This is a genomic window from Streptomyces lomondensis, from assembly GCF_014651035.1.
GTDB lineage: Bacteria > Actinomycetota > Actinomycetes > Streptomycetales > Streptomycetaceae > Streptomyces > Streptomyces lomondensis.
The window spans coordinates 799,720-855,534 of record NZ_BMWC01000001.1 but is presented as its reverse complement, the minus strand read 5'-3'; the positions used below and the strand labels follow the sequence as shown (position 1 = coordinate 855,534).

Genomic DNA, 55,815 nt, shown 5'->3' with positions numbered 1-55,815 from the left:
GAGGTGCTGCGCGCCGGCGGGTGCGGGCTGAGTGTGGCCGGTCGCGCAGTTCCCCGCGCCCCTGAAAAGAAGGACCCTCTACTCCCGGCCCGCTGAAGTGAACGCCATGTCCGCGTAACGGTTGCCCGCCACCTGGGCCGCGATGCCGTTCAGCAGGTCCAGTTGTTCGTCCGTCAGGACGATCCTGGTCGCCGCGGTGTTCTCCTCCACCCTGGAGGGCTTGCGGGTGCCGGGGATCGGGATCACCGGGAGGTCGTGGATCGTCGTCTGCTGCTGGACCCAGGCCAGGGCGATCTGGCCGAGGGAGGCGTCGTGGGCCTCGGCCACCGAGCGGATCAGTTCCAGCAGGGTCGCGTTGGCCGTCGCGTTGTCGCCCGTGAAGCGGGGCTGCTGGCGGCGGAAGTCATCCGGCGTCAGATCCTGCTCGGCGTCGGTGAAGGAGCCGGTCAGGAAGCCGCGGCCGAGGGGCGAGTACGGGACGAGGGCCACGCCCAGGTCGCGGGCCGCCGGGACGACGTGCGTCTCGATGTCGCGGCTGAACAGCGACCACTCCGACTGCACGGCCGCGATCGGGTGCACCGCGTGCGCGGCGCGCAGTTCGTCCGCCGTCACCTCGCTCAGGCCCAGGTGCTTGACCTTGCCCTCGCGGACCAGGTCGGCCATCGTGCCGACGCTCTCCTCGATCGGCACGTTCACATCGCGCCGGTGCATGTAGTAGAGGTCGATGACGTCGACGTCGAGGCGCTTCAGGCTCGCCTCGACGGCCTGGCGGATGTAGGGCGGGTCGTTGCGGATGACCCGGCGCGTCGGGTCGTCCGGCGGGATCGACAGGGCGAACTTGGTCGCGATCACGACCTCGTCGCGGTGGGCCTTGAAGAACGGTGACAGGAACCGCTCGTTCTCGCCGGCGCCGTACGCGTCGGCCGTGTCGTAGAAGGTGACGCCCAGTTCGAGCGCCCGTTCCAGGGTGGCCCGGGACGCGTCCGCGTCCGTGGGGCCGTAGGCGAAGCTCATGCCCATGCAGCCGAGGCCCTGGACGCCCACCTCGGGGCCGTTGTCGCCGAGCTTGGCCGTCGTGATCCTGCCGTCCGTCATCGGGACCTCTCCGACGCCAGGGCCCGCCCGGCGTCCGCGTAGAAACTGATCTTCCTGTCGAGCACGGCGAGGGTGCCGCGGAGTTCGTCGATCCTGGCCAGGACGTCCTCGCGGGTCGTCTTCAGCAGCTCGAAGCGCTCGCCGTAGGTGTGGTCGCCCTCGCGCACCAGTTCCGCGTACCGGACCATGTCGGCCACCGGCATGCCCGTCAGGCGGAGCTTGCCGACGAGGTCGAGCCAGTCGAGGTCGCGGTTGGTGTAGCGGCGCTGGCCGGTGTGGGAGCGGTCGATGTGCGGCATCAGGCCGATGCGCTCGTACCAGCGCAGGGTGTGTGCCGTCAGGCCGGTCAAGGCGACGACCTCGCTGATCGTGTAGCGGTCCTCCCCGTCCGGGCGCCGGTTCTGCTGCGGCGGGCCGGCGCAGGTGTCGGTCCTGGTGCCCGTGGTCTCCATCACCGTCATGGCCCCCACGCTAGGACCTTGGAGTGCACTCCAAGCAAGCGCCGACGGTAAGAAATCGGCAGGACGCCTCCTGATCCGGCTGGGAAGCGTATCTCCGGCCCGAGCCCTACCCCTTGCCGGAGCCGGCGCCCGGAGCGCATAGGCTCGAACGCATGTCGTTGAAGAGCCTCGCGTTGATCGAGAACTGGCCGGTTCCCACCGCCGCGGCGGGTGTCGTACGAGCGGACGGCACCGTCCTCGGCACCCACGGCCCGGCCGGGCGGCGGTTCCCGCTCGCGTCGGTGACCAAGCCGCTGGCCGCCTACGCGGTGCTCGTCGCGTACGAGGAGGGGGCCATCGAGTTCGACGAGCCCGCCGGTCCCACCGGGTCGACGGTCCGGCACCTGCTCGCGCACACCTCGGGCCTCGCCTTCGACGAGCACAGGGTCACGGCCCCGCCCGGGGAGCGGCGGCTGTACTCGAACGCCGGCTTCGAGCAGCTCGGCGAGCATGTCGCGAAGGCGACCGACATCCCGTTCGCGGAGTACCTGCGGCAGGCCGTGCTGGAGCCGCTGGGCATGACCTCGACGACGCTGGAGGGCTCTCCGGCCAAGGACGGGGTGTCCACGGTCGAGGACCTGCTGCGGTTCGCGGCCGAGGTGCAGGCGCCGCGCCTGCTGGATCCCCGTACGGTCGCCGAGGCGATGGCCGTGCACTACCCGGGCACGAAGGGCGTCCTGCCGGGGTACGGCCACCAGAACCCCAATGACTGGGGGCTCGGCTTCGAGATCCGCGACTCCAAGTCGCCGCACTGGACGGGCACTTCGTCCTCCCCGCGGACGTTCGGGCATTTCGGGCAGTCCGGTACGTTCCTGTGGATCGACCCCGACGCTCGGGCGGCGTGCGTGGCGCTGACGGACCGGGCGTTCGGGCCGTGGGCGATCGAGGCGTGGCCGGTGTTCACGGACGCGGTGCTCGCGGAGCTCTAGGCCATCTCCCAGATGAGGAGCTCGGCCTCGGTCACGCCCTCGGCCTCCAGGCCCTTGGCGTCGGTGACCCGGGCCGCGTCACCGGCGCCCAGCTCCTCGCCGTCCAGGCGTACCGCACCGCGGACGACGTGCACGTACGTGTACGCCCCGTCCGGCACCGCGGTCCGCTCCCCCGCCCCCAGCCGCCGTACGTGCAGCATCGCGCCGGCCTCCGGCACAGCGTACGGCGTGGAGTCCGCGATGCCGTGCACGACCTCGTAGAACGGGTCGCCGCCGGGCTGGAGCGGGGCCAGCCACATCTGGATGAACGTCAGGGGCTCCGGGCCGTCGTTGCGCTCCACGTGGCGCACCCCGCCCGCCGAGCTGAGCCGCTGCACGTCCCCGTGGCGCACCACCGACTCGTGCCCCGTGGAGTCCCGGTGCGTCAGCTCGCCCTCCACCACCCACGTCACGATCTCCGTGTGACTGTGCGGGTGCTCGTCGAACCCGGCCCCCGGGGCCAGGCGCTCCTCGTTGCACGCGAGCACCTGGCCGAAGCGGAGGTTGTCCGGGTCGTAGTGGGACCCGAAGGAGAAGGCGTGCCGACTCTCGATTCCGGCCGCCGGGTCGCCGCCCTGGTAGCGCTCGTCAGCGCGCCGAATGTCCATCACGGGGTCCACGGTAGGCCCTGCCCGGCGGATCAGGTCGCAGTGAAGCAACGGCAACTGGTCAGCGCCGGTGAGCGGGGTCATGGGGGTACCTCCCTGCTCGAGCGCAGCCGAGAGCTTGGGGGAGCGTGCAGCTGCAAGGCGGAGGAGGGCGTCGACGCGATGGGGGTCCCCCCTGCTCGAGCGAAGTCGAGAGCTTGGGGGAGTCGGGGACCGACGACAACGCCGCAGATGGGCGTGCCAGACCCCGCGTCTGCGACCTGATCCGCCGGGCAGGGCCTGACCCGGCCACGCACCTTCCCGTCCGGATAAGGCAGTCTTGTCCCGTGCCCGAACCCGAAACCAGCAAGAACGAAGTCGCAGCGCACCCCTTCCATCCGCATGCCGCGACGCTGAAGCGGCTGGAGAAGTCGTCCGGATCGCTCGCCGCGCAGGCCATCGCGCGGATGGACGAGACGCTGCCCTGGTACCGGGCCATGCCCCCGGAGAACCGTTCCTGGATCGGTCTGGTCGCGCAGGCGGGCATCGCCGCTTTCACCGAGTGGTTCCGGCACCCGGACGCCCCGCAGGCCATCTCCACCGACGTGTTCGGCACCGCGCCGCGCGAGCTGACCCGGGCGATCACGCTGCGGCAGACCGTGGAGATGGTGCGCACCACCATCGAGGTCATGGAGTCCGCGATCGACGAGGTCGCGGCCCCCGGCGACGAGAGCGTGCTGCGCGAGGCGCTGCTCGTCTACGCCCGGGAGATCGCCTTCGCCACCGCCCAGGTGTACGCCCAGGCCGCCGAGGCACGCGGCGCCTGGGACGCCCGCCTGGAGTCCCTGGTCGTGAACGCCGTGCTCAGCGGCGAGGCCGACGAGGGCGCCGTGTCTCGGGCCGCCGCCCTCGGCTGGAACTCGCCCGAGCATGTGTGCGTGGTGCTCGGCACGGCACCCGACGGGGACAGCGAACTGACCGTCGAGGCGATCCGGCGCGCCGCCCGGCACGCCAAGCTCCAGGTGCTCACCGGGGTGCTCGGGGACCGGCTGGTCGTGATCGCCGGCGGCAGCGACAACCCGCTGGCCGTCGCCAAGTCGCTGATCGGCCCGTACGCGGCCGGGCCTGTCGTGGCGGGCCCGGTGGTGCCGGACCTGCTGGCCGCGACCCGGTCCGCGCAGGCCGCCGCGGCCGGGCTGAAGGCGTGTTCCGCCTGGCAGGACGCCCCGCGCCCGGTCCTGGCGGACGACCTGCTCCCGGAGCGGGCGATCGCCGGTGATCCCTCGGCCCGCGAGCAGCTGGTGGAGGAGATCTACAGACCGCTGGAGGAGGCCGGGGCCGCGCTCCTGGAAACCCTGAGCGTCTATCTGGAACAGGCGAGCAGTCTCGAAGGCGCCGCCCGGATGCTGTTCGTGCATCCCAACACCGTCCGCTACCGGCTTCGACGTGTGACTGACGTCACCGGATGGTCACCCTCCGATGTACGCTCTGCGTTCACGCTGCGGATCGCGCTGATCCTGGGGCGTCTGGTCGATGGAGATCTCCAGCCCTAAGGTTTTGTCGGGGCTCGACAAAACCCCCTCGTGTTCTTCGTCCCTGTCCCCACGGGCGGCCGTGCCCGTCTCCAAGAGAGAGTGTGAGAGTGCTCGTACTCGTCGCTCCCGGCCAGGGCGCCCAGACGCCCGGCTTCCTGACTGAATGGCTCGCCTTCCCCGGTGTCCGCGGTGCCCTCGAGGCCTGGTCGGACGCCGCGGGGCTCGACCTGATCCGTTACGGCACCGAGGCCGACGCGGAGGAGATCCGCGACACCGCGGTGGCGCAGCCGCTGCTGGTAGCGGCCGGCCTGGCGTCCGCGTACCTGCTGTTCGAGGACCCGGCCGACCTCTCGCGGAAGGTCGGCGCCATCGCCGGGCACAGCGTCGGCGAGTTCACCGCCGCCTCGCTGGCCGGGGTGCTCCCGCACGAGGAGGCGCTCCGTCTGGTCCGCACCCGCGGCCGCGCCATGGCCGAGGCCGCCGCCGTCACCGAGACGGGCATGGCCGCGCTGCTGGGCGGCGACCCGGAAGTGACGGTTCCCCATCTGACGAAGCTGGGGCTGACCCCGGCGAACATCAACGGCGCGGGCCAGATCGTCGCGGCGGGCACCAAGGAGCAGCTCGCCGCGCTGGAGGCGGACAAGCCCGAGGGCGTGCGCAAGGTCGTCGCGCTGAAGGTCGCCGGCGCCTTCCACACCCACCACATGGCCCCCGCGGTCGAGACGCTGGCGAAGGCCGCCGCCGACGCCCGGGGAACCGGTGACCCGAAGGTGACCTGGGTCTCCAACGCGGACGGGCAGGCCGTAGCCGCCGGCGCCGAGGTGCTGGAGCGTCTGGTCGGCCAGGTCGCCAACCCGGTCCGCTGGGACCTGTGCATGGAGACCTTCAAGGAGCTCGGTGTCACGGCCCTGATCGAGGTGTGCCCCGGCGGCACCCTCACCGGCCTCGCCAAGCGGGCCCTGCCCGGGGTGAAGACGCTGGCCCTGAAGTCCCCCGCCGACCTGGACGCGGCTCGCGAGCTCATCGCCGAGGCGCCGACACCTGCCGCTGACGCGGCGGGTGCCTGACAAGGAGCCCGAGAGCATGGCGAAGATCAAGCCCAGCAAGGGCGCCCCGTACGCCCGCATCCTGGGTGTCGGCGGCTACCGCCCGACCCGGGTCGTGCCGAACGAGGTGATCCTGGAGACGATCGAGTCGTCCGACGAGTGGATCCGCTCGCGCTCCGGCATCGAGACCCGGCACTGGGCGAATGACGAGGAGACCGTCGCCGCGATGTCGGTGGAGGCGTCCGGCAAGGCGATCGCCGACGCCGGGATCTCCGTCGAGCAGATCGGCGGCGTGATCGTCTCGACCGTCTCGCACTTCAAGCAGACCCCGGCCGTGGCCACCGAGATCGCCGACAAGCTGGGCACCGACAAGGCCGCCGCCTTCGACATCTCGGCCGGCTGCGCGGGCTTCGGCTACGGCCTGACCCTCGCCAAGGGCATGATCGTCGAGGGCTCGGCGGAGTACGTCCTGGTGATCGGCGTCGAGCGGCTGAGCGACCTGACCGACCTGGAGGACCGGGCGACGGCCTTCCTGTTCGGCGACGGTGCCGGCGCGGTCGTGGTCGGCCCGTCCCAGGAGCCGGCGATCGGCCCGACCGTGTGGGGCTCCGAGGGCGACAAGTCCGACACCATCAAGCAGACCGTGCCGTGGACGGACTACCGCGACGGGACGGTCGAGAAGTTCCCCGCGATCACCCAGGAAGGCCAGGCGGTGTTCCGCTGGGCCGTGTTCGAGATGGCGAAGGTCGCCCAGCAGGCGCTGGACGCGGCCGGGATCACCGTGGACGACCTGGACGTCTTCATCCCGCACCAGGCCAACGTGCGGATCATCGACTCGATGGTGAAGACGCTGAAACTGCCGGAGCATGTCACGGTCGCCCGTGACATCCGCACCACCGGCAACACCTCGGCCGCCTCGATCCCGCTCGCGATGGAGCGGCTCCTGGCGACCGGTGAGGCGAAGAGCGGCGACACCGCGCTCGTCATCGGCTTCGGGGCAGGTCTCGTCTACGCCGCGACTGTCGTTACCCTCCCCTAGGCACTCCGTTCCGGATCATGCGGTCCGGGACGGGAAGAACCACCTGCCACACCCTCTGGAACATCTACGAAGGAGCGCCGACATGGCCGCCACTCAGGAAGAGATCGTCGCCGGTCTCGCCGAGATCGTGAACGAGATCGCCGGCATCCCGGTTGAGGACGTCCAGCTGGACAAGTCCTTCACCGACGACCTGGACGTCGACTCGCTGTCCATGGTCGAGGTCGTCGTCGCCGCCGAAGAGCGCTTCGACGTCAAGATCCCGGACGAGGACGTCAAGAACCTCAAGACGGTCGGCGACGCGACTGACTACATCCTCAAGCACCAGGGCTGATCGGCCGATCCGGCCTTTGGGCTGACTGCCCCGCCACCCGGCGGTGGCGCCGTTGTCCCCGCCAATGCGGGGGTTGTCCTCCTCGTATCCGTTGGAGAAAGAATTCCCGTGAGCTCGACCAATCGCACCGTGGTCGTCACCGGTATCGGCGCAACCACACCGCTGGGTGGCGACGCAGCCTCTACCTGGGAGGGCCTGGTCGCCGGACGTTCCGGCGTCAAGCCCCTGGAGCAGGACTGGGCCGCCGAGCAGGCGGTCCGCATCGCGGCCCCGGTCGCCGTGGAGCCGACCGAGGTCATCCCGCGGCCGCAGGCCCGCCGACTGGACCGCTCGGCGCAGTTCGCGCTGATCGCGGCCAAGGAGGCCTGGGCCGACGCCGGTTTCGAAGCCAAGGCCGGCGAGGACCCGAACGTGGATCCCGACCGGCTGGGCGCGGTCATCGCCTCCGGTATCGGCGGCGTGACGACGCTGCTCGACCAGTACGACGTGCTGAAGGAGAAGGGCGTCCGCCGCGTCTCCCCGCACACCGTTCCCATGCTGATGCCCAACAGCCCGTCGGCCAACGTCGGGTTGGCCGTGGGGGCCCGGGCGGGCGTGCACACGCCGGTCTCCGCCTGCGCCTCGGGCGCCGAGGCCATCGGCTACGCCATCGAGATGATCCGCACCGGCCGCGCCGACGTCGTCGTCGCGGGTGGTACGGAGGCGGCGATCCACCCGCTGCCCATCGCCGCGTTCGGCAACATGATGGCGATGTCCAAGAACAACGACGACCCGCAGGGTGCGTCGCGTCCCTACGACGTGGCCCGTGACGGCTTCGTCCTCGGCGAGGGCGCCGGTGTCGTCGTCCTGGAGTCCGCCGAGCACGCCGCGAAGCGCGGGGCCCGGGTGTACGCCGAGGCGGTCGGGCAGGGCATCTCCGCCGACAGCCACGACATCGTGCAGCCGGAGCCGGAGGGGCGGGGCATCTCGCACGCCCTGCAGAACCTGCTGGAGCGCACCGACCTGGACCCGGCGGAGATCGTGCACGTCAACGCGCACGCGACGTCGACGCCGGCCGGTGACATCGCCGAGCTGAAGGCGCTGCGGAAGGTGTTCGGTGACGACACCGACCACATCGCGGTGTCCGCGACGAAGTCGATGACCGGGCATCTGCTCGGTGGTGCGGGTGGTGTGGAGACGGTGGCGACCGTGCTCGCGCTGTACCACCGGGTGGCTCCGCCGACCATCAACGTGGAGAACCTCGACCCGGAGGCGGAGGCGAATGCCGATGTGGTCCGGGGTGAGGCTCGGAAGCTGCCGGTCGAGGGGCGTATCGCCGCGTTGAACGACTCGTTCGGGTTCGGTGGGCACAACGTGGTGCTGGCGTTCCGGACGGTTTGATCCTGAGCGTTGTTCGGCCCGAACTCCCGGTGGGGGGTTCGGGCCGTTCGCCGTTTTTGTGGCGCCTTGTGTGCCGCGTGCGTGCCGGTGGGGGTTGTTCGCGCAGTTCCCCGCGCCCCTAAAGGCTCACACCACCTGGTGGAGCCAGCGGACCGGGGCGCCTTCGCCTGCGTAGCGGAAGGGTTCCAACTCGTCGTCCCAGGGCTTGCCGAGGAGCTTGTTGATTTCGGCCTCCAGGTCGGTCTCCCCCTGCCGGCTGCGTTGCAGCGCCGCGCGCAGGCGGTCCTCGGGGATGAGGATGTCGCCGTGGATGCCGGTGACGGCGTGGAAGATGCCCAGGTCGGGGGTGCAGCTGTAGCGCTCGCCCTCGGCGGTGGGGCAGGGTTCCGCGGTGACCTCGAAGCGCAGGAGGTGCCAGCCGCGCAGTGCGGAGGCCAGTTTGGAGGCCGTGCCGGCCTGGCCCTGCCAGGAGAACTCCGAGCGCCAGGTGCCCGGGGCGGCGGGCTGCCGGATCCAGTCCAGGCTGACGCGCGTGCCGAGCACCCCGGCGACGGCCCACTCGACGTGCGGGCACAGCGCGCGCGGCGCGGAGTGCACGTACAGAACCCCACGTGTCGTCACCGGAACCTCCGGGCAGAGCGGACCATCTTGGAAACGGGCGGAACGGCGGTGACCGGGAGGGTCACGCTGATGGCGAGGCTACCGTGCGGTGGCGCAAGGAGTGTGACGTACGGTCGGTCCCGGTGCCGGGAAACGCCTGCCATTCACCCAGGGGGACGCTTGTACGGGTGTGAGCCGTTGCACCTGATCGGTCGGGAACCCTCGTGCGTTGTTATTGGTTGGGGAGACAGGCACGGCGCGGCGAGGGGATGGACCAGGGATGCGGAAGCGAAGCCACCGCTCGCGGGTCGTTCTTGCCGTGGCCGCTGCGGCCGTGGTGGGTGTGGCCGGGTGTGATGCCGTGGGGGGCGACTCCCCCGCCCCGTCCGATGCCGCCAGGCCGTCCCCCAGGCCCACGCCCCTGTGGGATCGCACACCGAGTTCCGTCGCCGCCGTCGGCGACTCCATCACGCGCGGCTTCGACGCCTGTGACGTGCTGTCGGACTGTCCGGAGGCGTCCTGGGCGACCGGCACCAGTCCCGAGGTCGACTCGCTCGCCGTGCGGCTGCTGGGGCGGGCCGGGGCCGTCGAGCGGAGCTGGAACTACGCGGTGACGGGGGCGCGGATGGCCGACCTGCCCGGGCAGCTGGCCCAGGCGGTGCGGCGCAAGCCCCAGCTGGTGACGGTGATGGTCGGGGCGAACGACGCCTGCCGGGCCACGCCCTCGGCGATGACCCCGGTCTCCGCGTTCCGCGCCGACTTCGAGGACTCCCTGCGCTCCCTGCGCAAGGCCCTGCCCAGGACGCAGGTGTTCGTGGCGAGCGTGCCGGATCTGAAGCGGCTGTGGTCCGAGGGCCGTGGCAGCTCGATGGCCAAGCAGGTGTGGCAGCTGGGTATCTGCCCGTCGATGCTGGGCGACGCGGACGCCCTGGACACGGCGGCGACGCTGCGGCGGGACACGGTGCAGAAGCGGGTGGAGGACTACAACAAGGTCCTGAAGGAGGTCTGCGCCGAGGACAAGCGGTGCCGCTACGACGGCGGCGCGGTGTACGACTACCGCTTCGGCACGGCCCAGTTGAGCCGCTGGGACTACTTCCACCCCAGTGTGAACGGACAGGCCCGGTTGGCGGAGATCGCGTACCGCACCGTCACGGCGAAAAGCCCCTGACTTAGAGTTCCGCACATGGACGAACTCTTCGGCACACTTTCCGACGGGACCCCGGTGCACCGCTGGACCCTGGAGCGGGCGGGCGTACGGGTGCGGGTGCTGTCGTACGGCGGGATCGTGCAGTCCGTGGAGGTGCCGGACCGGGAGGGGCGGGCCGGGGACGTGGTGCTGGGGTTCGCGGATCTCGACGGGTATCTCGCCCATCCGGAGCCGTATCTCGGCGCCCTGGTCGGGCGGTACGCCAACCGGATCGCGGGCGGCCGGTTCTCGCTGGACGGGCGGACGTACGCGCTCGAACCGAACAACGGTCCGAACTCGCTGCACGGTGGAGCCCGGGGGTTCGACCAGCGGATGTGGGACGCGGCCCCGGTGGAGCACGGGGTGCGGCTGTCGCGGGTCAGTCCGCACGGCGAGGAGGGGTTCCCGGGGCGGCTGGCGGTCTCGGCGACGTACGCGCTGCTGGAGAGCGGGGCGCTGCGGATCGTGTACGAGGCGGTGACGGACGCGCCGACCGTGGTGAACCTGACCAACCACAGCTACTGGGACCTGGGCGGTTCGCGCGACGCGGGCGGGCACGAGCTGCGGCTGGCGGCCTCCCGGTACACGCCGGTCGACGCGGACCTGATCCCGGCCGGCGGCCTGGACGACGTGACCGGCACGCGCTTCGACTTCCGCGAGGCCCGCAAGGTCGGCGCCGGCTACGACCACAACTTCGTGCTGGACAAGGGCGTGACGGACGTCCCGGTGGAGGTCGCCGAGCTGCACGATCCGGCGTCCGGGCGGGTGCTGACGGTGGCGACCACCGAGCCCGGCCTCCAGCTGTACACCGCCGACCATCTGTCCGAGCCCTTCGCGCCCGGCGACGGCATCGCGCTGGAGACGCAGCACTTCCCCGACTCCCCGAACCGGCCGGAGTTCCCGACGACCGTGCTGCGGCCGGGCGAGGTGTTCCGCTCGGAGACGGTGTACGGGTTCGGCACCCGCTGACCACTGAGGTGGCAAGCCACGAGCCCCGGTCCGGAGGTCAGGTCCCGGACCGGGGCTGCTGAGTGGGGAACGCGTCCCGTCTCAGACGTTAATCGTCGCGGTGATCCTGCGGTCCGTGATCGAGCGCCCGACCTGGATCTCGTACGAACCCTTCACAAACGACCACGAGCCGGTCGCTTCGTCCCAGATCTCGAAGGCCCGGCGCGGAAGTTCGACGGTCGCCTCGACGCTCTCGCCGGGTGCGGCCTCGACGCCCGCGAAACCGGCGAGCCGGCGTGCCGGGCGGGTGGGGTCGGTCTCGCTCGGGGCCAGGTAGAGCTGGACGACCTCGCGGCCGGGGCGGTCGCCGGTGTTGCGGAGGCGGACCTTCGCGGTGGTCCCTCCGGCGGTCCCTTCCAGTTCGACCGACTCGTAGGTCCAGTCGGTGTAGCCGAGGCCGTGGCCGAACGGGTAGGCGGGGGTGCGGCCGTGCTTCTCCCAGGCGCGGTAGCCGATGAAGACGTCCTCGTCGTACGGGAGTTCGCCGTTCTCCGGGACGACCCGGGTGACCGGGGCGTCGGCCAGAGAGCCCCAGGTGGTGGGCAGCCGGCCGCCGGGCTCGTGGGCGCCGGTGAGCACGTCCGCGAGGGCCGCGCCGCCCTCCTGGCCGGGGAACCAGGTGAGGAGCACGGCGGCGACGTCGTCGCGCCACGGCAGTTCCACCGGGGAGCCGGAGTTGACGACCACGACGGTGTTCGGGTTGGCGGCGGCGACGGCCCGGACCAGGTCGTCCTGGCGGCCGGGCAGACGCAGGTCCGTGCGGTCGAAGCCCTCGGACTCGACGCGTTCGGTGGTGGCGACCACGACGACGGCCGTGTCGGCGGCGCGGGCGGCAGCGGCGGCCTCGGCGATCAGCTCGTCGGGATCGCGCCGGGGCGCCTGGTGGGCGAGGGTGAAGGCGACGGCCTGCACGGCGGCGTCGTCGGGGACGTGGACGGCATGGGTGAGGGAGACGTCGACCGGTTCGCCCGCGGTGAGGTCCACCTGGGCGCGGGGCTCGGGGGCGCCGAAGAAGCTGACGAAGGGGCCGTCCTTGGCGGGGCGCTGGACGTCGTCGTAGTACGTCGTGCCGCCGATGGTGAGGGTGAAGGCACCCAGGCCCTTGATGCCGAAGGTGTGCGGGCCGGTCTCGCGCGGGGTGAAGGTGCCGGTCAGTTCGACGGTGTGGAGGTTGGCGTGGGTGACGCCGTCGGGGAGGTCGGAGCCCATCCACTGGATCTGGCCGCCCGGTGCGGTGCGGGTGCCGATGACCTCGCCGGCGGCGTCGCGGCAGACGGCGTGCAGTGCGAATCCCCGGTCGGCGACGGCGAGTTCGGTGCTCGGGTCGGCTCCGACGGTGTAGGTGAGGCAGCCCTCGGGGAGGGCGGCGGTGAGGCCGTCGAGCGGGGAGACGGTCCGGGCGGGGAAGACGGTCGCGGAGCCGCCGCCGAGGACGCGGGCGTCGCGGGCGGCGGCGCCGATCAGCGCGATCCGGCCGGGCTTCAGCGGCAGTACGCCGTTCTCGTTGCGGACGAGGACGAAGGAGCGGCGGGCGATCTCGCGGGCGAGCGCCTCGCCGTGGACGGGCTCGGGCAGGTCGGTGACGACCGGGTCGGCGCCCTGGAGGATGCCGACCCGGGCGGCGAGGCGCAGGACGCGGCGGACGGCCTCGTCGACCCGGGCCTCGTCGGCCTCGCCGTCCCGCACGGCCCGGGCGAGGGCCTCGCCGTACACGGTGCGCGGTCCGGGCATGGCGATGTCCAGGCCGCCCGCGAGGGCGCCGGTGGTGGAGCGTGCGGCCAGCCAGTCGGAGACGTTGACGCCGTCGAAGCCCCACTCGCCGCGCAGCACCTCGTCGACCAGGTGGTGGTGTTCGGTCATCGTCGTGCCGTTGACCGCGTTGTAGGCGGTCATGATGCCCCACGGGTGGGCGTTCTCGACGATGAACTCGAAGGGCGCCAGGTACAGCTCGCGCAGGGCGCGTTCGCTCACGAGGTTGTTCACCGTGAAGCGGTCGGTCTCGGCGTCGTTGGCGACGAAGTGCTTGACGGTGGTGCCGACGCCGCCGGACTGGACGCCGCGGACGTACTCGGCGCCGATCCGCCCGGTCAGGTACGGGTCCTCGCTGTAGGCCTCGAAGTGGCGGCCGCCCAGCGGGGAGCGGTGCAGGTTGACCGTGGGGGCGAGCAGGACGTGGACGCCCTTGCGGCGGGCCTCCTGGGCGAGCAGCACGCCTGCCCTGCGGGCGAGTCCGGGGTCCCAGGTGGCGGCGAGCGCGGTCGGTGACGGCAGGGCGACGGACGGGTCGTCGGCGCTCCAGTGCACCCCGCGGACGCCGATGGGGCCGTCGGACATGACCAGCGACGGCAGGCCCACCTCCGGCAGCGCGGGCAGGCTCCACATGTCCTGGCCGGCCAGCAGCCGTGCCTTGGCGTCCAGGTCGAGCTTGCCGAGGGCCGCCTCGACCGCCGCCTCGCGCCGTACCTCTGCTGTCTCCGCCACGTCGGCCTCCTGGTTGAAGTCGATGTACGTCCTCATCCTGCCGCGCCGGCATGGCCGGTGGACATGGCGCCCGCGGTCCGCGGCTTCCTGACCCTGCCGGGCGAGAGCGCCGAGTGACCTAGCGGGCGGGTACGGCGGCCACGACCTCCACCTCGACGAGGGCCTCGGGGCGGAAGAGCCGGGACGCCTCGAAGGTCATGCTGGTCGGCGGGGTCCCGGTGAGGAACTGCCGCCGTACGGTGCCGTATTCCTCCAGCCGGGAGATGTCGGTCAGATACGTGCGGATGTTGACCACGTCGGCCAGGGTCGCGCCGTGCGCGTGGAGCAGCGCGGTGAGGGTCTCGAAGACGCCCCGGGTCTGCTCGGCGAGCGTGTCGCCCTCGGCGATCTGCCCGGAGACGAACAACAGGGCGCTGCCGTCGGCCTGTTCGAGGCGGGCGACCTGGGAGTAGTAGGGGCTGAGGGGCTGGGGCGCGGAGGCGGGGTTGTCCAGGGTGATCTGCATGCCGCCGACGCTAGGTGCGACGTCACTGATGCGACAAGCGAATGTCTAGCATGGCTCCCATGCCGACCACGCATGACGAGATGCCCGAGCTCTCGACCGTCTGGCTGCGGGTCTTCCTGGAGGTCGCGCGGCACGGCTCGTTCACGGTGGCCGCCCGGGCGCTCGGCTGGACGCAGTCCGCTGTGTCCCGGCAAGTCGCCTCGCTGGAGGCCGCGTTGGGAGGCGGGCCGCTCTTCGACCGGCTGCCGCGCGGCGTCCGGCTGACGGAGGCCGGGCGGCTCCTGGTACCGCACGCCGAGACGGTCGCCGCCGCGCTGCACGACGCCCGGCGCGCACTCGACGCCCTGCGCGAGGCGGCCGGCGGACGCCTCCGGTTCGGCGCCTTCGCCACCGCCGACGCGGCCCTGGTGCCGCAGGCCCTGGCCCGCTTCCGCGCCCGCCACCCCGGGGTCCGCGTCACCCGCGAGGAGGGCTTCACCCCTGCTCTCCTGGACCGGCTGACGGCCGGTCACCTGGACCTCGCGATCGTGTCGACGACGGGCCGCGCACCGCTGAGGTCGTACGAGCTGCACCACCTCCTCGACGAGCCGCTGTACCTCGCGCTCCCGGCCGGCCATCCCCTCGCCGGCCACGAGGGCCCGGTGCCGCTCGGCCGGTTCGCCGACGCCGACTGGATCTCCGGCAGCCCGCGCCCCGAGGGCACCCTCCTGGAGGCGGCCCTGCGCCAGGGCTTCCGGCCGCGTGTCGCCCATGTCGTCGGCGAGTGGACCGCCAAGCAGGGCTATGTCGCCGCCGGGCTCGGCGTGACGCTCGTGCCCGCGCTCGCCGCCGAGGCGGTACGCCCGGACGTCAGGCTGCTGCGGGTGCTCGACGCGGGCGGCCCGGCCCGGGCGGTGTACGCGGCGGCCGTACGGGGCCGGACCCTGAGCCCGGCCGCCGTGGCGTTCCTGGGCGCGCTGCGGGAGGCGGCGGCGACGATCCCCGCCTGAGCCCCGCCCATGGCGTGGCCCCCACCCGCCACGCGATACTGCCGCCGTCCGGCACCACGCCACCGCACCGCCCACCGCGACGGAAGGCCCAACCTCCTTGAACTCATACGCGTTCGCCTCGGCGTCCTCGGCCTCGCCCTGCTGACCGGCCTCACCGCTCCCCCGGCCGCGAGTGCCGCCGAGGCGGCCCCCTCCCCCACCGTCGAGGAGCGGCGGCTCGACCGGGCCGTCCCGCAGGAGATCCTGCGCCGCTCCGGCTTCGACACGGTGGCCCCGCGGCTGGCCCGGGCGCTCGACGCGGCCCGCTCCTACGGGGACGCCCGCCGGGCCGTCACCCGCGAGGGGTCGCGGCTGTGGCAGCGGGCCGTGGACCGGGCGCAGGGGCGCGGGCCCTCGGGCGGCGACCTGAGCCGGGACGACGACCGGCCGCTGTACTGGGCGCGGCTCGGCATGACGCGGGAAGTGCGCACCTGGGAGCCGGAGTTCGGCCTGACGGACCGGCAGCGGGCCGCGCTGCTGGACGAGCTGGAGCGCACCTCGCGCGGCCAGACGGCCATCGGCTACCCGCACGGCAAGGGCCTGAAGCGGATCCTGCTCACCGGCTTCGACCCCTTCACCCTGGACCGGGACATCCGCATCTCCAACCCGTCCGGCGCCACCGCGCTCGCCCTCGACGGCACGGTCATCGAGACGGCGGACGGCCCGGCCCGGATCGAGACGGCCGTGTTCCCGGTGCGCTGGCGGGACTTCACGGAAGGGACGGTGGAGCGGGCGCTGCGGCCCCACCTCAAGAAGGTCGACCTGTTCACGACCGTGAGCCAGGGCCGGGTCGGGCGGTTCGACATCGAGCGGACCAACGGGGCCTGGCGCGGCGGCTTCGGGGACAACGACAACATCGGCCGCACGGAGACGATCCCCGTCACGGACCCGGCCTCACAGCCCCAGTGGACGACCACCACGCTGCCGTACCGGGCGATCGTCGCCGCGGACACCGGCCGTTTCCCGGTGTACGACAACACGAGCGTCACGGAGATCCCGGCGGGCGGCACCGAGCCCGTCGTACGCCCGGACGGCCCGACGCCCGGTTCCACCGCCCGCCAGGGGGGCGGCGGGGACTACCTCTCCAACGAGATCGCCTACCGGGCCACGCTGCTGCGCGACCGGCTCGGGCTGCACGACGTCCTGCCGGGGGGCCATGTGCACACGCCGGTGCTCCAGTTCGGCGCCGGGAACACCACCGAGGTCACCGACCCGGAGTTCGTGCGGAACCGGCTGGACATCATCGCCCAGGTGAGGACGATCCTGAGGGTGGCTTCGGAAGAGTCGTGACGGCCCCGTCGCCCTCCTCGCCGCCGTCCCGGATCTCCTCGCCCAGGAGTTCCCGCGCCATGAGGGTGGCGCCCGCGACCGCGCCCGGCATCAGGAACACCGCGACGAACGGCACCAGGAAGGATACGGCCAGCGGCGTGCCGAAGCCCCAGACCAGGGTCTTGCGGGAGCGGAGCAGGCCGAGCCGGGTGCGCAGTTCGACGCCGCGGCGCTGGAGGGCGACGGAGGTCAGTTCCTCGGTGAGGAAGAACCCGGTGACGAAGAACCCGACCACCGGTACGGCCGTCTGGCCGACGACCGGGATGAATCCGCACGCGAACAGCAGCACGCCCCACAGGGCGGCCCGCAGGACGATCCGGAGGCTGTCGCGGGCGGAGATCCACAGTTCGCGCCAGAGCGGCAGCCCCGACTCGGGCGCGTGCCCGTCCGGGGACACGTCCCGGTCGACCTTCTCGGAGAGGTTCTCGTAGAAGGGCTGCCCGACCAGCAGCGTCACCGCGGTGAACGTCACGACGGACAGGAGCAGGCCGAGGGCGAACAGCACGGCGGTCAGGAAGCCGCGGAAGAGGCCGAGCCACGGGCTCGACCAGTCGTCGGCGAACGGCGTCGCCCAGGCCACGGCGTCCTCGCCCCACAGCGCCAGCGCGACGAGCGCCGCCGCGTACAGGACGAGGGTGATCAGGCCCGGGAGCAGCCCGAAGCCGTAACTCCTGCCGTGCCGGGCCACCCATCGCTGGCCTTTCAGCAGGTACCGGAAACCCACCCCGAGATCGCGCATGGGACGACCCTATCGGGGCCGGTGTCGCGCTCTTGACGCGCTCCGGTCACACCGCTGTCACAGGCCGCCCGGGTCAGGTGAGGCGCGCTCCGTGGAGCCATCCGGGTCACCGGTGACACCAACGCGCCCTTGTTGCCGTTGAGTCGAACCGGTACACCTCGCCGTACCGATCTCAGGAAGCCCCGGAGGAGGTACTGCGTGCGCACCACGAGAACCGTTCCTGCGAGACCCGCGCTGATCGTCACCCTCACCCTCGCCACGGCGGGTTCACTCCTGCTGGCCCCCGGCACCGCCGGCGCGGACCCGAAGCCCGTCACCCGCGAGGGGGCCGCCGTCGACGACCACGCGGCCCGGACACCCGAGAGCACGGCCGAACGGGCTCTGACCGCGGAGGTCTCCTCCGGCAGCGCGACCCGCGGTTACCCCCGGCGCCAGACCCTCTCCCCCGACCCGGTGAACCCCGGCGACAAGTCCCTGAAGCTGGGCCTCACCCCGTACCACGCGATCGCCCCGAAGCTGAACGCGCTCCAGCGCCTCGGCGACCGGGTGAGCGTGGAGGTGACGGGCCGCTCGGCCGGCGGCCGGCGCCTCTACCTCGTCACCGTCACCGCCCCGGAGACCACCCGCCAGGCCCGCGCCCAGGAGCGGATGCGGGACCTGATCGAGAACGCGCCTGCGACGGCCGCCAAGTCCCCTGAGATCAAGCGCGCTTACAAGACCCCGGTCTTCGTCAACAGCAACATCCACGGCAACGAGTGGGAGGGCACGGACGCCGCCCTGAGGATCGTCGAGCGGCTCGCGACCGCCCAGGACTCCAAGACCAGGGACCTCCTCGCGCACAGCCGCCTGTACTTCAACGTCACGGCCAACCCGGACGGCCGTATCGCGGGCACCCGGGCCAACGCCAACGGCTTCGATCTGAACCGGGACTTCGTCACCGCTTCCCAGCCCGAGACACGTGTCATGCGGCGGATCGAGCTCGACAAGCAGCCGGCCGTCCTGCTCGACCTGCACGGCTACGTCAACGGCACCCTCATCGAGCCCACCACTCCCCCGCACGGCGAGAACTACGAGTACGACCTCTTCCTGAAGCACACCTATGCCAACGCCCTCGGCATGGAGTCCGCCGTCAACGCCCTCGGCTACACGCCCGCCAAGGACGGCGTGGAACCGGCCCAGATCCCGTTCCGCGACCAGGAGGAGGGCTGGGACGACTGGCCGCCGATCTTCACCCCGCAGTACGCGGCCTTCCACGGCACGGTGGCCGCCCACACGGTGGAGATCCCGCTGGCGGTGAACAACGAGGAGTACGACGAACTGCCCGTCCCGGAGCTGCGCCGCCGCGCGGCGGTCAACACGGCCGTGGCGGGCGCGGCGATCCGCGCGACCCTGAACCACGTCCGCGAGCACCGCACCGACCTCATCACCGACCAGATCGAGGTCTTCCGCCGCGGCGCGGCCGGCGCCCCGCAGGTGCCGGTGTCGCCGGAGACGGTCCCCGGCGTGCCCGGCATCGGCCCGGAGGACGTCTACACGACCACCTTCCCGCGCGCCTACGTCATCCCGCCGGGCACCTCGCGCACCCAGCGCTCGGCGCCGGCCGCCGCGCGCCTGGTCGACCACCTGCTCGCCAACGACGTCCGCGTCACCCGTGCCACCCGCCCCTTCCGCCTCGCCGGGCGGACGTATCCCGAGGGCTCCTACGTCGTCGACCTGCACCAGCCCAAGCGCGGCATGGCGAACGTGCTGCTGGCCGACGGCCGGGACATCAGTGACCGGGTCTCGGAGATGTACGACATCTCCGGCTGGAGCCTGAGTCGCCTGTGGGACGCCACGGTCGAGCGGGTGCCGTCGGGGAGCCTGCGGGGCGCGCCCCTGCGCCCGGTCACCGAGGCCGTACCGGTCGCCCAGGTGCCCGCGCGGGGCGACCTCCGGCTGCGCCTGACCGACCCGCGCGAGGTCGCGGCCCTCAACTCCCTTCTCCGGGACGGGGTCCGCGTGCGCCAGGCATCGGACGGCAGCGCGATCGTCCCGGCGTCGGCCCGCCGCGCGGCGCTCGCCGCCGCCCGCACCCACGACGTCGCCTTCACGGCCACGCGCCTGACCGGCACCACGCCCCTGCGCCGCCTCCGCGTCGCCGCCGCCGTCACGCCGGGTGAGCTGTTCGCCCTGCGGGAGATGGGCTTCGACGTCACCCCGGTCTCGACGGCGGTCCTGAACGCGGGCTTCGACTGGTCCGGCACGGACGTGCTGTTCGTCTCCGCCGGCCTGGACCACGCCGCCCTGACGGCCCCCGCCCGCACGGCCCTGGACGCCTTCCTCGACGACCACGGCCTGGTCGGCCGGGGCGCGACGGGAGCGGCCCTCAACACGGCTGCGGGCCTGCTGGCCGTCACGCCGGTCGAGGGCAACGAAGCCGCCAACGGCGTCGTCCGCGTGGCGAACTCGGGCGGCATCACCCGCGACGCACCGCCCCACGGCTTCGTCTACGCCCCGCTCTGGTTCACCGGCCTCGGCCCCGGCGTGCGCGTGGAGCAGTCGTACGCGACCGGGAACCCGCTGGTCTCCGGGCACTGGCGTCCGCTGCGGGACGGCACGGGCGGCCCTGCCGGGGCCGCGGGGCAGGCCTCGGTGGTCAGCGGCGGGCACACGGTCCTGTTCGGCACCGAGCCCCTCTTCCGGGACCATCCGAAGGGGGAATTCCCGCAGGTGGCACGGGCATTGTTCACAGTGGCACACAGCGGTTCAGTTGAGGAGAGCGGATGACGCAGGAGATCCACGGCACCGTAGCCGACGGCTTCGAGGGGGTGCGCGAGGAGTTCGCCGCGTTCGTGGCCGGGGAGCGCCCCGACTACGAGGGCCAGCTGTGCGCCTACGTGCACGGCCGCAAGGTCGTCGACCTGTGGGCGGGGACCGACGCGGACGCCCTCTACGCCGTGTTCTCGTCCACCAAGGGCGCCGCCTCCCTGGTCGTCGCCCTCCTCGTCCAGGACGGCACGCTCGAACTGGACCGCAAGGTGACGTACTACTGGCCGGAGTTCGCGGCCGAGGGCAAGGGCGGCCTGACGCTGCGCGACCTGCTCGCGCACCGGGCCGGCGTGGTCGGCACGGACAGCGGCTTCACCCTCGCGGAGCTGGCCGACGACCGCCAGCTCGCCGAACGCCTCGCCGACCAGCGGCCGTTCTGGCGCCCCGGCACGGCCTTCGGCTACCACGCGCTGGTCGGCGGCGCCCTGGCCGGCGAGGTCGTCCGCCGCGCCACGGGCCGCACGCTCCAGGAGGTCTACCAGGAGCGGGTCAGGGCCCCGTACGGCCTGGACTTCTTCCTCGGCCTGCCCGCGCCCCAGGAGCCCCGCTTCCGCACCACCCAGCCGATGGCCCCGACCCCCGACCAGCAGGCCCTCCTCGACGCCGCGCCCACGGGCCCGCACGCGCTCGGCTCGATCGCGTTCAACCGCCACGCGCCCGATCCGACCGACCTGGCCTCGCTCCCCAACACGCCGCTGGTGCGCGCGAAGGGCCCGGCGTCCGTGGGCGGAGTGGCGTCGGCGCGGGGCCTGGCGGGGATGTACGCGGCGGCGATCAGCGAGGTGGGCGAGCAGGCGCCACTGCTGAAGCCGGACACCGTGGCGGAGTTCGGCCAGTTCCACTCGGCCGGCTACGACCTGGTGGCCCGGGCCCACAAGTCGTTCGGGCTCGGCTTCCAGACCACGGCCGACACGTGGCACCCGTTCCTCGGCGCCGGGACGATCGGGCACAGCGGCGCGAGCGGCTCCCAGGCCTTCGCGGACCCGTGGAGCGGCCTCGCGTACGGCTACACGCGCCGCCGGTTCGCCTTCCCCGGCGGGGCCGCCCCGGAGAACAACCGCCTGGCGCGGGCGATCCACCGGGCGGCGCTCGCCCGCTGAGCCCGGGCGCGGGCGGAGGCCGCACCCCACGTCCAAGGATGCGGCCTCCGCGTAGGCAACGACTGTCGTCAGACGAGCGTCACGGTGATGTTCCCGCGAGTCGCCTTCGAGTACGGGCACACCTCGTGGGCCTTCTCGATCAGCGACCGCGCGGTGCCCCGGTCGACCTTGGGGATGTCGGCCGAGATCTCGACGATGATCCCGAACCCGTCACCGTTCTTCCCGAGGCCGACCTTCGCGGTCACGGTCGAACCGGTGAGATCGGCACCCTCCTGACGGGCGACGACACCGAGAGCCCCCTGGAAGCAGGCGCTGTACCCGGCGGCGAACAGCTGCTCGGGGTTGGTGCCGGCGCCGCTCCCGCCCATCGCCTGGGGCGGATTGACGACGACGTCGAGCCGGCCGTCATCGGTGGCCACCCGCCCGTCGCGCCCACCCTCGGCGGTGGCGACGGCGGTGTACAGGACGTCGGACTGCTGGATCGGCATGCGGTTGTGTTCCTTCGGTCGTCCGCCGCGGCTCGCGCCCGGGCCGGGACGGATTCGGAAAGAAACTACCGCATGCCGGAATGCCAGCAAAGGGCGGCGGGGGCCGTCAGAGCTTGACGATCATCTTCCCGGTGTTGTCGCCACGCAGAACACCAAGGAACGCCTCCAGGTTGTTCTCGATGCCCTCGACGACGGTCTCCCGGTACTTCAGCTCCCCGGAGGCGACCCAGGGGGCGACCTCCCGCACGAACTGCGACTGGAGGTCGTAGTGGTCCCCGACCAGGAAGCCTTCTATGCGGCCGCGGGTCTGGATGAGGCGGGCGAGGTTCTTCGGGCCCGGGGCGGGCTCGGTGTTGTTGTAGACCGAGATCATCCCGCAGACGGCGATCCGGCCGCCCTCGTTGAGGGACCCGATGGCGGCCTCCAGGTGATCACCGCCGACGTTGTCGAAGTAGACGTCGATCCCGTCGGGGGCGGCGGCGCGCAGCTGCTCGCTCACCGGCCCGTCCTTGTAGTTGAAGGCGGCGTCGAAGCCGTACTCCTCCACGAGGAGCTTCACCTTCTCCGCCGACCCGGCGGACCCGATGACCCGCGAGGCCCCCTTCAGCCTGGCGATCTGCCCGACCTGGCCGCCCACGGCCCCGGCGGCACCGGAGACGAAGACGGCGTCGCCCTCCTTGAAGGCGGCGGTGCGCAGCAGCCCCGCGTAGGCGGTGAGGCCGGTCATGCCCAGGACACCGAGGTAGGTCGACAGCGGAGCGGCGTCCGGGTCCACCTTCACGGCGTTCTTGCCGCTGACGACGGCGTACTCGCGCCACCCGGAGAAGTGCAGCACGTGGTCCCCGACGGACAACCCCTCCGCGTCGGAGGCCACGACCTCGCCGACGGCACCGCCCTGCATGACCTTGCCCAGCTCGAACGGGGCGACGTAGGACTTCGCGGCGCTCATCCGGCCGCGCATGTACGGGTCCACGGAGAGGTACTTGTTCCGGACGAGGACCTGCCCCTCACCGGGCTGCCGCACCTCCGCCTCGACCAGGGCGAAGTCCTCGGGCTTCGGCCAGCCCACCGGGCGGCTGAGCAGGTGCCATTCGCGGCTGACGGCGGGGAGGGTGGGGGTGTCGGTCATGGTGCGCCTGTCCTCACGTGGTTCGAGCGAATGTTTCAGTACCTGAAACAACCATGCTCCTGAAAATTTCAGGTTGTCAAATAACCGGGTACCCTCGATCGCATGGCCTCCACCACACCGACCCCCCGGACCACCGCCAACCGCCCCGATCCGCTGACCCTCGAGGTCGTCGAGCTCATCGGGGAGGTGGTGGCGCGGTTCCACCAGGACTACGAGGAGGCGGCGGCGGAACACGCCCTCACGGGGGCGCAGGCGCGGCTGCTGAGCCTGCTGTGCCTGGAGCCGCTGCCGATGCGGAGGCTTGCGCAGCGGTTGAAGTGCGAGCCGTCGAACGTCACGGGGATCGTGGACCGGCTGGAGGCGCGAGGGCTGGTGGAGCGGCGGCCGGATCCCACGGACCGGAGGGTGAAGGTGGCTGCGGCGACGGCGGACGGGCGGCGGATGGCGCGGAGCCTGCGGGAGTCGCTGCGGTTTGCGCGGGAGCCGCTTGCCGGGCTCTCCGAGGGGGAGCGGGTGGCGTTGCGGGATGCGTTGCGGGGGATGTTGGCGGGGTAGTGGGGGCGTTTTTGGATGCTCGGCGTTCGAGGTGGGGCCGGGTGGGTGCGCAACTCGGCGCTACGAGGTGCCGCTTCTTTGGGACGGGTGCCGCCCTTAGCGGCACGATTTCCCGCAGCTAGGCGCACTCGGCCAGGAGTGCCAGCTTGTCCGCGTTTTCGGTGGTGGGGTCCGGGTGGTAGATGGCGAGTGTCTGGCCTGTCGTGCCGGCGATGCCTAGCCGTTCGCGGTTCAGGCGTAGGCGGCCTAGCTGGGGGTGGTCGATGTGCTTGGCCGTGCCTTCGCACGCCACCACGTCGTGGCGGGCCCAGAGTCGGCGGAAGCGCGGGCTGGCGAGGGAGAGTTCGGCGACGAGTTCGGTGAACCGGGGGTCGGCCGTGTCGGTGCCGGCGGACTGGCGGAAGGCGGCGACCATGCCCTCGGTGGCGTTCTCCCAGTCCGGGTGGAGGGCCTGCTCGGTGGGGTCGAGGAACACGTCCCGCAGGCGGTTGGCCCCCGGCGCGAGGCGCGGTGACAGCGCGGTCGCCAGGGCGTTGGCGGCCAGTACGTCGAAGTAGCGGCCCTCGACGACCGCCGGCAGCGGGAGCGTGGCGACGAGCTGGGCGATGCCCTCGGGCACGGCCTCCCGCCGGGGCCGGGACCCGCCCCGGCGGGGTGGGCCGGCGCCGAGGCGCAGGAGGTGTGCCGTCGCGGCGTCGTCGAGCCGCAGCGCGCGGGCGAGGGACTCCAGGACCTGCGCGGAGGGGTTGCGGTCGCGGCCCTGCTCCAGGCGCAGGTAGTAGTCGGCGCTGATGCCGGCGAGCATCGCGACCTCCTCCCGGCGCAGGCCCGGTACGCGCCTGACCCCGGACGCCGGGATACCGACCTGTTCGGGGGTGACGAGCTCACGGCGGGCGCGCACGTAATCGCCCAGCGGGTTCGGTTCGCCGGTCATCTCCCCACTGTATGCGCGCAGTTGAGCGTGTGCCTGGCCCTGTCACCCCCAGGACCTCGGGGACCCTGGCGCGGCAGGAGGGCGGGCGGCCAGGCTGGCCCTCCGAGTGGACGGAAACAGGCCGGACACTGAGCGAGGGAACACAGCGAGGAGCGAAACCATGTCGACGTATCTGCTGGTGCACGGCGCCTGGCACAGTGGGCGGTGCTGGGAGAGGGTGGTGCCGTTGCTGGCCTCGGCCGGGCATCGGGTGCTCGCGCCGTCGCTGACCGGCTACGGCGACACGGCGCACCTGCTCAGCCGCGAGGTGGGGCTCGACACGCACGTCGACGACATCGTCGACCTGATCGCCGCGGAAAACCTCACCGAGGTGATCCTCGTGGGTCACAGCTACGCCGGACTGGTCATCTCGTCCGCGGCCAACCGCGTCCCGGACCGGATCGCCCATCTGGTCTACCTCGACGCGATGGTCCCGGAGGACGGCGAGAGCGCGGCCGATGTCCTGCCCGTGACCCAGGCCCTGATCGACCTCGCCGAGAAGTCCGAGAGCGGCTGGCGGGTTCCGCCCCTGCCCGAGTTGCCGCCGCCCGCGGGCCTGTTCGGGGTCACCGACCCGGCGGACGTCGCCTGGCTGCACTCGATGCTGTCGGACCAGCCGGTGCGCTGCCTGACGCAACCGGTCCGGCTGGACAACCCGGCCGTACGCAAGATCCCGCGGACCCACATCCACTGCGTCGCCGACGGGCCCGAAGGCCTTGACCGGCGCCCCGTCCCCGCGCTCCAGCCCAACGGCTCCCCGGCACAGGTGTGGGAACTGCCGACCGGCCACGACTGCATGATCACCATGCCGGCCGAGCTCGCCGAACTGCTGCTCAGGCTGGGCTGATCCTGACCCTGGCCCTACGTGCACCACCAGAGGAACTGCTTGCAGGTCTCCGAAGGTGACGGTTCCGGCTCGGGGGGCGGGGTCGTCCGGTCCGATGTCGGCTTCGGAGCCGGGGGCGGGGGCGCGGCCGTAGGGTCCGATGCCGGCCGGCTCGGGGACGTGCCCGCCGCGGTCGACTCGGGATCGCGCGGAGTCTCCTCGTCCGCCGGGGACTTGGACTTCTCGTCCTTCGGGGACTCCGAGGCCGACGGTGAGTCGGAAGCGCCCGGAGAGGGGGATTCCGACGCTCCGTCAGCCCCCGTTCCCGGGCCCGGGGATCGTCCCGGCTCCCCCGCCTCGGCGGTCGCGTCACCGTCCGCCGACTCGCCCCCGGCCGCAGCCGGCTTCGGTGTCGACTTCGGCGCGTCCATGCCGAGTTCGGCGAGACTCAGTCCGCCCGCCGCCAGCACGAACCCCGCCGCGACGAACAGCGTCCGGCGCCGCCGACGGCGATGTGCCGCCGCCTTCCGGTCCCGCCGGCTCGTCCCGGCCGGGCCCTCGGCGACCGGCCCGTGCCCCCGTCCGCGTCCACGCCGCCGCGCGGCACGCCCCGACGGCTCGCCGTCGGCTTCGCCGTCATCGTCGCGTTCATCGCGTTCGTCGTATTCGCCGTCCGGGTCGGCCGGCTCGTCCGACCCGTGCGACCCGTGGGCGGTGCTCTCGCCCCCGTCGGACGCGGACGCGGCGTCGTACACACCGCCGTACTCCGGCTCGCGCCAGCGCAGCGCGTCGGCAGAGGTGCCGCACCCCGGGCACGCGAGGGCGCCGTTCAGGTGCCGTCGGCACGGGTCGCAATAGTCCATGACGCGGGAAGATTAAGTTCCGCGCCTGTCGCGTTCCTAGCTCCAGCTGTGAAGGTTCTGTAGGGACACTCCCCGCCCCTGGTTTCGAAACTGTCGAAACCGTTATGCGCGCGACCCATTGACACCCCTGCCGCCCCGTCCTTACTGTCACGCCAGCATTTCGAACGTGTGACGAAATCTCGAACACGCTCGAACTGGATGACTGACAGAACTGAGCCGACGAAGCTGCGAGGGACAACCGCCGTGCGCATCACCGGAATCAGCACACACGTGGTCGGGACGCCGTGGCGCAACCTGACGTACGTCCAGGTGCACACCGACGAGGGAATCACCGGAGTCGGCGAGACCCGGATGCTGGGACACACCGACGCCCTTCTCGGTTACCTGAAGGAAGCCCAGGCCAACCACATTCTCGGCTCCGACCCGTTCGCTGTCGAGGACCTCGTCAAGCGGATGAAGTACGGCGACTACGGCCGTGCGGGCGAGATCGTGATGTCCGGCATCGCCGTGATCGAGATGGCCTGCTGGGACATCAAGGGCAAGGCCCTCGGCGTCCCCGTCTGGCAGCTGCTGGGCGGCAAGGTCACCGACAAGGTCAAGGCGTACGCCAACGGCTGGTACACCACCGAGCGCACCCCGGAGGCGTACCACAAGGCCGCTCAGGGGGTCATGGAGCGCGGTTATCGGGCGCTCAAGATCGACCCGTTCGGCACCGGCCACTTCGAGCTGGACCACAAGGAGACCCTGTACGCCGTCTCCCTGATCGAGGCGGTCCGGGACGCCATCGGCCCCGAGGCCGAGCTGATGCTGGAGATGCACGGCCGCTTCTCCCCCGCCACGGCCGTGCGCCTGGCCAAGGAGCTGGCGCCGTTCAAGCCGGCGTGGCTGGAGGAGCCGGTCCCGCCGGAGAACCTGAAGGCACTGGAGAAGGTCGCCGCCAAGGTCGACATGCCGGTCGCCACGGGTGAGCGCATCCACGACCGGATCGAGTTCCGCGAGCTGTTCGACAGCCAGGCCGTGGACATCATCCAGCCGGACGTCGGCCATATCGGTGGAATCTGGGAGACCCGGAAGCTCGCCGCGACCGCCGAGACCCACTACATGCTGGTGGCTCCCCACAACGTGGGCGGCTCGGTCCTGACCGCCGCGAGCCTCCAGGTGGGCTTCACCTCCCCGAACTTCAAGATCCTTGAGCACTTCAACGACTTCGCGGACGCGGAGATCAAGAAGGTCGTCAAGGGCGCCCCGCAGGTGAACCCGGAGGACGGCTGCTTCCACCTCTCCGACGCCCCGGGCCTGGGCGTGGAGCTGGACGTGGACGCCGCCGCGGAGTTCCCGCAGCAGCAGGCCCGCTTCGACCTGTGGGCGGAAGGCTGGGAGCAGCGCAAGCCCAAGGGCAGCCAGTGACCGTCCGGCACCCGGAAACCCGGAACCGGCGACCGAAACCTTCGAAACCCGGAGGAGCGACGTGAGCACCGCGGTAGTCATCGACGCCCCGGGCGAGCACCGCCTCGTCCCGCACGAGCCCCGGCGGCCCGAGGCCGGCGAGGCCCTGGTGCGCGTCCACGCCTCCGGCATCTGCGGCAGCGACCGCGAGGTGTACCAGGGCAACCGCCCCGAGGGCTATGTGCGCTACCCGCTCACCCCGGGCCACGAGTGGTCCGGGACGGTCGAGGCGGTGGGCGCCGGTGTCCCCGGGTCCCTCGTCGGCCGCAAGGTCGTCGGTGAGGGCTTCCGCAACTGCCAGGTCTGCGACCGCTGCCACGCGGGCGACACGACCCTGTGCACGGCCGGCTACGAGGAGACCGGGTTCACCCAGCCGGGCGCGATGGCGGCCACGCTGACGCTCCCGGCGCGTCTCCTGCACGCCCTCCCGGACGACTGCGACCTCACGGCCGCGGCCCTCCTGGAGCCCGCCGCGTGCATCGCGGCCGCCGCGCTGAAGGGCAACGCCCAGCCCGGCGAGCGCGTCGCCGTGGTCGGCACCGGCACGCTCGGCATGTTCGCCGTGCAGTTCCTGAAGGCGAACTCGCCGACGGAGCTGCTGGTGGTCGGCACCCGGCGGGACCGGGAGGCGCTGTCGCGGCAGTACGGCGCGACGGACTTCCGGACGAAGGACCAGGACCTCCCGGACGACTTCGACGTGGTGATCGAGACGGCCGGGTCCGCGGACGCCGCGCGGCTCTCCGCCGCCCTGCTCCGGCGGGGCGGCCGGCTGGTCCTGACCGGGATCCCGGCGCCGGGTGCCGACGGTCTCGACCCGACCGATCTCGTCGTACGGCAGCTGGAGGTGCACACCGTCTTCGGTGCTCCGCCGGACGCCTGGGCGCACACGGTGCGGGTGTTCGCCGCCGGGCTGCTCGACCCGCTGCCGCTGGTGACGCACGAGCTGCCGCTCGCCGAGTTCTCGCAGGCCATCGAGCTGGTGGGAGCAGGCGATCCGAAGGTGGGCAAGGTGCTGCTCCGCCCCTAGACGTACGCCGGTACGGGGGGAACCTGACGGCCCCCGTACCGGCGTACACCCAAGCCTTGCCCTCCCCCGGGCCTTGCCTTACCCCGAGCCGCGAACCTCGTCCGAAATATCGAACCGAAGGACATTCCTGTGACCGACGCTTCCGCCACGGCAGCCCGCAGGCCCGGTGAGCAGGCGCTCACCGCGCTCGGCCTGAACGCGCCCGCCCTCGACCCCGCCGACGCCTCGCCGCACTCCTTCCCCGGCGGCGGCCGCTGGCGCACCGAGATCCCCTCGTGCGAGGGGCCCGAGGCGCTGGCGGTGGTGCTGAAGGAGGCCTCGCGGCTGGACGTGCCGATCCACCGGATCAGCCAGGGCAGCGGCGTGTGGATGCTGACCGACGCCGAGATCACCGAGATGGTCGAGGCGACGGCCGAACGCGACATCGAGCTGTGCCTGTTCACGGGCCCGCGCGGCACCTGGGACATCGGTGGGTCCACGCGCACCGACTCGCGGGGGGCCGGACTGCGCGCCCGCGGCCACGACGCCGTCGCCGGCTGCGTCGAAGACGCCGTCAGAGCAACCGAGTTGGGCGTCAAGTGCCTGCTCGTCGCCGACGAGGGCGTGTTGTGGACGCTGCACCGGGCCCGCGCGGCCGGCATCATCCCGGCCGACACCACGCTCAAGGTGAGCGCGCTCATCGGCCCCGTCAACCCGGCGGCGTACGCCGTGTACGAGCGCCTCGGCGCCGACTCGGTCAATGTGCCGAGCGATCTGACGCTCGATCACCTCACCGAGATCCGCCGGGTTTCCGGCGCTCCGATGGACATGTACATCGAGGCCCCCGACGACCTCGGCGGCTACGTCCGGATGTACGAGGTCGCCGAGCTGATCCGGCGCGGCGCACCGCTCTACCTGAAGTTCGGCCTGTCCAAGGCGCCCGGGATCTACCCCTACGGGCACCACATGCGGGAGCTGACCCTGGCCACCGCCAAGGAACGTGTGCGGCGCGGCCGGCTCGCTCTGGATCTTCTGGCCCGCCACGGCGCGGACGGCGACATGGCGCCGCTCGGTTCGCGGCTGCCGGGCGATCTGCAACGGTTCGAAATCTCGTCATAACGTTCCGGCTACTCGCCTTCACAAAAGAAGACACAGCCGCGCACAATCCGACACATCTCTTCTCGGTCTTTCCGGCACGACCACCCGGAGCGACTTCGCGCCTCCCAGACCGAGCCCTGCACACAGATCAAGGATGATGATCATGCGTAACCGCAGAGCCGCTCTCGCCGCCATAGCCGGAGCCGCGTCCCTCGCCCTCACCCTGTCCGCCTGCGGCCAGAGCGGCCAGGGCGGCAGCAAGGAGAGCGAGGGGGACGCCAAGGGCGGCACCATCGGCATCGCGATGCCGACCAAGTCCTCCGAGCGCTGGATCGCCGACGGCAACAACGTCAAGAAGGACCTGGAGTCCAAGGGCTACAAGACCCAGCTGGTCTACGGCGAGGACGACCCGGACCAGCAGGTCTCACAGATCGAGAACCTGATCACCCAGGGTGTGAAGGCGCTGATCGTCGCGGCCATCGACAACAAGTCGATGAACAACGTGCTCCAGCAGGCCAAGGACGCGAACATCCCGGTCATCTCCTACGACCGCCTGATCCTCGGCACGCAGAACGTCGACTACTACGCCTCCTTCGACAACGAGAAGGTCGGCGAGCTCCAGGGCACCTACATCGTCGAGAAGCTCGGCCTGAAGGACGGCTCCAAGAAGGGCCCGTTCAACATCGAGCTGTTCGCCGGCTCCAACGACGACAACAACACCCGCTACTTCTTCCAGGGCGCGATGAACGTCCTGCAGCCCTACATCGAGAAGAAGCAGCTCGTCGTCCGCTCCGGCCAGACCAAGCTCAACCAGGTCACGACCCTGCGCTGGGACGGCGGCACCGCCCAGAAGCGCATGGACGACATCCTGACCTCGGCCTACAAGACCGAGCGCGTCGACGCCGTCCTCTCGCCCTACGACGGCATCTCCATCGGCATCCTCTCGGCGCTGAAGTCGGACGACTACGGCTCCAAGAGCAAGCCGCTGCCGATCGTCACCGGCCAGGACGCCGAGGTCGCCTCGGTGAAGTCGATCATCGCGGACCAGCAGTCGATGACCGTCTACAAGGACACCCGCGAGCTCGCGAAGGTGGCCTCCAACATGGTCGACGCCCTGCTCAACGACAAGAAGCCCGAGGTCAACGACACCAAGACCTACGACAACGGGGCGAAGGTCGTCCCGGCGTACCTGCTGGAGCCGGTGGCCGTCGACAAGTCGAACTACCAGAAGACGGTCGTCGACTCCGGCTACATCAAGGAAAGCGACCTGAAGTAACCGCCGCCAACCGACCGACGATTCACCACTGATTGGAAGGCACGACCATGGCGGGACCCGTCCTGGAAATGCGCTCGATCGTCAAGACCTTTCCCGGCGTCAAGGCGCTGTCGGACGTCACGCTGACCGTCCAGCAGGGCGAGGTCCACGCCATCTGCGGGGAGAACGGCGCCGGTAAGTCGACCCTCATGAAGGTCCTCTCCGGCGTCCACCCGCACGGCACCTACGAGGGGGACATCCTCTTCGAGGGGGAGGTCTGCCAGTTCAAGGACATCCGGGCCAGCGAAGAGCGCGGCATCGTGATCATCCACCAGGAGCTGGCCCTGGTGCCCTACCTCTCCCTCGCGGAGAACATCTTCCTCGGCAACGAGCACGCCACGCGGGGCATCATCAGCTGGACCGAGACCCTGCGGCACGCCACCGAACTGCTGCGCCGGGTCGGCCTCTCCGACCACCCGGACACCCGCGTCGCCGACATCGGCGTGGGCAAGCAGCAGCTCGTGGAGATCGCCAAGGCCCTGTCGAAGAAGGTGAAGCTGCTCATCCTGGATGAGCCGACCGCCGCCCTGAACGACGAGGACAGCGGTAAACTCCTGGATCTCATCCTGGAGTTGAAGAAGCAGGGCATCACCTCGATCATCATCTCCCACAAGCTCAACGAGATCCGCAAGGTCGCCGACTCGGTGACGATCATCCGCGACGGCCAGACCATCGAGACCCTCGATGTGAAGGCCCCGGAGACCACCGAGGACCGGATCATCAGCGGCATGGTCGGCCGCGACCTGGAGAACCGCTTCCCGGAGCGGTCGCCGCACCAGCCCGAGGAGGGCGCGGCGCCCGCCCTGGAGATCCGCAACTGGACGGTGCACCACCCGATCGACCAGCAGCGCAAGGTCGTCGACGACGTGTCGCTCCAGGTGCGGCGCGGCGAGATCGTCGGCATCGCGGGCCTGATGGGCGCCGGCCGCACCGAACTGGCGATGAGCGTCTTCGGGCGGACGTACGGCCGGTACGCGGGCGGCACGGTCCTCAAGGACGGCACGGAGATCCGCACCAAGTCCGTCCCCGAGGCGGTCAAGCACGGCATCGCGTACGTGACCGAGGACCGCAAGCACTACGGCCTGAACCTCATCGACACCATCAACCGGAACATCTCGCTGACCGCCCTGAACAAGGTCGCCAAGCGGGGCGTGGTCGACGAGCACGAGGAGCGGCAGGTCGCCGAGGGCTTCCGCAAGTCCATGAACATCAAGGCGCCGACCGTCTTCGAGCCGGTGGGCAAGCTGTCCGGCGGCAACCAGCAGAAGGTCGTCCTCAGCAAGTGGATCTTCTCGGGTCCGGACGTGCTGATCCTGGACGAGCCGACGCGCGGTATCGACGTCGGTGCCAAGTACGAGATCTACACGGTCATCGACCAGCTGGCCGCCCAGGGCAAGGCGGTCGTCTTCATCTCCTCCGAGCTGCCCGAACTGCTCGGTATGTGCGACCGCATCTACACGATGGCCGCGGGGCGGCTGACGGGTGAGTTCTCGCGGGCCGAGGCCTCCCAGGAATCGCTGATGCGTCAGATGACGAAGGACAAAGAGGTAACCCGATGAGCACGGACGTGACCGCCAAGACGCCGGCCCCCGCGCCGCCCGGCAAGGGAGGGGCGGCCACCGGCGACGGACTGTTGCAGCTGGTGCTGGACGGCATGCGCCGCAACATGCGGCAGTACGGCATGCTGATCGCGCTGGGCCTGATCGTGGTGCTGTTCGCCGTGTGGACCGACGGCGACCTGCTGCTGCCGCGCAACGTCTCCAACCTGGTGCTGCAGAACAGCTACATCCTGATCCTCGCGATCGGCATGATGCTGGTCATCATCGCGGGCCACATCGACCTGTCGGTCGGCTCGCTGACGGCGTTCGTCGGCTCGATGGCCGCCGTGTTCATGGTCAAACAGGACATACCGTGGCCGCTCGCCGTGCTGCTGTGCCTCGCCGTGGGCGCGGTCGCGGGTGCCATCCAAGGGTTCTTCATCGCATACGGCGGCATACCGTCGTTCATCGTGACCCTGGCGGGCATGCTGATCTTCCGCGGCCTGACGGAGATCTTCCTGGAGGGCCAGACGCTCGGCCCGTTCCCGGAGGGCCTCCAGAAGGTCGCCAACGGCTTCCTGCCGGAGGTCGGCCCGACCACCAACTACCACAACCTCACCCTGCTGCTGGGCTTCGCGATGATCGCCTTCGTGATCTTCCAGGAGGTCCGTGACCGCAAGCGGCAGCAGGAGTTCAACCTGGACGTCCCGCCCACCAAGCTGTTCCTGCTGAAGCTGGTCGCGATCGGCGCCGCGGTGCTGACCCTGACCATGCTGCTGGCCAGCTACAAGGGCGCCCCGATCGTGCTGCTCATCCTGGGCGTGCTGCTCGTCGGCTTCGGCTACGTGATGCGCAACGCGATCATCGGCCGCCACATCTACGCGATCGGCGGCAACCTGCCCGCGGCCAAGCTGTCGGGTGTGAAGGACAAGAAGGTCACCTTCCTGGTCTTCCTGAACATGGGCATGCTCGCGGCCCTGGCGGGTCTGGTCTTCGCCGCCCGCTTCAACGCGGCCTCTCCCAAGGCCGGCCTCAACTTCGAGCTGGAGGCGATCGCGGCCTCGTTCATCGGCGGCGCGTCGATGAGCGGCGGTGTCGGCACCGTCCTCGGCGCGATCATCGGTGGCCTGGTCCTGGGCGTGCTGAACAACGGTATGAACCTCGTCGGCATCGGCACCGACTGGCAGCAGGTCATCAAGGGCCTGGTGCTGCTGGCGGCGGTCGGGTTCGACGTGTGGAACAAGCGCAAGGTCGGTTCGTAGAACAGACCGGGCCCCGCCGGAAGGCGGGGCCCGGTCCTTTCAACAGCAGTTTCCCAATGAGGTGGAGCCGCACATGGAACTGAACAGACGCACGGTCATCGCGGGAGCCGCGGCGGCGGGCATAGCCGCCGGCACGCTCGGCGGTACGGCGCACGCCACGGGAGGCAGGAAGCCGGTGAAGACGCTCTTCGGCAAGCTCGCCGACGGCACCAAGATCTACAGCTGGGCGCTGGAGAACGGCGGCACCCGCCTGAAGGTCCTCTCCTACGGCGGCATCGTCCAGTCCCTGGAGATCCCCGACCGCCGCGGCCGCTACGCCAACGTCTCCGCGGGCTTCGACAACGTCGAGGACTACGTCGCCAAGAGCCCCTACTTCGGCGCCCTGATCGGCCGGTACGGCAACCGCATCGGCAAGGGCAAGTTCACGCTGGACGGCAAGTCGTACCAGCTGTCCGTCAACGACGGCGAGAACAGCCTGCACGGCGGCGCCAAGGGCTTCGACAAGCGCGTCTGGGACATCGAGCCGTTCGTGAAGGGCACCGATGTCGGCCTGTACCTGTACTACACGAGCGTCGACGGGGAGATGGGCTACCCGGGCACGCTCAAGACGAAGGTGACGTACACGCTCACCAAGCACGGCGACTGGCGCGTCGACTACGAGGCCACCACCGACAAGGCCACCGTCGTCAACCTCACCAGCCACGTCTACTTCAACCTGGCCGGCGAGGGCAGCGGCACGATCGAGGACCACGAGCTCCAGATCGCGGCCTCCCGCTACACGCCCACCGACTCGGGCCTGATCCCCACGGGCGAGCTGGCCAAGGTCGCGGGCACCCCCTTCGACTTCCGCAAGGCCAAGCCGATCGGCCGGGACATCCGCGTCGCCCACCCGCAGCTGGTCACCGCCAAGGGCTTCGACCACAACTGGGTCCTCGACAAGGGCATCACCGCCCGGCCCGAGCACGTCGCCACCCTGCGCGACCCCGCCTCCGGCCGCACGATGAAGATCGCCACGAACGAGCCGGGCCTGCAGTTCTACTCCGGCAACTTCCTCGACGGCACGCTCACCGGCCCGTCCGGCCGCACCTACCGGCAGGGCGACGCGCTGTGCCTGGAGACGCAGCACTTCCCGGACTCGCCGAACAAGCCGTCGTTCCCGTCGACGGTGCTGCGCCCCGGGCAGACGTACCGCACGACGACGATCCACTCGTTCGACTGCTGACCGTCTTCACAGGTGGCACACAATTTTCTGAGGGAACCCTCAGTGGTTGAACAGTGCCATCAGAGCCTCCGTATGTAAGGGCGGCCCGCGCTCCCCCGCGCGGGCCGCCCTTAAACGTCGGGTCCGGCCGTCCCCAACGGACCCGCCTCATACGGAGGTTCCATGGCCGACAACGTCACGTCGCTGTTCCGCAGTACCGCGGCTCACAGCCCGTCGATGGCGGCTCTGACACGGGAGGGCGGCGACGGAGCCGGGCCCGTGGACTTCTGTATCCCCTGCAACCCGTACTTCCCCACCCCCGCCATGTTCGAGGACATGGCCGGCAAGCTGCGCGACATCATCACGTACTACCCGAGCAGCGCCGACACCATCACGGCCGAGCTGTGCAGCCTACTCCAGCTGCCGCCGCAGTGCGTGGCGATGGGCAACGGCTCGACCGAGCTCATCACCTGGATCGACCACCTGCTGGTCCGCGAGTCCCTCGCCGTGCCCGTCCCCACCTTCGGCCGCTGGACCGACCAGCCGATGGAGACCGGCAAGCGGGTCGACATGTTCCCGCTCCAGGAGTCCAGCGGCTTCGCCCTCGACCTCGCGCAGTACGCCGAGTTCATCCGCGCCCGCGGCACCCGCGTCGCCGTCATCTGCAACCCGAACAACCCCGACGGCGGCTTCCTGCACAAGCACGCCGTCGTGCAGTTCATGGACGCCATGGCCGACCTGGACCTGATCGTCATCGACGAGTCGTTCCTGGAGTTCGCGGACGCCGAAGCCGAACCGTCCGTCGTCCAGGAAGCCATGCTGCGGCCCAACGTGGTCGTGCTGCGCAGCCTCGGCAAGAACTTCGGCCTGCACGGCATCCGCTTCGGCTACCTCGTCGCCAACCCGGCCCTCGCCGGGCGCGTCCGCTCGATGCTCCCCAAGTGGAACCTCAACTCCTTCGCCGAGCACGTCGTCTTCATGCTCAAGGAGCACGGCGCCGAGTACGCGCAGAGCCTCCAGCAGGTGCGCCGCGACCGGCTCGACATGGCCAGCCAGCTCTCCTCCCTGCCGGGGCTGACGGTCTACCCGTCGCAGGGCAACTTCCTCTTCGTGCGCCTCCCCGTGGGCGCCGAGGGCACCGTGGTCCGGGACCGGATGCTCACCGAGCACCGGATCCTGGTCCGCGAGTGCGGCAACAAGATCGGTTCGTCCAGCCGCTTCCTGCGGCTCGTGGTGCGCCCCCAGGTGGACGTGCGTCGCCTGGTGTCCGGCCTGGAACAGGTGCTCTACGGGACGTCCAGGAGGGGAGCCGCCGTACCCGAGCTGGGCAACGGGACCAGCTACAGCTCGGGTACGGCGGCCGTGGACCGTCTGGTGAGCGAGACGAACGGGTCGGGGATGCGGGGGCTTGCGGCACAGGCCATGGGAGCGGGCGCCGGCAGCGGTGCCGGTGTCCCGGGGCCTGGCGCCGCACCGGCAGCCGCCGGCACCGGCATGCCGCTCCCCGCCGCCGCGTCCGCCGTGCCGGCGGGTGGCAACGGTGGTGGGATGCCGATGCCGGCGGCGCCTATGCCTGTGCCTGCGGCGCCTCAGCCGATGCCGGTGGCTCCGCAGCCCGTGCCTCAGCAGGTGCCGCAGTCGGTGCCGCAGCAGGTGCCTCAGCCCATGGTTGCGCCGGCGCAGCCGTTTGCTCCGGCGGCGCAGATGCCGGTTCCTCCTGCTCCTGCTCCGGCTCCGATGCCTGCGGCTACCGGGCCTACGCCGCCTGGGGTTCCCGCCCGGGGCGGGCTTACCGCGGCGCAGGTCCGGGGGACCAACGGGCTTTCGCCCGCGCCTGCCACCGGGTGGCCCGCCGCGCAGAGTTGGCCCAACGCGGCGGGGATGGGGCAGGCCGGGTAGTTCGGCGGGTGCGGGGTGGGTTGTGGCTGGTCGCGCAGTTCCCCGCGCCCCTGAGTACTTAAACTGCCGTCAGTTTCCACTGCTGGCAGGTGTTGTTCAGCCAGGACCACTGGCGTACGTCCGCACTGTCCGTCGTTGCGCAGTTGGTCACGTCGGCTACCTTCCCGGTGGCCTTGTTGACGATGCGGACATAGCCGCCGTCCGTCGCGACGAACTGGTAGCGCTGGCAGGTGTTGTTCAGCCAGGACCACTGGCGCAGGTCGGCGCCGTCGGCGGCGGAGCAGTCGGCGGTGTCGAGGACCTTGCCGGTGGCGACGTTGACCAGGCGGTGGGTGTCGTCGCCGAGGTCCTCCAGGCGCCAGCGCTGGTTGGCGTTGCCGTTGCAGGTGTACTGCATGACGTTGGCACCGTCCGCCGACGAACCGCCCGCCACGTCCAGGCACTTGCCGCTGTTGCGGTTGCTGACGGTGTACGTCGTCGAGGCGCTGGACGGCTCCCCGGACGGCCCGGCGAGGGAGGCGCCCAGGCGGACCGGGGTGCCGAAGTTCGGGGTGCCGTCGGAGTTCCAGGTGAACTTCTGGGCCCGGGTCGTGCGGCCGTTGTCGCAGCCCTCGGAGGCGGAGTCGTTGGCGTGGTAGACGATCCAGTTCTCACGGCCGTCGGGTGAGGTGAAGAAGCCGTTGTGGCCGGGCCCGTACACCCCGTTGGCGTCGTTGCGCTGGAAGACGGGCGTGGACTTCTTCGTCCAGGACGAGGCGGAGAGCGGGTTGGAGCCGGTCAGTTCCAGCTGGCCCAGCTTGTAGTCGGGCGTCCAGCAGCCGCTGGCCGAGTAGATGAGGAAGGTACGGCCGTTGCGCTGGAGCACCTCCGCGCCCTCGTTGACCGTGCCGCCCTGGCGTTCCCAGGCGTGCGTCGGTGTCGAGATCGTGGAGTAGGCGCCGCTGACGGTGTACGGGTTGGACATCGGGGCGATGACGAGGTTCTGCGTCCCGCCCGTGATGGCGCTGCCGAGCATGTACAGCCGGCCGCCCACGTTGAGCACGCTCGGGTCCAGCATCCACACGTTGCTGAGCTGGCCCTTGTAGGTGTACGGCCCCATGGGGTCGGACCCCGCGCTCTCCAGGACATGGCTGCGCTGCGTCGGGTTGTAGTCGGACACGTTCTGCCCGGCCACGTAGTACAGGTACCAGCGGCCGTTGAGGAAGTGCAGCTCGGGCGCCCAGATGTTGCAGCAGCGGGAGGCCGCGTCGCCCTTCCAGACCTGCACGCTGGGGGCGGTGGAGAGCCCTGCGAGGGTGGCGGACTTGCGGATGGTGATGACGTCGGTCCAGCTCGTCGTCACCAGGTAGTAGTTGCCGTCGTGGTACGAGATCCAGGGATCGGCGCCCTTGACGGACTTGACCGGGTTCGTGAACGAGGCGGCGCTCGCGGAGGGCTGGCCGAGCCCTATCGCGAGCAACAGGGCCGCCAGCAGGGTCAGTAGGCGACGGGCCATCCGCTGCTCCAGTTCAGAAGGTTGATGCCCAGCTTGGGCGTGCCGTTGTCGTTGCCGTCGTAGTAGTGGTAGACGATCAGGTCGCCGTCGACGTCCTTCAGGATCGACTGGCCGCCGGGGCCGATGACGCTGCCGTGCGACTCCAGGACGGGCGTGCCGCCGTTGTTCATCAGGTCGACGCCGTTCTTGTCGCGGTACGGCCCGGTGATGCTGGACGCGCGCCCGACCTTGACCTTGTACGTCGAACTGGTCCCGTTGCAGCAGGTGTCGTACGAGGCGAAGAGGTAGTAGTAGCCGTTCCGCTTCACGATGAAGGGCGCCTCGACGGCCTTGGTCCCGGTCGGCCGGGAGGCGAGCGAGTACCGGGCGGTGTTGGAGCTGAGCTGCTTCCCGGTGGACGGGTTGATCTGGATCATCTTGATGCCGGTCCACCAACTGCCGAAGGACAGCCACCACTTGCCGTCGTCGTTCACGAAGAGGTTCGGGTCGATGGCGTTGAAGTCGCTGGAGGAGTTCGAGGTGTAGACGGTCCCCTGGTCGGTCCAGCTGCCCGGCTGGCCGGTGCTGGAGGTCGCGAGGCCGATGGCGGACGTGTTCGAGCCGAACTTCGAGACGGAGTAGTACATCAGGTACCTGCCGCCCTGGTACGAGATGTCCGGCGCCCAGGCCTCCGGGACGGACGAGTAGTTCCGCCACCAGCTCGGCCTGCTGGAGAAGGCGTCGGCGCCGTTTCTGAAGGCGGTGCGGTCGCTGCTGGTCTTGTGGGAGATGCCGCCGCCGGTGGCGTAGAGCAGGTACTGGCCGGACGAGGTGCGGATCATCGACGGGTCGTGGGTGACGATGTCGCCGGTGACGCGGCCGGGGTTGGGGTACGCCGACGCCGTACTCGGGATCAGGGCGAGCAGGGCTGCGGCGGGGAGGGCGAACAGGGCGGTTCGCCTGCGGAGGGTGCGGGGTGTACGGGGACTGCGGCTCATGCAGGTCCTCCTTGCGGTGGGGGTGACAACGCTGTCCGACATCTCGAACAGCGATCGCAAGTTCGAACGGACCGTAGAATCGAACCCCTTGCGCGTCAATGGTCCGCGCAGTAACGACCGCGCCCCGGGGAAGAAAACCCCCGGAATCCCGGAATCCCTCCCCGGGACTCTCGCCGCTCTCCGGGAATCAGCCGGTCGGAAGACCCAGACCGTAGTACGTCACGTGATGGCCGTCGATGTACCCGGCCTCTCCGCCACCGAGGCCGGCATTGGCCGGTGTGCCGCACGCACCCCTATCCCTTGACATCGAGCGCCGTCCCGTACAGCCGGTCCACCCTCAACCGGATGACGACCCGCCGCTCGTCGACCAGTTGCCGAAGGAACTCGTCCTCGTCCTCCGGTGCGGCGCCCGCCGGGATCATCGCGAGCAACTCCCGGCCGACCGCGTCGCCGGGGACCGTCGTGACCTCCGAGATCTCGGCCTCCCCCTCGGCGACGGCGAACGACCCTCAGATGGGGTGGCCACTTCGCTTGACGGTGGCGAGCGTGCCGAACTGCTGGGTGGCGAGCAGGTCGGAGAGGGCTTCGTCGGACAGGAGGCGGGGCGTCGGTCTGTCAGTCATGACATCGCCAACACCGAGGGGGTGCCGGTCATTTCGAGATCCGCTCCGCAATCCACTGCGGCAGATCGACCTCCGCACGCACGGTCTTGCCGGGCGGCTCACGGTCGAGCACTTCCCACCGATCGGCGAGCGCGTCGACCAGGACGAATCCCCGGCCGTGCTCGTCGAGGGGGCGGGGCGGCCGCACGGCGCCAGGAGCAGGCGGACGCGGCGGCCCACTGCGGGTGTCGGCCACCTCCACCCGGACGCCGCCCGCGAGGAGCGCCAGCCGCAGCTCGAAGTCGCGTCCCGGCACGCGCCCGTGCAGCACGGCGTTGGCCGCCAGCTCGGCCACGATCGCGCCGACCGCGTCGGAGACGTCCGTTCCGTAGGGGATGCCCCAGGTGTGCAGCTGATTCAGCGCGAGGTTGCGGGCGAGGCGGGCGCCGCGTGGGGTGGAGCTGAGGCGCTGACTGAACACACGTACGGTAACCGGACTTCGGGAGGTGGACTGTGACGTCATGCGCCCAATCTGGCCACCGGGAAGGGCGATTCTCCAGGCTGACGCCGCGTACGCTGCGGCAGCATACGCGGTGACGCACTGGACAGTACTGGTGACGTCCCGTAACCATGCCTCCGGGAGGTGACCGACAGTGGTCGATGGCATGGTGGGGACGGGCACGGGTGGCGAGCCGGAGTCGTCGGACAGTCTGCGGACGTTCGGGGCGGTGGTCCAGGGCTTGCGCGAACACGCGGGGTTGAGCCGGGAGGAGTTCGGGGAGCTGGTGCGGTTCTCGAAGCACACGGTGGCTTCTGTGGAGTTGGGGAGGCGGATGCCGGATCCCGAGTTCGTGCAGCGCGCGGAGGAGGTGTTCGGGAGGACGGGGGCGTTGCAGAAGGCGGCGGGGTGTCTGGAGCGGCAGCCGGGGTTGGCGGCTTGGTTTCGGCGGTGGGCTGCGCTGGAGCGGACCGCGATCACCATGTGCACGTACGAGTGCCGTATGGTCCCCGGCCTGCTGCAAACGCAGGCTTACGTACGGGCGCTGGCCGCTGACAACCTGCCGCCGCTCGCCGACCAGCAGATCGAGGAACGGTGGGCAGCACGAGCCGAGCGGCAGAAGCTGCTGTGGGAGCGACCGAACACCGCGTTCAGCTTCATCGTCGAGGAGCACGCGTTCCTGCGGCGCACAGGCGGCAGGGCAGTAACGCGGGATCTCACCGACCACGTGCTGGAGATCTCCCAGCTCCGCAACGTCGAGATCCAGGTGATGCCGCTCGTACGCGAATCCCACTCGGGACTCCAAGGCCCTTTCCACCTTCTGGAAACACCGGAGAACCAGTGGTTCGCCTACCTCGAAGGGCAAGAGAGCGGCCAGCTCGTCACCGACCGGAAAGTGGTCAGCGTGCTCCAGAGGAGGTATGCCAGGATGCGTGCACAGGCTCTCTCCCTCGAAGACTCCGTGAGCCTGCTGCAGCGCATGCGAGGAGACCTATGAACACCAGCGAACTGGCCTGGTTCAAGTCGAGCTACAGCAGCAGCGCTTCGGGCGACTGCCTGGAGGTCGCCACCTGCCCGGAAACGATCCACATCCGGGACTCGAAGAACCGGCAGGGTCCCGAACTCCACCTCTCCCCCACCGCCTGGTCCGCTTTCCTCACGCACGCCGCCAAGTGACTGTCGAGCCGCCCGCTTCGCTGCTCAGCGTCGGGCGGCCCCGAACAGCCCGTCGACGATCCGCCGCAGTGCGGCCTCCTCCTGACCGGCGCCTTCCGTCCGCTCGTACTCGGTCAGCGCGATGCCGGCAAGCGTGAATTCCCCCGTCAGTGCCCGCACCGCTCCCAGCAGGTCGTCGATGTCGAGACCCCCGGGTTCCGGTGTGCCGACGGCCGGGAAGACCCGCGGGTCGAGGACGTCGAGGTCGATGTGGACGTAGACCGCCTCGGCGCCGGTCGCGCGCACCGCGGTCAGGAGCGGACCCGGTTCGGTCAGCTGCTCGACGCCGACGTGCCGGATGCCACGACGCTCGACGAGGTCCCGCTCGCCCTGGTCCAGTGACCGGGCCCCCGCCAGCACCACGCGGTCGGCCGACAGGCTCCGCACGGGTCGCAGGCCCTCCGGTCCGTCGCCGATGAGCGCGCGCAGCACCATGCCGTGGAACGCCCCGGACGGCGACGACTCCGGTGTGTTGAGATCTGCGTGCGCGTCGAACCACACCAGCGCCAGCCGGTCCCCGAACACGGAGAGCGCGGTCTCGACGGGGGCGAGATCGACTCCGCAGTCGCCGCCGATGGTCACGATCGTGTCACCCGGCGGGACCTCGGCCAGTGCCTCGCGCACTGCGTGCAGGTGCCGCTCCAGCACGTCGGCGTTCCGTACGCCGCCCCGCGCGTTCCCGACGCCGCCGTCGAGCGCGACCGTGCGTCGCCGGCCTCCGGGCATCAGTTCGGCAAGCCGGGCAGCACCACTGCGCAACCGCCCGGCGGTCGCCGACCCGGACCCCTGCCACTGAGCCACCTCGAGTACGACCTGACCCGACACGAGGATCTCCTCTCCACGGTGATCAGCGCAGCCTATGACGAGGATGTGCGGAACTGCTCGATCAGTGCCGCGTAGCTGTCGGCGCCGTGCCCGTCCGACACGGACCGGTCGGCGAGGGCCTTGACGAACCTCGGCAGGTCGGTGCTGACACCGAGGAACTCGCTCTCGTGGATGACGTTCTCCATGGCGGCCAGATGCGTGTCGAGGGTGGCGTCGAGGGCCGGGTACGTGCCGTCGTCGATCTGCCGCCCGTATCCGGCGAACCAGTCGACCACCATCCCGGTGGCCGTCTTCGCGATCGGGGCGAACGCCTCGGCGTTCACTCCCGCCGCACCGAGCATGGCGGCCCCCTGAAGGAAGCCGTTCAGCGTGCTGTACATCAGGCCCACGACGGCCGTCTCGTGGAGCGACGACAGGCCGTGGTCGGCATCGAGGTACATGGCCGCGCCGAGGCTGCGCAGGGTCGGCTCGTACAGGTCGAAGGCCGGGCGCGGCCCGCTGTGGACGAGGACGGAGTCCGCCGTGCCGATGGCCTCGGGCACGGCCATGATCGAACCGTCGAGGTAGGTGACGCCCCGCCGTGCCGCCCACTCGGCGGTCTCGCGGGCACTCCGTGACGTACCCGAGGTCAGGTTCACCAGGGTCCGGCCTTCCAGGACCTCGTCCAGCGGGTCGAGGAGTTCGTGCACGGCGTCGTAGTCCGAGACGCAGACGATCAGGAGGGGTCCGGCCGTGACGGCGTCCCGGACCGACCCGGCGAGTCGCGCGCCCTGGGCGACCAGCGGACCGGCCTTCGCGGCCGTGCGGTTCCACACGGTCGTGGGATGCCCGGCGCGCAGTAACGCGCCGGCGAGTGCCTGGCCCATCAGTCCGAGGCCCAGGACCGTCACAGGGGTGCGGTTCGCGTCATCCTGGTTCTTCATCGTGCGCTTCCTCCAAGGGGGTTGGCAGCCGTGGAGGAATCCTCGACCTTCAGACCGGTGTGAAGGTCAAGCGGGCGGAGGGATGAAGCCAGCATGCCGACAGGAGAGTTGAGTGCGAGGAATCGGTGTTCACGAGATCACTCCAGAAGTTCTTCTGTCTCGGTCGCGCAGGTATACGGAGGTGCCTGCCGAAGCGAGGGCGGCACCTGCCAGCAGCCATACGAACACGGTGACCGGCATCGAGACGTACTCCACGGTCGACCCGTCGGAGTACACGCAGGCGTTTCGAAGGGGCCAGTACTGTTGCTTGGTGGCCGCCAAGTCGGCGCCGGCGTCGTTCCGGCTCGTGCACAGTTCGGGGAAAGGCCCTCCCGTGGTGACGGAGAACCAGCCGTAGCAGTACACCGCCACCGCCGATGCAGCCAGGATCAGGGCGACAAGCGCGTAGATTCTGGGCGCAGGCAGCGGTGGGTGGCTCAGCAGGATGAAAACCACCACGATGCCCACCGACGCGGTGACCAGACTCGCAGTCAGCAACGCGCCCATCAGCAACATGTGCAACCTACCTACCTTTTCTCGGCGAAACCTGCGTAGAACTCGCTCATCACGGAGTCGGACTCGTTCCACGGTTTCTTGCCCACTGGACGATGCTCGTGTCCTTCTCGGGACAGGGCTGGCCGGGGTGGGTCCAGGCCGCCGCAGCTGAGGCCCGGGCCGTGTCCGCGCTGCGGGAAATCATTCGTGGGACAGCCCTCGGGCGTTCTCCCCGCGAGGTCGGCCCATGCCAACGCCTCGCGCTGGCGCCGCCTTCAAACGCAAGCGCGGCATCACCCCGACCGAGCACCGCGCCAATCCACCGGCCCCGAGGCTCGGACGCTGAGCTCCGGGGGACCAGTGCGGCCAGCCGCGCGGTACTCTCACCGCCGCCCACCGAACGCCCACGCGTGGACCTCGACGTCGGCATACCGGCCCCGGGTCAGCACTCCACGTGCCGCCTCCGTATCCGGGGCCCGGACCAGCGCAGCCGTACCCACCCACACGTCACCGTCGTCGGACAGCAGGGGCCCGTACGCGATCAGCTCGTCCCGGTCGTACGGCATGTCGAGGTCGACGGCCGGCCCCGAGCCGAATCCGAGCACCAGGAATCGAGTGCCGCCACTCGAACCGCCGGGAAAGTCCCACATGGTCCGCCCCAGCAGGTTGCGCCACCGCCGCAGCAGCACATCCCGGTACACCCCGGCCTGATAGTTGGGCTCATCGAAGGCGAAGGTCCGCGCGGCCGCTGAATCCGGCAAGTCGACGATGTGCACACTGCCGGTGGGCGTCTCGCCATCACTCCCGAAGGTCGGCCCACGGGCGATCAACTCCGCCTCGTACTGGTCCATATAGGCCCAGTGCGCTTCCCCCAACTCCTGACGTAACGGCAGGGACCCGACTCGATCACGGTGATAACAGAAGAACTCCATGACCACACCTTCTCCCACCGCAGTGCGCAGCGCCGCCCGTTTGCGGTGCAGGACGACGCGGCCGGTGCTGCTCCGTGACACAGGGCAGAAGCCCTGCCCGGCGATGCCTGGCAGGTCTTCATGTTTGCTTCAAACGAGCGAGACACCGACGGACTGCCGCCTCTGCCAAATCTCATGTGGAACCCAACAACGGACCCACTACGGAGCGTCCGCCACTGAGGTAGCAGATCCACCTCAACTCCGGCTCGGACGAGGCTTCTGACGCGGCGGGCGAACTCGCCCGTCACATCCCATTGCCCAACTTCGATACAGAATGCCGCCAATGGACCTCGTGGCGCCTTCCCTGGACGCACGTTCAGCCGAGAAAGCTCATACTTGAGGAATCAAAGCCCCTCCCGAACCCTGGAATTCTCTGCGGAAATTCCTACTGATCAGCTATCGGAAGTCGCTTCCTTGAACCTCTGGCCGACCTCGACCCGCGCGTTGAGCATCTGCACCCACTCATTGTCGGTCCGCTTCGTGTACTGGGCGGAGCCGGCGCCAGGCGCGGTTTCAATGAGATGCAGCAACGTCCAAGCCAGTCCGAAACAGTTGTCGGGCCCGAAAAGAGTGGCTAGCGCCTGAGCCTCATCATCCGTTACCGGCTTTGGAATACGTTCGAGCAGCCTCTGGGTTTCCGAGATGGCCTCGATCTCTGCATCCTCATTCGGGAATGGTCCCGCCGCGACCAAGTCCGCCACCTCGCGCCGTAGCACCATTGGTTCCTCCTAGATTTTCCCGATGCGACGGGAGTATGTCAGCATTTCACGAATCCCCGACCCATACCTTCCCCCGCCGTTCCGGCCCGTCGCAGTCGACGACCTCCACGGAATGCCCCACGAAGAACGCCCGGACGCGTGCCACAACGGCCTCCGAGGCCAACGGTGTTGCATCATTCATCGCCCGATCATCCTCCGTCAGTTCTCGTCCAGCAATCCAATGTCCTCAGGAAGGGTGCGCATCGATCGCTGCCTCACCGGATCGGTCTCCGAATCGGCAGCTGTTCGGATGAGAGAAGCGAGCTCCGCCCGCTCTGGGGGCTCAAGATCTCGAGCCATCGCAGCAATGGGCTCCACGATCTGCGAGGCAACGTCAGGATCAAGGTCGTCATCGTCCGTCAGGTCGATCGAAACCAGGAGGCTCGCGAATGCCTTCACCAGGAACTGCTCGGTGCTCATATCGGTCCAATCTCTACCTGCAGCCAGCCGCGCCGGAAGCCCGGCCGTCGCACAACGTCCGGTTTCCTCGACGACCTCCCTCAGGTGGGTGTTGTTCCCGGGAGTAACTGACCTTTGAAGAGCACATCTTGCCGCCCGTGGTCTTCTCCCCCACCGGTACCGCAGGGGACCTTAGTGTGGACCACGATCCGGACACCCTGGCAGGCCCGGAGTTCGTGCCAGGACGCAAGAGCGGCCCGCACGGACCGCCCGTCGTGGTCGGCACGGGTGGCTGGCAGGGCATCAGGGCGATCTCCTGACCGGCGCCGGGGGCCGGCTCCTGCTCCGGCCCCCGGCGTACGCGTCTGGGCCCATCGGCCCGCGAAGAGGGAGGATGCCCGCCATGCGGTACACACGATTGGCCAAAGGCGCCGTCACCGTCGCCGCCGCCACCGCCGTCTGTCACGCCATTCTGACCGCCGGCTACGCCTGGGCCCGCGACAAAGCGGCGACGGGCGAGGCGACGATATTCGCCGGCGTTTTCGAGTGGACGGTGACCACGTCCGCTTCCTGGGCTCTCATGCCCCTCCTGCTGGGGGCCGGGATGCGCGTCATGCGAGAGGCCGGCAACACCGCGCTGATGGTCGGCGGTGGGCTGATCTGGGCGGTGCTCTGCTTGTCCTTCGTCGACGAGATCGACCGTCCGGGCGGGCACATGCCGGTGTCGGGCCTCGTCGCCTTCCTGCTGGCCGGGACGGCACTGGCCGGGAGGGGACCGGCCCGGACCGGTACGGAACACCCCGGCTGAGGGGCGGCCCGCCGGTCTGCGGGCCGCCCCTCACCCCGTCAGGACTTCTTCGGACACTCCTTCCACGCCATGTGGTACACCGTGCTGATGTCCCCGTCCGTCGAGTCCATCGTCATGAAGCTGACCTTGTCGGCCGCCTGCGTACCGGCGTTGACCCGGATCTCGGTGTTGATGTTGAAGTTGCGCTGGACTCCGCAGGGTGCGTAGACGAGTTGGGCCCAGTCCGTCTCGTCGGTGGCCTGCCAGTTGTCGTTGTAGGGGCCGCTGAAGGGGTGGTTCCTGGACACCGTGCTGGGCGAGCCCTGGAAGTAGTACGAGGCTCGCTGCGTCGCGCTCGCGCCGCGCTGGAGTGAGGCGAAGCCGCGGTAGTCGGCGCTGGCGATGGCGTACGTGAAGCCCTGCGGTACGTGGACGATCAGGCTGAGCTGGCAGTTCTTGCGGAACGCGGTCGGGTCGGAGGCCCCGCCGGCCTGGGCGAGGTAGTCGCTGTAGGTCACCGTGAAGGCCGTGTTGTCCTCGGAGACGGCGACCGCCGCCGTGCCCTGCGGACAGCCGGAGCCGTTGACCGTGGCCACCTTGATGACGATCTTGTCCGGCGGCGGGTCGACGAACCCGGAGGACGGGGATTGCGCGGGAAGTGCGCTGGTGAGGAGCGCGGCGATCGCGCCGCTCAGAAGCAGGCCGGTGGCCATGGTTCTCCCATCCGTTCGTGGGGGGGGTGGAAAGGTCATGGGCATGCGCATGCGCATGTTGCTGCCATGCACATGTCAAGCGACGAGCACACGCACCCCCGACCTGTGACCGTTTCATGAAGGAGCCGTGAAGGTCGGGAGCGGTCGCATCGTACGCAGCGGAGCGGGGTCCGGCCAGGTCGGTCTCCGGCCATTCACACCGGCGGTGTTTCACAGCCCGCCGCGCCCGCCGGGCGAGTGGTGTCCCCGGGCGCATAAGGTGCCTTTCACGCGCACCACGTACGGCATGCAGCACAACAGGAGGCGCTCCCTTGGAGCTCAGCAGGCGTACCTTCCACGCTCTCGCCGGCACGGCGGCGCTCGGCTTCGCGCTGACCGGCAGCGGGTCGCCGACCTCCGCCAACCCGGCCCGGACCGCGCCCACGGGCCCGCCGCCCCCGGTGCCGAGCGCGGACGGCCGGCGACACGAGATCGGCTTCGACCGGTACTCGCTGCTGGTGGACGGCCGGCGCCTGGCCCTCTGGTCGGGCGAGATGCACCCCTTCCGGCTGCCGAGCCCGTCGCTGTGGCGGGACGTGCTGGAGAAGATGCGTGCCCATGGCTATAACGCCGTGAGCGTGTACGTCGCCTGGAACTACCACTCCCCCGCCCCGGGGCGGTACGACTTCACCGGCGTGCGCGACCTGGACCTGTTCCTGCGCACGGCCGCCGAGACCGGGTTGTACGTGATCCTGCGGCCCGGCCCGTACATCAACGCCGAGGTCGACGCCGGCGGCTTCCCCGGCTGGCTGACCGCCACCGAGGGCAGGGCCCGCACCTCCGACCCGACGTATCTGCGGTACGTCGACGAGTGGCTGACCGCCGTCAACGCCATCGTTGCCAAACGCCTGTTCACCCGGGGCACCGGCACGGTCCTGCTCTACCAGATCGAGAACGAGTACGACGCGCACGTCGACGAGCCGACCGGGCGCGCCTACATGTCGTACCTGTACGAGAAGGTCCGCGCCGACGGCATCGACGTACCGCTGTTCCACAACGACAAGGGGCGGAACGGGTACTGGGCGCCCGGGTCGTTCCGCACCGGCGGCGAGAGGGGGCGCTGGCTGTACGGGTTCGACGGGTATCCGGAGCCGGACCAGGTGCCGCCCGACTGCGGGCACTTCGGGGCCGGCGGGGCGAAGGGCGGGGCCACGGCCAGTCCGCGCACCCCCGGGTTCGTGCCCGAGTTCGGCGGGGGCTGGTTCGACCCGTGGGGCGGATCCTGGTTCGGCGGGAAGGGGTACGCCGAGTCGCGCCGGACCCGGGACGCGGCCTACGAGCGGCGCTTCTACCTCACCAACCTCGCCAACGGCATCACGCTGCACAACGTCTACATGACGTACGGCGGCACCTCCTGGGGCTGGCTGCCCGCACCGGCCGTCTACACCTCGTACGACTACGGCGCCGCCTTCGACGAGGCCCGCAACGCCACCCCCAAGCTCGCCCCGATGCACCAGATCGGGCAGTTGCTGCGGCACGTGCCCGACCTGGCCAAGCTGAACCGGGCGAAAGACGTGCGCGCCACCGACGAGCGGATCAAGGTCTACCACCTGGCCAACCCGGACACCGGCGCCCATGTCTACGTCCTGCGCAACGACTCCGGCGAGGCGGTCTCCGCCACGCTGCCGGACGCCGGGATCGACGTGCCGGTCACCGTCCCGGCGCGGGACGCCAAGCTGCTCGCCGCCGGGCTGAAGCTCGGGAAGCGGACGCTGGTGCACTCCACCGTGCAGCCCATGCTGAGCCTGACCGCGGGGCGGCAGGACATCGCCGTGTTCGCGGGCCGCCGGGGCGAGATGGCGCAGGTCGTCCTGGAGTGCGCGGACGAGCCGACGCCCATGCGGATGGACGCGGAGCCCGCCTGGGCGTACAACCTCGGCAAGCTGAACATCACGGCTCCGCTCGGCGCCGGCGGGCTGAGCCGGGTGCGGGTCGAGGGCGACGGCGTGGACACGCCGATGCTGGTGCTGTTCGCCGACGACGCCACCGCCCTGCGGCTGTGGCCGTACGAGACGCCGTCCGGCCCGGTCCTGGTCTACGGCCCGGCCCTGCTGCGGTCGGCCGCCCTGCGCGGTTCCACCGTCCACCTCACCGGCGACACCATCGGCGCGACCGGCCTGGAGGTGTGGGGGCCGCGCGGGATCACGCACATGACGTGGAACGGGCGCCCGGTCCCCTGCCGGATCAGCGCCTCCGGCAGCCTGCTGGCGCTGAAGCCGCTGCCCGGTGTGACCCGGCCGGCCCTGCCCGCCCTGGACGGCTGGCGGCGGCGGACCGAGAACCCGGAGGCCGCGCCCGACTTCGACGACTCGGGCTGGACGACGGCCGACCGGAAGACGTCCTTCAGCACCACCCCCGTGCCCGACGGGCAGCCCGTCCTGTTCGCCGACGACTACGGCTTCCACTACGGCGACGTCTGGTACCGGGGCGAGTGGACGGGCGCGGGCGGCCTGGAGTCCGTGTCCCTCTCCTACAGCACGGGCACGCAGGGCCTGCTGATGGCCTGGCTGGACGGCGAGCCGCTGGGCACGCACCGCATGCCGGTGCCGGACAAGGAGCGGGCGCGGCAGGGGACTTGGACGGCGAAGGCCGCCTTCGGCCTGCCGAAGAAGCTGCGGGAGAGGTTCCGTGAGGAGCGGCCCGAGCGCCATGTCCTGTCCGTGCTGGTCCGGCCGATGCAGCACGACATGGACGGCAAGGCGCTCGACACGCACAAGGCCGCGCGCGGACTGACCGCCGTCACCTTCGAGGGCGCCTCCCCAAGGGTGACGTGGCGGATCCAGGGCGCGTCCGCACCCGACCCCGTGCGCGGGCCGATGAACAACGGCGGGCTGTACGGGGAGCGGGAGGGCTGGCACCTGCCGGAGCACGAGGACGGGGACTGGGCGGAGACCGACTCCCTCCGGGCCGGCCGGAGGCAGGGCGTCACCTGGTACCGCACGGACTTCCGGCTGGACGTCGCCCCGGGCGTGGACGCCTCCGTCGGGCTCGTCCTCGACGACGCCCCGGACCGGGCCTACCGCGTCCAGATCTTCCTCAACGGCTGGAACATGGGCCAGTACATCAACGACGTAGGGCCGCAGCACACGTTCGTGCTGCCGAACGGGATCCTGCGCACACGTGGTGCCAACACACTGGCGTTGGCGGTGCTGTCCGACGGGACCACACCGTCCGGTCCGGGGGATGTACGGCTGACGCTGCTGGGCGCGGCGGCCGGAGGGGTGCCCGTCCAACCGGTGTGACCGGATCGAGCCGTCCCCCTGCCTTGCCTTCTCCGGCAGGCTGGTTCACCGTGTTGGCCCTTCAGGGCTGCCGACAGGGAGGGGAACCTCGTGCGAAGACGGCGTTTCATCGGTGGATTAGGCGGACTGGTCGGGGCCGGGCTCGTCTCGGCGCGGGGCGGAACGGCCTGGGCGGCTCCCGGTCTCCTGAGTGAGGCTCGCGAGTGGCAGGCCGTCACGGCCCCGGAGGCCGCCCCCGCGGCGCAGTTGCGCGGCGTGGCGGCCGCGGGCCCCGGCCTCGCCTGGGCCGTGGGCGAGGAGGGCCGCAGCGGCAGCGTCCGGGGGACGGCGCTGGCCCTCGTGTGGGACGGCACGGCCTGGCAGCGCACCGACCCCGGCTTCGGCGGCTATCTGGGCTCCGTCGCCGCCACGTCCGACGGCTCCGCCTGGGCCGTCGGCTCCGACACCTCCGGCACCGCCCGGCTCCTCGCCTGGGACGGACCGACCTGGCGGGAGACCGACTATCCCGGGCGCGGGGCGACCGGGACCTCCCTCGCCGCCGTCACGACCGGGCCCCGGGGCCACGTCTGGGTCTCCGGCCGGAACAGCGACGGCTCGGTGCTGCTGCACGGCCACCGGGGCAGGTGGACCTGGCTGGAGGCACCCCCGGCCACGACCACCATCCCGCCCTACGGCATCCACCGCGCGGTCTGCGGCGACATCTGGGTCTACGGCACCGAGCTCGTCGCCCGCTGGGACGGAACGGCCTGGACCGTGCTGCCGGCGCCCGGCGGCATCCGCGCCGGCTTCACCGGGCTGCTCCCGGTCGCCCGCGACGACATCTGGCTGACGGGCTACGACTACGGCATCGGCGGCCCGCCCGGCAAACCACCGGGCGTCCGGCTGCTGCACGGCGACGGCAGTTCCTGGGAGTACGTCAAGGCACCGTTCGGCGTCGGCATGCTGTCCGGCATCGTGGGCGACGCGCAGGGGCGGCCCGACCGCATCTCCGGGTGGGACTTCTGGGACCAGACCCGGGCCCACTACCTGCGCTGGGACGGCACGGCCTGGGTGAGCGAGCGGGGGCCGGTGGCCACGACCCCCGTCGTCATGAACGCCCTGGCGAAGGTGCCGGGTTCGGACGGCTACTGGGCGGTGGGGACGACCTCGACCTCGCCGTCCTCGACCGCCCTGCCGCGCATCGAACGCTGACCGGGGCCGGTTACGCCAGCCGGATCACGTTCCAGGACAGCGGCTCCAGGACGGCGCTCAGCGTGCCGTCCTGGAGAGCTGTGCCGTCGACCGCGTGCGGGGCCACCCGCTCGGGGTCGTCGAGCGTGTTGCGGGCGTCGGGGTCGGCGTCCGCGAGGGCGCTGTGCTCGACGACCGACGACAGGTCGAGCCCGTTCAGCGCGACCTCCAGGGGCAGGGCGTCGGTACGGCTGCGGTTGACGGCGAAGACGGTGACCGTGCCGTCCTCGGCGCGCACGGCGGTGGCGTGCAGCAGGTCGGTCTCGCCGTACTTCTTCGTCTCGTACGTCGGCGAGTCCACGCGGACGTCGAGGACCTGGCCGCGGCCGTACCGCGAGGCCTGCGCGAACGGGAAGAACGTGGTCTGCCGCCAGGCCGGGCCGCCCGGCTCGGTCATGATCGGCGCGATGACGTTGACGAGCTGGGCGAGGCAGGCGACCGTGACGCGGTCGGCGTGCCGGAGCAGGGCGATGAGGAGCGAGCCGAAGACGACGGCGTCGGTGACGCTGTAGTTGTCCTCCAGCAGGCGCGGGGCCTCGGGCCAGTCGTCCTGCTCGAAGGTCTTGGCGCGGGCCTCCCACTCGGGCAGGTACCAGACGTTCCACTCGTCGAAGGAAAGGTTGATCTTCTTCTTCGACTTCAGGCGGGCGCCCACGTGGTCGGCGGTCGCGACGACGTTGGCGATGAAGGACTCCATGTCGACGGCGGAGGCGAGGAAGGAGTCGATGTCGCCGTTCTCGGGCCAGTAGTAGGCGTGCAGAGAGATGTAGTCGACGAGGTCGTAGGTCTCCTTGAGGACCGTCGCCTCCCACTCGGCGAAGGTGGGCATGGACTGGCTGGAGGAGCCGCAGGCGACGAGTTCGACGCCGGGGTCCAGCTGGCGCATGGCCCGGGCCGTCTCGGCGGCGACGCGGCCGTACTCCTCGGCGGTCTTGTGGCCGGTCTGCCAGGGGCCGTCCATCTCGTTGCCGAGGCACCACAGGCGGATGCCGAAGGGGTCCTTGTCGCCGTGCGACACGCGGAGGTCGGACAGGGCGGTGCCCTCGGCGTGGTTGGCGTACTCCTGGAGTTCCAGGGCCTCCGCGACGCCGCGCGTGCCGAGGTTGATGGCCATCATCGGCTCGGCCTGGGGGCCGATCTTGCGGAGGAAGTCGATGTACTCGGAGAGGCCGAAGCGGTTGGTCTCCGTCGAGTGCCAGGCGAGGTCGAGGCGGCGGGGGCGGTCTTCGGCGGGGCCGACCGAGTCCTCCCACTTGTAGCCGGAGACGAAGTTGCCGCCGGGGTAGCGGACGGCGGTGACGCCGAGTTCGCGGACGAGGTCCAGGACGTCCTGGCGGAGGCCCTTGTCGTCGGCGGTGGGGTGGTCGGGTTCGAAGATGCCGGTGTAGACGCAGCGGCCGAGGTGTTCTACGAAGCTGCCGAAGAGGCGAGGGTTGACCTCGCCGACTGTGAAGGCGGGGTCGAGGGTGAAGCGGGCCGTGTGCATGCTTGCCTTTCGAGGTTCAGTTTCGTCTGCGGGTGATTCGTGGTTGCTCGCGCCCACGCGGCGGAGCCGCATATCGATACAGCCCCGCGCCCCTAGAGGACGACTGGCCAACCGTCCTTTGTCCAGCGCAACGTGTTGAGCCCGAGCTTCGGCGTCCCCGAATCCTCCGCGTCGTAGTAGTGGTACGCCAGGACATCTTTGCCTCTGTCCCTGAAGACCGACTCGCCGCCCGTGCCGATGTAGCGGCCGTGGCCCTCCAGGACCAAGTCGCCGCCGCCTTCCAGCATCGGCTTGCCCGTGCTGTCGATGTACGGGCCGGTCACGGACGTAGACCTGCCGACCTTGATCTTGTACGTCGAGTTCACGCCCTGGCAGCAGGCGTCGTAGGACGCGAAGAGGTAGTAGTGGCGGCCGTGTTTGAGGATGTACGGGCCCTCGACCGCGTAGGGGGCGTCGGGGCGGGTCGCCAGGTGGTGGACCTGGGCGCCCGGGATCGCCTTGCCCGTCTTGGGGTTCAGCTCGACCATGCGGATGCCGGTCCAGTAGGAGCCGAAGGACATCCACAGCTTTCCGTCGGCGCGAATGATGGCCGGGTCGATGGCGTTCCACGTGTCGGTCGTCTCCGAGGTGAAGACCTTGCCGTGGTCGGTCCAGGTGCCGGGCAGGCCCGTGCGGGACGTGGCGACGCCGATCGCGGAGTGGTTGCTGCCCCAGGAGGATACGGAGTAGTAGAGCCAGTAGCGGCCGTCGCGCCGGGACAGGTCGGGGGCCCAGGGATCGGCCTTGTCGTTGTACTCGTACCACCAGGCCGGGGGCTCGGCGAAGGCGTTGCCGGCGTCGGTCCAGTGCCGGCCGTCCTCGGACAGGCGGGCGCCGATGATGCCGCCGGTGGAGTAGGCGACGTAGCCGCCGGACTTCAGGCGGGAGACGGTCGGGTCGTGGATGATCTCCTGGCCGGTGATCGGGCGGGGGTCGGGGTAGGGCTCCGCCGCCTGTGCGGTGTGCGGCAGCAGGGCCAGGAGGGTGGCCGCCGCCAGGGTGGTGAGGGTGCTGCGCAGGGTCACTGTCCCGCCAATCCCGTGTGGGCGACGCCCGCCACGATCTGCCTCTGGAAGAAGACGAAGACGATGATCAGGGGCAGGCCCGCCATCAGGCCGCCGGCCATGAGCTGGGCCCACTGGATGCCGTAGGAGTTCATGACGGTCGCGATGCCGTTCGGCATGGTCATCAGGTCGGGGTTGTTGGTCACCATGTACGGCCACAGGAAGTTGTTCCACGAGGCGATGAAGGTGAAGATGCCGACCGCGGCGAGGGAGGGGCGGGACAGGGGCAGGACGATGGTGAAGAAGACCCGCCAGCGTCCGGCGCCGTCGATGAACGCGGCCTCCTCCAGTTCGCGCGGGATGCCCTGGAAGAACTTGTAGAGGATGTAGACCATCGCGGCGGGCGCGCACTGCGGCAGGATCATGCCCCAGTAGGTGTCGACCATGCCCATCTGCTGGACGGTCGTGAAGAGCGGGACGCCGAGGACGGCGGGCGAGACCATCAGGCCCGCCATGACCAGGCCCATCAGGGCGCTCTTGCCGCGGAACTCGGTGCGGGCGAAGCCGTATCCGGCCAGCGAGCTGACCAGCAGGACGACGGCCGTGACGCAGACGGAGACGACGACGGAGTTCACGAACCAGTTGGTGATGTTGCCGGTGTCGAAGATGGCCGTCCAGGCCTGGGTGGTCCAGTCCTTCGGCAGCCAGTGCGTCGGCACCTCGACGGCCTCGGTCTCGGACTTGAGGGAGGTGAACAGGGCCCAGGCGAGCGGGGCCATGAACACCACGGAGACGGCGGTGCCGAGCAGGGTGAGGACGATCTGGCTCGGCGTCCAGGGCCTCCTCGCCCGTACGTTGGCTTGTACCTGCGTGGCGGTCATCGCACGCCCTCCTCACGCTTGCGCAGCAGCCACATCCGCGCGACGGCGACGGACGCGATGATCACGAAGAAGATGATGGAGATCGCGGAGGCGTAGCCCACGCGGTAGCTGGTGAAGCCCTCTTCGAGGGTGTACTGGACGATGGTGCGGGTCGATTCCTCGGGGCCGGGCATGAAGTCCATCATCACGACGGCCTGGTCGAAGACCTGGAGCGAGGCGAGGATCTGCAGGGCGATGACGAGGCCGGTGATGTTGCGCAGCATCGGCAGGGTGATGTGGACCATGCGGTGCCAGGCGTTCGCGCCGTCCAGCTTGGCGGCCTCGTAGAGGTG

53 protein-coding genes and 1 pseudogene (1 of these 54 only partly in view) are annotated in these 55,815 nt (G+C 70.5%); 28 read left to right on the top strand and 26 right to left on the bottom strand.

Annotated elements, in window-relative coordinates; translation table 11 throughout:
• Positions 1-78: 78 nt before the first annotated feature.
• Both IE255_RS03720 and IE255_RS03715 read right to left on the bottom strand, forming a co-directional pair.
• The gene (locus IE255_RS03720) at positions 79-1,095 is read right to left on the bottom strand and encodes an aldo/keto reductase (RefSeq protein ID WP_190048631.1); all 1,017 of its coding nucleotides are present in this window, start codon (positions 1,093-1,095) and stop codon (positions 79-81) included.
• Positions 1,092-1,556, bottom strand: a complete 465-nt coding sequence (locus tag IE255_RS03715; protein ID WP_020271715.1) for a MerR family transcriptional regulator — start codon at positions 1,554-1,556, stop codon at positions 1,092-1,094. Before IE255_RS03715 ends, IE255_RS03720 begins: the two co-directional genes overlap by 4 nt.
• 152 nt (positions 1,557-1,708) lie before the next feature.
• On the opposite strand from IE255_RS03715, the gene IE255_RS03710 reads away from it, so the two are divergent.
• Complete coding sequence (locus IE255_RS03710) at positions 1,709-2,524, top strand: serine hydrolase domain-containing protein (protein ID WP_190048630.1); 816 nt, start codon at positions 1,709-1,711, stop codon at positions 2,522-2,524.
• On the opposite strand, the gene IE255_RS03705 is transcribed toward IE255_RS03710, so the two are convergent.
• Complete coding sequence (locus IE255_RS03705; protein WP_190049342.1) at positions 2,521-3,171, bottom strand: pirin family protein; 651 nt, start codon at positions 3,169-3,171, stop codon at positions 2,521-2,523. The genes IE255_RS03710 and IE255_RS03705 overlap by 4 nt on opposite strands.
• A gap of 326 nt (positions 3,172-3,497) precedes the next feature.
• On the opposite strand from IE255_RS03705, the gene fasR reads away from it, so the two are divergent.
• From fasR to fabF, 5 genes are all read left to right on the top strand, one after another.
• Positions 3,498-4,703, top strand: coding sequence for a fatty acid biosynthesis transcriptional regulator FasR (gene fasR / locus IE255_RS03700; RefSeq protein ID WP_190048629.1), 1,206 nt, complete (start codon positions 3,498-3,500; stop codon positions 4,701-4,703).
• Positions 4,704-4,792: 89 nt separating this feature from the next.
• Positions 4,793-5,752 (top strand): ACP S-malonyltransferase, encoded by a 960-nt coding sequence (locus IE255_RS03695; protein ID WP_190048628.1) that lies wholly within the window; start codon positions 4,793-4,795, stop codon positions 5,750-5,752.
• Positions 5,753-5,768: 16 nt separating this feature from the next.
• Entirely contained in the window at positions 5,769-6,770 is a 1,002-nt protein-coding gene (locus IE255_RS03690; RefSeq protein ID WP_190048627.1) for a ketoacyl-ACP synthase III, read from the top strand.
• Positions 6,771-6,852: 82 nt separating this feature from the next.
• Positions 6,853-7,101, top strand: coding sequence for an acyl carrier protein (locus tag IE255_RS03685; RefSeq protein WP_003989952.1), 249 nt, complete (start codon positions 6,853-6,855; stop codon positions 7,099-7,101).
• Between the two features lie 108 nt (positions 7,102-7,209).
• Positions 7,210-8,481 carry a beta-ketoacyl-ACP synthase II gene (fabF, locus tag IE255_RS03680; RefSeq protein ID WP_190048626.1) on the top strand — a complete coding sequence of 424 codons (1,272 nt, stop codon included), beginning with the start codon at positions 7,210-7,212 and terminating at the stop codon, positions 8,479-8,481.
• 126 nt (positions 8,482-8,607) lie between these two features.
• On the opposite strand, the gene IE255_RS03675 is transcribed toward fabF, so the two are convergent.
• On the bottom strand, positions 8,608-9,102 hold the full coding sequence (locus tag IE255_RS03675; protein WP_190048625.1) for a DUF3145 domain-containing protein: 495 nt from the start codon (positions 9,100-9,102) through the stop codon (positions 8,608-8,610).
• 259 nt (positions 9,103-9,361) lie between these two features.
• On the opposite strand from IE255_RS03675, the gene IE255_RS03670 reads away from it, so the two are divergent.
• Positions 9,362-10,249, top strand: coding sequence for an SGNH/GDSL hydrolase family protein (locus IE255_RS03670; protein ID WP_190048624.1), 888 nt, complete (start codon positions 9,362-9,364; stop codon positions 10,247-10,249).
• 15 nt (positions 10,250-10,264) lie between these two features.
• Complete coding sequence (locus tag IE255_RS03665; protein WP_190048623.1) at positions 10,265-11,236, top strand: aldose epimerase family protein; 972 nt, start codon at positions 10,265-10,267, stop codon at positions 11,234-11,236.
• A gap of 81 nt (positions 11,237-11,317) precedes the next feature.
• On the opposite strand, the gene IE255_RS03660 is transcribed toward IE255_RS03665, so the two are convergent.
• Together IE255_RS03660 and IE255_RS03655 are read right to left on the bottom strand one after the other, a co-directional pair.
• The gene (locus tag IE255_RS03660; RefSeq protein WP_190048622.1) at positions 11,318-13,792 is read right to left on the bottom strand and encodes a beta-glucosidase H; all 2,475 of its coding nucleotides are present in this window, start codon (positions 13,790-13,792) and stop codon (positions 11,318-11,320) included.
• Between the two features lie 82 nt (positions 13,793-13,874).
• On the bottom strand, positions 13,875-14,261 hold the full coding sequence (locus IE255_RS03655; RefSeq protein WP_190048621.1) for a RidA family protein: 387 nt from the start codon (positions 14,259-14,261) through the stop codon (positions 13,875-13,877).
• Positions 14,262-14,311: 50 nt separating this feature from the next.
• Here IE255_RS03655 and IE255_RS03650 point away from each other — a divergent pair, with 50 nt between their 5' ends.
• Together IE255_RS03650 and IE255_RS03645 are read left to right on the top strand one after the other, a co-directional pair.
• On the top strand, positions 14,312-15,250 hold the full coding sequence (locus IE255_RS03650) for a LysR family transcriptional regulator (RefSeq protein WP_372487563.1): 939 nt from the start codon (positions 14,312-14,314) through the stop codon (positions 15,248-15,250).
• A gap of 105 nt (positions 15,251-15,355) precedes the next feature.
• A complete protein-coding gene (locus tag IE255_RS03645) occupies positions 15,356-16,579 on the top strand; it encodes a pyroglutamyl-peptidase I (RefSeq protein WP_190049341.1) in 1,224 nt (407 codons plus the stop codon).
• On the opposite strand, the gene IE255_RS03640 is transcribed toward IE255_RS03645, so the two are convergent.
• The gene (locus IE255_RS03640) at positions 16,530-17,357 is read right to left on the bottom strand and encodes an EI24 domain-containing protein (protein WP_190048619.1); all 828 of its coding nucleotides are present in this window, start codon (positions 17,355-17,357) and stop codon (positions 16,530-16,532) included. The two genes, IE255_RS03645 and IE255_RS03640, sit on opposite strands and share 50 nt — an antisense overlap.
• Before the next feature lie 198 nt (positions 17,358-17,555).
• Between IE255_RS03640 and IE255_RS03635 the strand changes: the two genes are divergently transcribed.
• A complete protein-coding gene (locus tag IE255_RS03635) occupies positions 17,556-20,123 on the top strand; it encodes a M14 family zinc carboxypeptidase (RefSeq protein WP_190048618.1) in 2,568 nt (855 codons plus the stop codon).
• Positions 20,120-21,265 (top strand): serine hydrolase domain-containing protein, encoded by a 1,146-nt coding sequence (locus IE255_RS03630; protein WP_190048617.1) that lies wholly within the window; start codon positions 20,120-20,122, stop codon positions 21,263-21,265. Before IE255_RS03635 ends, IE255_RS03630 begins: the two co-directional genes overlap by 4 nt.
• 68 nt (positions 21,266-21,333) lie before the next feature.
• Here the strand turns inward: IE255_RS03630 and IE255_RS03625 are convergent, their stop codons facing one another.
• Together IE255_RS03625 and IE255_RS03620 are read right to left on the bottom strand one after the other, a co-directional pair.
• Positions 21,334-21,753 carry an organic hydroperoxide resistance protein gene (locus IE255_RS03625; protein ID WP_190048616.1) on the bottom strand — a complete coding sequence of 140 codons (420 nt, stop codon included), beginning with the start codon at positions 21,751-21,753 and terminating at the stop codon, positions 21,334-21,336.
• 106 nt (positions 21,754-21,859) lie between these two features.
• Positions 21,860-22,882, bottom strand: a complete 1,023-nt coding sequence (locus tag IE255_RS03620; RefSeq protein ID WP_190048615.1) for an NADP-dependent oxidoreductase — start codon at positions 22,880-22,882, stop codon at positions 21,860-21,862.
• 102 nt (positions 22,883-22,984) lie between these two features.
• Between IE255_RS03620 and IE255_RS03615 the strand changes: the two genes are divergently transcribed.
• Positions 22,985-23,437 (top strand): MarR family winged helix-turn-helix transcriptional regulator, encoded by a 453-nt coding sequence (locus IE255_RS03615; protein WP_190048614.1) that lies wholly within the window; start codon positions 22,985-22,987, stop codon positions 23,435-23,437.
• Between the two features lie 118 nt (positions 23,438-23,555).
• Here IE255_RS03615 and IE255_RS03610 read toward each other — a convergent pair whose 3' ends face one another.
• A complete protein-coding gene (locus IE255_RS03610; RefSeq protein ID WP_190048613.1) occupies positions 23,556-24,371 on the bottom strand; it encodes a helix-turn-helix domain-containing protein in 816 nt (271 codons plus the stop codon).
• 160 nt (positions 24,372-24,531) lie between these two features.
• On the opposite strand from IE255_RS03610, the gene IE255_RS03605 reads away from it, so the two are divergent.
• Positions 24,532-25,257 carry an alpha/beta fold hydrolase gene (locus IE255_RS03605; RefSeq protein ID WP_190048612.1) on the top strand — a complete coding sequence of 242 codons (726 nt, stop codon included), beginning with the start codon at positions 24,532-24,534 and terminating at the stop codon, positions 25,255-25,257.
• A 14-nt stretch (positions 25,258-25,271) separates the two neighbouring features.
• On the opposite strand, the gene IE255_RS03600 is transcribed toward IE255_RS03605, so the two are convergent.
• Positions 25,272-26,099, bottom strand: a complete 828-nt coding sequence (locus IE255_RS03600; RefSeq protein WP_190048611.1) for an SCO2400 family protein — start codon at positions 26,097-26,099, stop codon at positions 25,272-25,274.
• A 243-nt stretch (positions 26,100-26,342) separates the two neighbouring features.
• Here IE255_RS03600 and IE255_RS03595 point away from each other — a divergent pair, with 243 nt between their 5' ends.
• The 8 genes from IE255_RS03595 to IE255_RS03560 all read left to right on the top strand — a co-directional run bounded on the left by IE255_RS03595 (position 26,343) and on the right by IE255_RS03560 (position 36,864).
• Positions 26,343-27,506: a mandelate racemase/muconate lactonizing enzyme family protein gene (locus IE255_RS03595; RefSeq protein WP_190049340.1), complete on the top strand. Its 1,164-nt coding sequence runs from the start codon at positions 26,343-26,345 to the stop codon at positions 27,504-27,506.
• 61 nt (positions 27,507-27,567) lie between these two features.
• The gene (locus IE255_RS03590) at positions 27,568-28,572 is read left to right on the top strand and encodes a zinc-dependent alcohol dehydrogenase (protein WP_190048610.1); all 1,005 of its coding nucleotides are present in this window, start codon (positions 27,568-27,570) and stop codon (positions 28,570-28,572) included.
• 129 nt (positions 28,573-28,701) lie between these two features.
• The gene (locus IE255_RS03585) at positions 28,702-29,670 is read left to right on the top strand and encodes a glycosyltransferase family protein (protein WP_190048609.1); all 969 of its coding nucleotides are present in this window, start codon (positions 28,702-28,704) and stop codon (positions 29,668-29,670) included.
• Between the two features lie 142 nt (positions 29,671-29,812).
• Positions 29,813-30,925: a multiple monosaccharide ABC transporter substrate-binding protein gene (gene chvE, locus IE255_RS03580; RefSeq protein ID WP_372487564.1), complete on the top strand. Its 1,113-nt coding sequence runs from the start codon at positions 29,813-29,815 to the stop codon at positions 30,923-30,925.
• A gap of 47 nt (positions 30,926-30,972) precedes the next feature.
• A complete protein-coding gene (mmsA, locus tag IE255_RS03575) occupies positions 30,973-32,523 on the top strand; it encodes a multiple monosaccharide ABC transporter ATP-binding protein (RefSeq protein WP_190048607.1) in 1,551 nt (516 codons plus the stop codon).
• Positions 32,520-33,764: a multiple monosaccharide ABC transporter permease gene (gene mmsB / locus IE255_RS03570; protein WP_190048606.1), complete on the top strand. Its 1,245-nt coding sequence runs from the start codon at positions 32,520-32,522 to the stop codon at positions 33,762-33,764. The genes mmsA and mmsB overlap by 4 nt, the downstream gene beginning before the upstream one ends.
• 73 nt (positions 33,765-33,837) lie before the next feature.
• The gene (locus tag IE255_RS03565; RefSeq protein WP_190048605.1) at positions 33,838-34,986 is read left to right on the top strand and encodes an aldose epimerase family protein; all 1,149 of its coding nucleotides are present in this window, start codon (positions 33,838-33,840) and stop codon (positions 34,984-34,986) included.
• 162 nt (positions 34,987-35,148) lie between these two features.
• Complete coding sequence (locus IE255_RS03560; RefSeq protein ID WP_190048604.1) at positions 35,149-36,864, top strand: pyridoxal phosphate-dependent aminotransferase; 1,716 nt, start codon at positions 35,149-35,151, stop codon at positions 36,862-36,864.
• Between the two features lie 58 nt (positions 36,865-36,922).
• Here IE255_RS03560 and IE255_RS03555 read toward each other — a convergent pair whose 3' ends face one another.
• The 4 genes and pseudogenes from IE255_RS03555 to IE255_RS03540 all read right to left on the bottom strand — a co-directional run bounded on the left by IE255_RS03555 (position 36,923) and on the right by IE255_RS03540 (position 40,461).
• A complete protein-coding gene (locus IE255_RS03555; protein WP_190048603.1) occupies positions 36,923-38,359 on the bottom strand; it encodes a family 43 glycosylhydrolase in 1,437 nt (478 codons plus the stop codon).
• Positions 38,341-39,336, bottom strand: coding sequence for an arabinan endo-1,5-alpha-L-arabinosidase (locus tag IE255_RS03550; RefSeq protein WP_190048602.1), 996 nt, complete (start codon positions 39,334-39,336; stop codon positions 38,341-38,343). Before IE255_RS03550 ends, IE255_RS03555 begins: the two co-directional genes overlap by 19 nt.
• Positions 39,337-39,629: 293 nt before the next feature.
• A pseudogene (locus IE255_RS03545) lies at positions 39,630-39,959 on the bottom strand (pyridoxamine 5'-phosphate oxidase family protein).
• Between the two features lie 28 nt (positions 39,960-39,987).
• Entirely contained in the window at positions 39,988-40,461 is a 474-nt protein-coding gene (locus tag IE255_RS03540) for an ATP-binding protein (protein ID WP_190048601.1), read from the bottom strand.
• 130 nt (positions 40,462-40,591) lie between these two features.
• Between IE255_RS03540 and IE255_RS03535 the strand changes: the two genes are divergently transcribed.
• The gene (locus IE255_RS03535) at positions 40,592-41,434 is read left to right on the top strand and encodes a helix-turn-helix domain-containing protein (RefSeq protein ID WP_229906270.1); all 843 of its coding nucleotides are present in this window, start codon (positions 40,592-40,594) and stop codon (positions 41,432-41,434) included.
• Complete coding sequence (locus IE255_RS03530; RefSeq protein WP_190048600.1) at positions 41,431-41,613, top strand: DUF397 domain-containing protein; 183 nt, start codon at positions 41,431-41,433, stop codon at positions 41,611-41,613. Before IE255_RS03535 ends, IE255_RS03530 begins: the two co-directional genes overlap by 4 nt.
• Positions 41,614-41,637: 24 nt before the next feature.
• Here the strand turns inward: IE255_RS03530 and IE255_RS03525 are convergent, their stop codons facing one another.
• The 6 genes from IE255_RS03525 to IE255_RS03500 form a co-directional block, all read right to left on the bottom strand.
• Positions 41,638-42,477, bottom strand: a complete 840-nt coding sequence (locus IE255_RS03525) for an arginase family protein (protein ID WP_190048599.1) — start codon at positions 42,475-42,477, stop codon at positions 41,638-41,640.
• 32 nt (positions 42,478-42,509) lie between these two features.
• The gene (locus IE255_RS03520) at positions 42,510-43,400 is read right to left on the bottom strand and encodes an NAD(P)-dependent oxidoreductase (protein WP_190048598.1); all 891 of its coding nucleotides are present in this window, start codon (positions 43,398-43,400) and stop codon (positions 42,510-42,512) included.
• 129 nt (positions 43,401-43,529) lie between these two features.
• On the bottom strand, positions 43,530-43,955 hold the full coding sequence (locus tag IE255_RS03515; protein ID WP_229906269.1) for a hypothetical protein: 426 nt from the start codon (positions 43,953-43,955) through the stop codon (positions 43,530-43,532).
• Positions 43,956-44,317: 362 nt separating this feature from the next.
• Positions 44,318-44,866, bottom strand: a complete 549-nt coding sequence (locus tag IE255_RS03510; protein ID WP_190048596.1) for a YciI family protein — start codon at positions 44,864-44,866, stop codon at positions 44,318-44,320.
• Between the two features lie 431 nt (positions 44,867-45,297).
• On the bottom strand, positions 45,298-45,624 hold the full coding sequence (locus tag IE255_RS03505; protein ID WP_190048595.1) for a hypothetical protein: 327 nt from the start codon (positions 45,622-45,624) through the stop codon (positions 45,298-45,300).
• A 198-nt stretch (positions 45,625-45,822) separates the two neighbouring features.
• Positions 45,823-46,083: a hypothetical protein gene (locus IE255_RS03500; RefSeq protein WP_190048594.1), complete on the bottom strand. Its 261-nt coding sequence runs from the start codon at positions 46,081-46,083 to the stop codon at positions 45,823-45,825.
• A 176-nt stretch (positions 46,084-46,259) separates the two neighbouring features.
• On the opposite strand from IE255_RS03500, the gene IE255_RS39865 reads away from it, so the two are divergent.
• Both IE255_RS39865 and IE255_RS03495 read left to right on the top strand, forming a co-directional pair.
• The gene (locus IE255_RS39865; protein ID WP_267974707.1) at positions 46,260-46,382 is read left to right on the top strand and encodes a hypothetical protein; all 123 of its coding nucleotides are present in this window, start codon (positions 46,260-46,262) and stop codon (positions 46,380-46,382) included.
• A gap of 83 nt (positions 46,383-46,465) precedes the next feature.
• Positions 46,466-46,870: a hypothetical protein gene (locus IE255_RS03495; protein WP_190048593.1), complete on the top strand. Its 405-nt coding sequence runs from the start codon at positions 46,466-46,468 to the stop codon at positions 46,868-46,870.
• A gap of 38 nt (positions 46,871-46,908) precedes the next feature.
• Here IE255_RS03495 and IE255_RS03490 read toward each other — a convergent pair whose 3' ends face one another.
• Positions 46,909-47,562, bottom strand: a complete 654-nt coding sequence (locus tag IE255_RS03490; RefSeq protein ID WP_190048592.1) for a DUF4360 domain-containing protein — start codon at positions 47,560-47,562, stop codon at positions 46,909-46,911.
• 311 nt (positions 47,563-47,873) lie between these two features.
• Here IE255_RS03490 and IE255_RS03485 point away from each other — a divergent pair, with 311 nt between their 5' ends.
• Both IE255_RS03485 and IE255_RS03480 read left to right on the top strand, forming a co-directional pair.
• Positions 47,874-50,843 (top strand): glycoside hydrolase family 35 protein, encoded by a 2,970-nt coding sequence (locus tag IE255_RS03485; RefSeq protein ID WP_190048591.1) that lies wholly within the window; start codon positions 47,874-47,876, stop codon positions 50,841-50,843.
• A 90-nt stretch (positions 50,844-50,933) separates the two neighbouring features.
• Positions 50,934-52,034, top strand: a complete 1,101-nt coding sequence (locus IE255_RS03480; RefSeq protein ID WP_229906268.1) for an NHL repeat-containing protein — start codon at positions 50,934-50,936, stop codon at positions 52,032-52,034.
• A gap of 10 nt (positions 52,035-52,044) precedes the next feature.
• Here IE255_RS03480 and arfA read toward each other — a convergent pair whose 3' ends face one another.
• The 4 genes from arfA to IE255_RS03460 all read right to left on the bottom strand — a co-directional run.
• Complete coding sequence (gene arfA, locus IE255_RS03475) at positions 52,045-53,559, bottom strand: arabinosylfuranosidase ArfA (protein ID WP_190048590.1); 1,515 nt, start codon at positions 53,557-53,559, stop codon at positions 52,045-52,047.
• Between the two features lie 92 nt (positions 53,560-53,651).
• Entirely contained in the window at positions 53,652-54,623 is a 972-nt protein-coding gene (locus IE255_RS03470) for an arabinan endo-1,5-alpha-L-arabinosidase (RefSeq protein ID WP_229906267.1), read from the bottom strand.
• Positions 54,620-55,483 carry a carbohydrate ABC transporter permease gene (locus tag IE255_RS03465; RefSeq protein ID WP_190048589.1) on the bottom strand — a complete coding sequence of 288 codons (864 nt, stop codon included), beginning with the start codon at positions 55,481-55,483 and terminating at the stop codon, positions 54,620-54,622. Before IE255_RS03465 ends, IE255_RS03470 begins: the two co-directional genes overlap by 4 nt.
• On the bottom strand, positions 55,480-55,815 hold the 3' portion of the coding sequence (locus IE255_RS03460; protein ID WP_190048588.1) for a carbohydrate ABC transporter permease. 603 nt of this gene lie beyond the right edge of the window; 336 of the gene's 939 nt are visible here — the last part of the coding sequence; its start codon lies off the right edge, out of view; its stop codon occupies positions 55,480-55,482. The genes IE255_RS03465 and IE255_RS03460 overlap by 4 nt, the downstream gene beginning before the upstream one ends.

What these genes read in the sequence shown, in the direction of transcription:
- IE255_RS03720 (WP_190048631.1), bottom strand. Translation starts at nt 1,095, where the DNA reads ATGACGGACGGCAGGATCACGACGGCCAAGCTCGGCGACAACGGCCCC.
- IE255_RS03715 (WP_020271715.1), bottom strand. Translation starts at nt 1,556, where the DNA reads ATGACGGTGATGGAGACCACGGGCACCAGGACCGACACCTGCGCCGGC.
- IE255_RS03710 (WP_190048630.1), top strand. Translation starts at nt 1,709, where the DNA reads ATGTCGTTGAAGAGCCTCGCGTTGATCGAGAACTGGCCGGTTCCCACC.
- IE255_RS03705 (WP_190049342.1), bottom strand. Translation starts at nt 3,171, where the DNA reads ATGGACATTCGGCGCGCTGACGAGCGCTACCAGGGCGGCGACCCGGCG.
- IE255_RS03690 (WP_190048627.1), top strand. Translation starts at nt 5,769, where the DNA reads ATGGCGAAGATCAAGCCCAGCAAGGGCGCCCCGTACGCCCGCATCCTG.
- IE255_RS03685 (WP_003989952.1), top strand. Translation starts at nt 6,853, where the DNA reads ATGGCCGCCACTCAGGAAGAGATCGTCGCCGGTCTCGCCGAGATCGTG.
- IE255_RS03670 (WP_190048624.1), top strand. Translation starts at nt 9,362, where the DNA reads ATGCGGAAGCGAAGCCACCGCTCGCGGGTCGTTCTTGCCGTGGCCGCT.
- IE255_RS03665 (WP_190048623.1), top strand. Translation starts at nt 10,265, where the DNA reads ATGGACGAACTCTTCGGCACACTTTCCGACGGGACCCCGGTGCACCGC.
- IE255_RS03660 (WP_190048622.1), bottom strand. Translation starts at nt 13,792, where the DNA reads ATGAGGACGTACATCGACTTCAACCAGGAGGCCGACGTGGCGGAGACA.
- IE255_RS03655 (WP_190048621.1), bottom strand. Translation starts at nt 14,261, where the DNA reads ATGCAGATCACCCTGGACAACCCCGCCTCCGCGCCCCAGCCCCTCAGC.
- IE255_RS03650 (WP_372487563.1), top strand. Translation starts at nt 14,312, where the DNA reads ATGGCTCCCATGCCGACCACGCATGACGAGATGCCCGAGCTCTCGACC.
- IE255_RS03640 (WP_190048619.1), bottom strand. Translation starts at nt 17,357, where the DNA reads ATGCGCGATCTCGGGGTGGGTTTCCGGTACCTGCTGAAAGGCCAGCGA.
- IE255_RS03630 (WP_190048617.1), top strand. Translation starts at nt 20,120, where the DNA reads ATGACGCAGGAGATCCACGGCACCGTAGCCGACGGCTTCGAGGGGGTG.
- IE255_RS03625 (WP_190048616.1), bottom strand. Translation starts at nt 21,753, where the DNA reads ATGCCGATCCAGCAGTCCGACGTCCTGTACACCGCCGTCGCCACCGCC.
- IE255_RS03620 (WP_190048615.1), bottom strand. Translation starts at nt 22,882, where the DNA reads ATGACCGACACCCCCACCCTCCCCGCCGTCAGCCGCGAATGGCACCTG.
- IE255_RS03615 (WP_190048614.1), top strand. Translation starts at nt 22,985, where the DNA reads ATGGCCTCCACCACACCGACCCCCCGGACCACCGCCAACCGCCCCGAT.
- IE255_RS03610 (WP_190048613.1), bottom strand. Translation starts at nt 24,371, where the DNA reads ATGACCGGCGAACCGAACCCGCTGGGCGATTACGTGCGCGCCCGCCGT.
- IE255_RS03605 (WP_190048612.1), top strand. Translation starts at nt 24,532, where the DNA reads ATGTCGACGTATCTGCTGGTGCACGGCGCCTGGCACAGTGGGCGGTGC.
- IE255_RS03600 (WP_190048611.1), bottom strand. Translation starts at nt 26,099, where the DNA reads ATGGACTATTGCGACCCGTGCCGACGGCACCTGAACGGCGCCCTCGCG.
- chvE (WP_372487564.1), top strand. Translation starts at nt 29,813, where the DNA reads ATGCGTAACCGCAGAGCCGCTCTCGCCGCCATAGCCGGAGCCGCGTCC.
- mmsA (WP_190048607.1), top strand. Translation starts at nt 30,973, where the DNA reads ATGGCGGGACCCGTCCTGGAAATGCGCTCGATCGTCAAGACCTTTCCC.
- mmsB (WP_190048606.1), top strand. Translation starts at nt 32,520, where the DNA reads ATGAGCACGGACGTGACCGCCAAGACGCCGGCCCCCGCGCCGCCCGGC.
- IE255_RS03565 (WP_190048605.1), top strand. Translation starts at nt 33,838, where the DNA reads ATGGAACTGAACAGACGCACGGTCATCGCGGGAGCCGCGGCGGCGGGC.
- IE255_RS03560 (WP_190048604.1), top strand. Translation starts at nt 35,149, where the DNA reads ATGGCCGACAACGTCACGTCGCTGTTCCGCAGTACCGCGGCTCACAGC.
- IE255_RS03555 (WP_190048603.1), bottom strand. Translation starts at nt 38,359, where the DNA reads ATGGCCCGTCGCCTACTGACCCTGCTGGCGGCCCTGTTGCTCGCGATA.
- IE255_RS03550 (WP_190048602.1), bottom strand. Translation starts at nt 39,336, where the DNA reads ATGAGCCGCAGTCCCCGTACACCCCGCACCCTCCGCAGGCGAACCGCC.
- IE255_RS03540 (WP_190048601.1), bottom strand. Translation starts at nt 40,461, where the DNA reads ATGACGTCACAGTCCACCTCCCGAAGTCCGGTTACCGTACGTGTGTTC.
- IE255_RS03530 (WP_190048600.1), top strand. Translation starts at nt 41,431, where the DNA reads ATGAACACCAGCGAACTGGCCTGGTTCAAGTCGAGCTACAGCAGCAGC.
- IE255_RS03520 (WP_190048598.1), bottom strand. Translation starts at nt 43,400, where the DNA reads ATGAAGAACCAGGATGACGCGAACCGCACCCCTGTGACGGTCCTGGGC.
- IE255_RS03515 (WP_229906269.1), bottom strand. Translation starts at nt 43,955, where the DNA reads ATGTTGCTGATGGGCGCGTTGCTGACTGCGAGTCTGGTCACCGCGTCG.
- IE255_RS03510 (WP_190048596.1), bottom strand. Translation starts at nt 44,866, where the DNA reads ATGGAGTTCTTCTGTTATCACCGTGATCGAGTCGGGTCCCTGCCGTTA.
- IE255_RS03505 (WP_190048595.1), bottom strand. Translation starts at nt 45,624, where the DNA reads ATGGTGCTACGGCGCGAGGTGGCGGACTTGGTCGCGGCGGGACCATTC.
- IE255_RS03500 (WP_190048594.1), bottom strand. Translation starts at nt 46,083, where the DNA reads ATGAGCACCGAGCAGTTCCTGGTGAAGGCATTCGCGAGCCTCCTGGTT.
- IE255_RS03495 (WP_190048593.1), top strand. Translation starts at nt 46,466, where the DNA reads ATGCGGTACACACGATTGGCCAAAGGCGCCGTCACCGTCGCCGCCGCC.
- IE255_RS03490 (WP_190048592.1), bottom strand. Translation starts at nt 47,562, where the DNA reads ATGGCCACCGGCCTGCTTCTGAGCGGCGCGATCGCCGCGCTCCTCACC.
- arfA (WP_190048590.1), bottom strand. Translation starts at nt 53,559, where the DNA reads ATGCACACGGCCCGCTTCACCCTCGACCCCGCCTTCACAGTCGGCGAG.
- IE255_RS03465 (WP_190048589.1), bottom strand. Translation starts at nt 55,483, where the DNA reads ATGACCGCCACGCAGGTACAAGCCAACGTACGGGCGAGGAGGCCCTGG.